38 protein-coding genes, 1 tRNA gene and 2 pseudogenes are annotated in these 43,271 nt (G+C 43.4%); 25 read left to right on the plus strand and 16 right to left on the minus strand.

The window, feature by feature from the left end; all coding sequences use genetic code 11:
• Positions 1–120 precede the first annotated feature (120 nt).
• Both HXY43_RS17420 and HXY43_RS17425 read left to right on the plus strand, forming a co-directional pair.
• A pseudogene (locus tag HXY43_RS17420) lies at positions 121–348 on the plus strand (Hsp20/alpha crystallin family protein); the annotation flags it as partial.
• Positions 349–755: 407 nt separating this feature from the next.
• Positions 756–1,127, plus strand: coding sequence for a DUF6464 family protein (locus HXY43_RS17425; protein ID WP_290885246.1), 372 nt, complete (start codon positions 756–758; stop codon positions 1,125–1,127).
• Positions 1,128–1,166: 39 nt separating this feature from the next.
• Here the strand turns inward: HXY43_RS17425 and fmt are convergent, their stop codons facing one another.
• Positions 1,167–2,174 carry a methionyl-tRNA formyltransferase gene (gene fmt, locus HXY43_RS17430; RefSeq protein ID WP_290885335.1) on the minus strand — a complete coding sequence of 336 codons (1,008 nt, stop codon included), beginning with the start codon at positions 2,172–2,174 and terminating at the stop codon, positions 1,167–1,169.
• 992 nt (positions 2,175–3,166) lie between these two features.
• Between fmt and HXY43_RS17435 the strand changes: the two genes are divergently transcribed.
• Positions 3,167–4,435, plus strand: coding sequence for a hypothetical protein (locus HXY43_RS17435; RefSeq protein WP_290885338.1), 1,269 nt, complete (start codon positions 3,167–3,169; stop codon positions 4,433–4,435).
• Positions 4,436–4,827: 392 nt separating this feature from the next.
• On the opposite strand, the gene minE is transcribed toward HXY43_RS17435, so the two are convergent.
• From minE to HXY43_RS17460, 5 genes are all read right to left on the minus strand, one after another.
• Complete coding sequence (minE, locus tag HXY43_RS17440; protein WP_290885340.1) at positions 4,828–5,136, minus strand: cell division topological specificity factor MinE; 309 nt, start codon at positions 5,134–5,136, stop codon at positions 4,828–4,830.
• 32 nt (positions 5,137–5,168) lie between these two features.
• Complete coding sequence (minD, locus tag HXY43_RS17445) at positions 5,169–5,975, minus strand: septum site-determining protein MinD (RefSeq protein ID WP_026735509.1); 807 nt, start codon at positions 5,973–5,975, stop codon at positions 5,169–5,171.
• 49 nt (positions 5,976–6,024) lie between these two features.
• Entirely contained in the window at positions 6,025–7,176 is a 1,152-nt protein-coding gene (minC, locus tag HXY43_RS17450; protein ID WP_290885251.1) for a septum site-determining protein MinC, read from the minus strand.
• Between the two features lie 368 nt (positions 7,177–7,544).
• A complete protein-coding gene (locus HXY43_RS17455) occupies positions 7,545–8,870 on the minus strand; it encodes a four-carbon acid sugar kinase family protein (protein ID WP_290885252.1) in 1,326 nt (441 codons plus the stop codon).
• A gap of 7 nt (positions 8,871–8,877) precedes the next feature.
• Positions 8,878–9,552, minus strand: coding sequence for a hypothetical protein (locus HXY43_RS17460; protein WP_290885254.1), 675 nt, complete (start codon positions 9,550–9,552; stop codon positions 8,878–8,880).
• 90 nt (positions 9,553–9,642) lie between these two features.
• Between HXY43_RS17460 and HXY43_RS17465 the strand changes: the two genes are divergently transcribed.
• Positions 9,643–9,798, plus strand: coding sequence for a hypothetical protein (locus HXY43_RS17465; protein ID WP_290885257.1), 156 nt, complete (start codon positions 9,643–9,645; stop codon positions 9,796–9,798).
• Positions 9,799–10,504: 706 nt separating this feature from the next.
• Positions 10,505–11,347 (plus strand): hypothetical protein, encoded by an 843-nt coding sequence (locus tag HXY43_RS17470; protein WP_290885260.1) that lies wholly within the window; start codon positions 10,505–10,507, stop codon positions 11,345–11,347.
• 64 nt (positions 11,348–11,411) lie between these two features.
• Here HXY43_RS17470 and cobO read toward each other — a convergent pair whose 3' ends face one another.
• Entirely contained in the window at positions 11,412–12,089 is a 678-nt protein-coding gene (gene cobO / locus HXY43_RS17475; RefSeq protein WP_290885263.1) for a cob(I)yrinic acid a,c-diamide adenosyltransferase, read from the minus strand.
• 165 nt (positions 12,090–12,254) lie between these two features.
• Between cobO and HXY43_RS17480 the strand changes: the two genes are divergently transcribed.
• From HXY43_RS17480 to HXY43_RS17500, 5 genes are all read left to right on the plus strand, one after another.
• Entirely contained in the window at positions 12,255–12,452 is a 198-nt protein-coding gene (locus HXY43_RS17480; RefSeq protein WP_290885266.1) for a helix-turn-helix domain-containing protein, read from the plus strand.
• A 480-nt stretch (positions 12,453–12,932) separates the two neighbouring features.
• Positions 12,933–14,108, plus strand: a complete 1,176-nt coding sequence (gene speY, locus HXY43_RS17485) for a deoxyhypusine synthase (RefSeq protein ID WP_290885270.1) — start codon at positions 12,933–12,935, stop codon at positions 14,106–14,108.
• A gap of 338 nt (positions 14,109–14,446) precedes the next feature.
• Positions 14,447–14,590 carry a hypothetical protein gene (locus tag HXY43_RS17490; RefSeq protein ID WP_290885273.1) on the plus strand — a complete coding sequence of 48 codons (144 nt, stop codon included), beginning with the start codon at positions 14,447–14,449 and terminating at the stop codon, positions 14,588–14,590.
• A 277-nt stretch (positions 14,591–14,867) separates the two neighbouring features.
• Positions 14,868–16,259, plus strand: a complete 1,392-nt coding sequence (locus HXY43_RS17495; RefSeq protein WP_290885277.1) for a 16S rRNA (cytosine(967)-C(5))-methyltransferase — start codon at positions 14,868–14,870, stop codon at positions 16,257–16,259.
• Positions 16,260–16,316: 57 nt separating this feature from the next.
• On the plus strand, positions 16,317–16,748 hold the full coding sequence (locus HXY43_RS17500; protein ID WP_290885280.1) for a TerB family tellurite resistance protein: 432 nt from the start codon (positions 16,317–16,319) through the stop codon (positions 16,746–16,748).
• Positions 16,749–16,829: 81 nt separating this feature from the next.
• Here HXY43_RS17500 and HXY43_RS17505 read toward each other — a convergent pair whose 3' ends face one another.
• Entirely contained in the window at positions 16,830–17,051 is a 222-nt protein-coding gene (locus tag HXY43_RS17505) for a hypothetical protein (protein WP_290885283.1), read from the minus strand.
• Between the two features lie 192 nt (positions 17,052–17,243).
• Positions 17,244–19,625: a transglycosylase domain-containing protein gene (locus tag HXY43_RS17510; RefSeq protein ID WP_290885286.1), complete on the minus strand. Its 2,382-nt coding sequence runs from the start codon at positions 19,623–19,625 to the stop codon at positions 17,244–17,246.
• Between the two features lie 222 nt (positions 19,626–19,847).
• Here HXY43_RS17510 and folK point away from each other — a divergent pair, with 222 nt between their 5' ends.
• From folK to HXY43_RS17550, 8 genes are all read left to right on the plus strand, one after another.
• The gene (gene folK, locus HXY43_RS17515; RefSeq protein WP_290885289.1) at positions 19,848–20,369 is read left to right on the plus strand and encodes a 2-amino-4-hydroxy-6-hydroxymethyldihydropteridine diphosphokinase; all 522 of its coding nucleotides are present in this window, start codon (positions 19,848–19,850) and stop codon (positions 20,367–20,369) included.
• 88 nt (positions 20,370–20,457) lie between these two features.
• Positions 20,458–21,006 (plus strand): NUDIX hydrolase, encoded by a 549-nt coding sequence (locus HXY43_RS17520; protein WP_026735528.1) that lies wholly within the window; start codon positions 20,458–20,460, stop codon positions 21,004–21,006.
• 800 nt (positions 21,007–21,806) lie between these two features.
• The gene (locus HXY43_RS17525; protein ID WP_290885293.1) at positions 21,807–22,088 is read left to right on the plus strand and encodes a 4a-hydroxytetrahydrobiopterin dehydratase; all 282 of its coding nucleotides are present in this window, start codon (positions 21,807–21,809) and stop codon (positions 22,086–22,088) included.
• Between the two features lie 427 nt (positions 22,089–22,515).
• On the plus strand, positions 22,516–24,291 hold the full coding sequence (locus tag HXY43_RS17530) for an iron uptake porin (RefSeq protein ID WP_290885297.1): 1,776 nt from the start codon (positions 22,516–22,518) through the stop codon (positions 24,289–24,291).
• 257 nt (positions 24,292–24,548) lie between these two features.
• The gene (locus HXY43_RS17535; protein ID WP_026735532.1) at positions 24,549–24,989 is read left to right on the plus strand and encodes an Rrf2 family transcriptional regulator; all 441 of its coding nucleotides are present in this window, start codon (positions 24,549–24,551) and stop codon (positions 24,987–24,989) included.
• Between the two features lie 102 nt (positions 24,990–25,091).
• A complete protein-coding gene (gene cysK / locus HXY43_RS17540) occupies positions 25,092–26,033 on the plus strand; it encodes a cysteine synthase A (protein WP_290885344.1) in 942 nt (313 codons plus the stop codon).
• A 154-nt stretch (positions 26,034–26,187) separates the two neighbouring features.
• Positions 26,188–26,889, plus strand: a complete 702-nt coding sequence (locus HXY43_RS17545; RefSeq protein WP_290885300.1) for a J domain-containing protein — start codon at positions 26,188–26,190, stop codon at positions 26,887–26,889.
• A gap of 214 nt (positions 26,890–27,103) precedes the next feature.
• Positions 27,104–27,976, plus strand: a complete 873-nt coding sequence (locus tag HXY43_RS17550) for a 6-carboxytetrahydropterin synthase (RefSeq protein WP_290885303.1) — start codon at positions 27,104–27,106, stop codon at positions 27,974–27,976.
• Between the two features lie 226 nt (positions 27,977–28,202).
• Here the strand turns inward: HXY43_RS17550 and HXY43_RS17555 are convergent, their stop codons facing one another.
• The 3 genes from HXY43_RS17555 to HXY43_RS17565 all read right to left on the minus strand — a co-directional run bounded on the left by HXY43_RS17555 (position 28,203) and on the right by HXY43_RS17565 (position 33,594).
• Positions 28,203–29,927, minus strand: coding sequence for an ABC transporter ATP-binding protein (locus HXY43_RS17555; RefSeq protein ID WP_290885306.1), 1,725 nt, complete (start codon positions 29,925–29,927; stop codon positions 28,203–28,205).
• Positions 29,928–30,024: 97 nt separating this feature from the next.
• Positions 30,025–30,468, minus strand: a complete 444-nt coding sequence (locus tag HXY43_RS17560; protein ID WP_290885347.1) for a hypothetical protein — start codon at positions 30,466–30,468, stop codon at positions 30,025–30,027.
• A gap of 87 nt (positions 30,469–30,555) precedes the next feature.
• Entirely contained in the window at positions 30,556–33,594 is a 3,039-nt protein-coding gene (locus HXY43_RS17565; protein WP_290885309.1) for a valine--tRNA ligase, read from the minus strand.
• Positions 33,595–33,715: 121 nt separating this feature from the next.
• Between HXY43_RS17565 and HXY43_RS17570 the strand changes: the two genes are divergently transcribed.
• Entirely contained in the window at positions 33,716–33,877 is a 162-nt protein-coding gene (locus HXY43_RS17570) for a hypothetical protein (RefSeq protein ID WP_290885312.1), read from the plus strand.
• Between the two features lie 101 nt (positions 33,878–33,978).
• Here HXY43_RS17570 and HXY43_RS17575 read toward each other — a convergent pair whose 3' ends face one another.
• Positions 33,979–34,116, minus strand: coding sequence for a transposase (locus HXY43_RS17575; protein WP_290885315.1), 138 nt, complete (start codon positions 34,114–34,116; stop codon positions 33,979–33,981).
• A 158-nt stretch (positions 34,117–34,274) separates the two neighbouring features.
• Here HXY43_RS17575 and HXY43_RS17580 point away from each other — a divergent pair, with 158 nt between their 5' ends.
• The 3 genes and pseudogenes from HXY43_RS17580 (at position 34,275) to HXY43_RS17590 (ending at position 35,425) form a co-directional block, all read left to right on the plus strand.
• Complete coding sequence (locus HXY43_RS17580) at positions 34,275–34,880, plus strand: DUF4230 domain-containing protein (RefSeq protein WP_290885318.1); 606 nt, start codon at positions 34,275–34,277, stop codon at positions 34,878–34,880.
• Between the two features lie 119 nt (positions 34,881–34,999).
• Positions 35,000–35,155, plus strand: a pseudogene (locus HXY43_RS17585) (ThiF family adenylyltransferase); the annotation flags it as partial.
• Between the two features lie 27 nt (positions 35,156–35,182).
• A complete protein-coding gene (locus HXY43_RS17590) occupies positions 35,183–35,425 on the plus strand; it encodes a hypothetical protein (RefSeq protein WP_290885321.1) in 243 nt (80 codons plus the stop codon).
• A gap of 58 nt (positions 35,426–35,483) precedes the next feature.
• On the opposite strand, the gene HXY43_RS17595 is transcribed toward HXY43_RS17590, so the two are convergent.
• Positions 35,484–36,296 carry an RNA methyltransferase gene (locus HXY43_RS17595; RefSeq protein ID WP_290885350.1) on the minus strand — a complete coding sequence of 271 codons (813 nt, stop codon included), beginning with the start codon at positions 36,294–36,296 and terminating at the stop codon, positions 35,484–35,486.
• An 84-nt stretch (positions 36,297–36,380) separates the two neighbouring features.
• Positions 36,381–36,462 (minus strand) — tRNA-Leu (locus HXY43_RS17600).
• A gap of 377 nt (positions 36,463–36,839) precedes the next feature.
• On the opposite strand from HXY43_RS17600, the gene murA reads away from it, so the two are divergent.
• The 3 genes from murA to HXY43_RS17615 all read left to right on the plus strand — a co-directional run bounded on the left by murA (position 36,840) and on the right by HXY43_RS17615 (position 41,457).
• On the plus strand, positions 36,840–38,234 hold the full coding sequence (gene murA / locus HXY43_RS17605; RefSeq protein ID WP_290885324.1) for a UDP-N-acetylglucosamine 1-carboxyvinyltransferase: 1,395 nt from the start codon (positions 36,840–36,842) through the stop codon (positions 38,232–38,234).
• 305 nt (positions 38,235–38,539) lie between these two features.
• Positions 38,540–39,415, plus strand: a complete 876-nt coding sequence (locus HXY43_RS17610; RefSeq protein ID WP_290885327.1) for a M48 family metallopeptidase — start codon at positions 38,540–38,542, stop codon at positions 39,413–39,415.
• A gap of 776 nt (positions 39,416–40,191) precedes the next feature.
• Positions 40,192–41,457, plus strand: a complete 1,266-nt coding sequence (locus HXY43_RS17615) for an O-antigen ligase (protein ID WP_290885330.1) — start codon at positions 40,192–40,194, stop codon at positions 41,455–41,457.
• Positions 41,458–41,582: 125 nt separating this feature from the next.
• On the opposite strand, the gene HXY43_RS17620 is transcribed toward HXY43_RS17615, so the two are convergent.
• Positions 41,583–43,271: thioesterase domain-containing protein (locus tag HXY43_RS17620; protein ID WP_290885333.1), on the minus strand; the 1,689-nt coding region annotated here is incomplete at its 5' end.

Consider the following 43,271-nt stretch of genomic DNA (forward strand, 5'->3'; position numbering starts at 1 on the left):
CATGAATTATGTGTGCATACATTTTTGTAGTTCGATGCCAAATCATTGTAGAGACGTAGCAATGCTACGTCTCTACATACCCGTGAATTGTAAATTCATATCTTGATTCAGCAACGCCCAAAGTTCCGCTATGGCAAATTCCAGCGAGTAATATCTCTGCCAGTTGCGATTCAAAATGACAAGGTGCAAACTGAGTACAAACATGGTATATTGACACTGACACTGCCTAAAATTACAGAAGCACGTCAGCAAGTAATCAAAATTAACTTAGCAAAGAATACTGCTGAACTAGTTTCAGAAGCTACACCATATACAAAAAGCTCAAGTAGCATAGTTAACATCTATTAGATTTTTTCCTCATTGGTTGGTCTGGTGTGACATGATTTAACCGCCTTCGTCGTCTAGAAAGCATTTTCCAGACCGCGAGAGCGGTTTTTTTATATGTTGATTAATCGATTTGAGTAGGTTGGTGTAAAAGGGACTGGGGACAGGTGATTAGGGACTGGGGCATGGGGCAATGGGCATGGGGCAAAGATAATCGTTAAATCCCAATACCCAATACCCAATACCCAGTCCCTACTACTAAGAAGCATAGAAAAGTGCTATTAAGTTATGTATAAAGGTGTACTTTAGAGAAAGATTGACAACTTTTTTACAAATTATTAGCAAATAGTTAACTCTAACATAAACTCCGGATGCTATGGCAAGCGGGTGCGTTACTATCCTAGATAATGTAAACGTCATTACAAAAGCTTATGGAGCCAGAGACTTTACCAACTGAGGTGATTCTGACACATCCGCGTCAGTCTCTCGGGAGCGTCCAACTTGACTGGATGCCACAACCAGGAAACTATCTAGACTTGGAAGGAAAAACTTATGCTGTTTTAGAACGTCGCCATCGTTACCAGCTCAAGGCGGGACGCTATCGTTTGCAGAAAATAGCTTTATATGTGCAGTCTGCCAAGCGGCCGGAAGAAAAAACTTGGATAGAAGGACGTTGGGTCATCGGCAATGCCAGCTGCCGCTACAATGCTAATTCAGAAATTATTCGCTGTGCAGTTAATCCAGACGGTCCATGCGAATCTTGCCGCTTCTACGAAAAGTTAAGAACTAAGAGTGAAGAGTAAGAAGTTAACGGACTTAAATTGTAACTCTTCACTTCTAATTCAAAGCTGATAACTTTCTAAAACTTCTCCCACTGTTAAACGCGTACCATTCACAAAATCCCATCCTGACTGGGGACGTTTGCCAGCTAGCTGAACTTCTCGTAACAGCAATAAACCCTCTCCAGTTTGTACGATCGCTCCTACTCCCTTGGCAATGCTTACTACTTCCCCTGGGCTGCTCGACGTTGTTGATAAATCAGGGATTTTATGGTATAAATCTTGAACTTCTAGTGGTAGTTCTGGCCAGTAAGCAGAACCAAGGGGAGCGGTTGCGGTAATTTTGAGTGGTTGGTTGCGAAAGCCCGTTGTACAGTTAGGGTAAAAGCCTCTGATTTGATTGTGTAATTGTATGGCGCTGTTTGACCAATCCAGTTGATAATCTTCCTTTTGAATTAAAGGCGCATAAGTAGCTTCAGAATTATCTTGAGGAATTGGTTCAATTTCCCCAGCTTCCAGCTTGAGTAAAGTTTCTATCAACAAATCTGCACCTATTGTTGCCAATTTCTCTGCCAAATCTTGGGCATTGTCTAGTAAGCCTATTGGTGTAGTGGCTTTCAGCAGCATTGCACCAGTATCCATCCCTGCATCCATCAACATTGTCGTGATGCCCGTTTCTTTTTCTCCGTGATACAAACACCACTGAATTGGAGCTGCACCCCGATACTTGGGTAAAATCGAGCCATGCACGTTAACACAACCCAACTTGGGCATATCCAAAATTGCTTGAGAGAGAATTTGCCCATAGGCAACAACCACAAATACGTCGGCACCAATTTCTTGGAGTTGAGTGAGAGTTTGGGTATCTTTTTTAACTCGTTGAGGTTGCCATACAGGCAAGTTATTAGCTGTAGCGATGGTTTTTACTGGTGAAGGTATAAGTTCATTTCCACGTCCCCGGCGCTTATCTGGTTGTGTAACAACCCCTAGCACTTGAAACTCTGGATGATTGAGCAATTTTTCTAGAGTCGGAACTGCAAATTGTGGAGTACCAAAGAATACAATTTTCATGATAGTCATTAGTCATTAGTCATTAGTCATCCGCTCCAGGATTGGGTATTGGGTATCGGGAACAAGTGAAAATGCTGAATCCTGAAAATTTCATAATTCATAATTCATAATTCATAAATTTTTATGCCCTAGTCCCTCTTTTTTCCCAAAAATGAGTTAGTAGAGTTATCTTAGTGGAGTTATAATGAATTGGCTAGATATTTAACGAGTGCCAACTGTATCTCTTGTAACTAAGCTTAACTCTCTGGCTTTGTCTATCGCTAAGCCTTTTCGGGTTCACTACCTCAATTTAGTTTTTATAATTTTTCTAGAAGTCCGCAGCCTTCACTAACCATTTTTAACAAAAGTGTGTTTCTGTAATAGCTGTAACTGCAAATTATATTCTTGTAGTTAAGCTTAAAACAGTTGCCTTTAGCTAGAGTTTGAGTGTTATTGTTTGAGTCTGCTTAGTTGAGCGATACCTTTGTCAAATCCTTGTAATAATGCCGCAATTTTACCGTTATCGGTATCCGCAGTGTTGCAGCAATATAAATAGACAGCACCTGCCTATCCACAGATCAGTGTCTGTACGATTCTCCATAGCTTGCCTAAGCAAGTGAATACACTAACATTGATCCTGGTTAGTGTCACTCAAAAGCTATCACTTTGGTGTAGCTGGGTCTGAGCAGCGGCAAAAATTTCTATGAGGCGATAAAAAGTTCGGTTCATCACGGTTCAGTAATTATGCTAGTATCTTTTGCTAGCTATTCTGAATATTTATATCTTGTAATTATTCATACAATTTTTTTGTAAAACAATGCAAAATTTAACAAATTTGTCACTTAAAATCTGCTAGTTCCCTGTTATACATATAATCAAAGCCTGCCCCATAACTGTACTGGCATCACTCCTCACACAGCAACCGCCCTCTAGAGAGTCAACAAATGCTTCAAAACCTTTTGCTGTCAGGATGGTTTCGCCTGCAACCATTCCTTAAGTATATTGCCGTTGTCATGTTGATTGCGCCCCTAATGGCTGCATCTAGTCACTCTACCTCAGCGCGATCGCAAACAGCTAAAAATATCTCCGTGACAATGGCGTCTGACTCTGTGTTAATTACAGCAAGTGCCAATCAAGCACCCGCTGCAAATCAAGTATCAAAAGTTGCTAATGTTGCTAATATTTATTCTTTGATAGATAAATCTGGCTCTGTAATAGTGTCTAGAGCTAATGTTGATGAATTGCAAATATTACAAATAGATAACATTGAGTCTTGGACAGCGAAAGATGATTCTCTGTCAATTAAGGAATTGCCAAACAACGACTCATTAGCAGCGGTAGAACTTGCAGCAGGGGTATTGCGATCGCACTCTCTGTCTCAAGGGCTATCTAGTAGTCAATTGGGTTTAGTGGAAAGATTAAAAATTGCTAAACTACAGTCCTTACCTACAGAAAATAGCAATTTGTCTATTGATGAGTCTGCTGCGCGATCGTCACAAGCAGCGACAATCGCGCCTGTAACTGGGGAATCACAGCCGAATTATAGGGCAGTGCCTGTTGTTGAAGAATCCGAACAGGCACAAATAGAACAGCAAGATCCGATTGGAAGTCCTCATCCTGTTCCTTGGAATTGGATCATGACTACTCATCAAGCTATTAGTTCTCAGGGTAGTTCTGGAGTGCGTCATTACCGCAGCGTACCTGTGATTTCTCCAGATGGTAGGCATGCTGTTTACAGCCGCGTGCAATTAGAAATAAAACCAGAACTTTATAACAGCCGCGTCAGCAGTGTTTTGTTTGTTGAAGACAGGCAAACTGGAAAATTGCGGGTCTTGTCTTCAACCTCTCGGAATATGGATACTTTATTAAGCGTCAAGGCTGACCGAGATGCTAATGGGGAAGGAACTATTGGAGTATTAGTGCCAGTCAGTTGGTCAGAAAGTGGCGATCGCTTTTTAGCACGCCAGTTTGAAGGGGTATTTAATACCTCTGATGCTACAGATCGGGCGTTGATTTGGGATCGGCAAAGCGATCGCACTAATACTATTTCTCCTGTCTCTGAAGAACAGGAACATGAGAAGATTGCCGTACTTTTAGGTTGGAGTAAAACCCAACCTAGTAACGTCCTGTTCCGCACTGGTGAAATAGGCCAAGAAGATTGGCCCGTGTTAGCAGTTTCTGATGATGGCAGGACTGTAATTGCAACAGATGCCGATCAACCAGTCACCTTTGGTGAAAAGGTGAAAGAAGTTTGGGGTAAACCCCAAGTTGCTTATCGATGATTTTATACAAGCTTTGATGCTAGCCTGTTCCAGCTTGGGAACGGGTTTTTTTAATTTACGTAAGACTGTGAATTGGTTCTCATACCAAGTTGTGTTCAGATATAGCAATTTGTGCCCTCTCCCCCTCTCCCAAATTGGGAGAGGGGGAGAGGGAAGACACCCTTCGGGAAGTCAAAAGTATCAAGTCAAAAATCACACGTTAGAATCTTTACTTTTGACTTTTGAATGCGTGACTTTTGAATTGTTTTGTCCTCCTTCCCTTCCAATTTGAAGATTACTGAATTGGTGTTCTAGTGGTACTGCCATCGCTGGCAGATTGTCAGATATCACCCAAACAAGTCAAAATTTAAAAGATATATTAATACAAACTCCTCAAGAAAAATTTCATACAACTAAATAGAAGTCTCGCTGCTTTCCAACTCATCCTCATCTTCCATAGCTTCTTTTACCCGACGTATGGGTACATTGGCTATTAAAGCGCTTGTTCGTTGGTTGCTTTCTAAAGAAAATTCTAAACCCTCTGTTTCTATTTCTACATAGCGGCAGACGATTTCTAAGATTTCTTGCCGCATTTTTTCTATTGTTTGAGGACTCAAATCCGCGCGATCGTGGGCAATCACTAGTTGTAGGCGACGCTTAACCTGATTGCGACTACTGTCAGAACTGCGAGTAAAAAACCGTTCTAGAAGTTCAATAATCATTGCTGCTTGGTATGCACAGACTGGAAAAAGAATTAAATAATTTTTGTCCACAACAATCTTCGGAGGCGAGAGAAAATGTTGTTGTTGGGTGAGTCGAGTTCAAGAAATTCGACCGTTTCTCCTTCCAATCTGCGAGCAATGTTCTCATAGGCTGTAGCCGCTAGAGAAGGACTTTCTGACAATACTAAAGGTTCGCCGCGATTGGTAGAGACGATAACGCGCTCATCATCCGGGATTACCCCAATTAGAGGAATTGCTAGAAGTTCCTGAACATCATGCACAGACATCATATCATTTGCCCGTACCATTGCGGGTTTGATGCGGTTAATTATTAAATGAATCCGCTTGACGCCTTGTGCTTCTAACAACCCAACGACGCGATCGGCGTCCCGGACTGAGGCAATTTCAGGTGTGGTGACAATTAATGCTTCTTTAGCAGGGGCGATCGCATTTTTAAACCCCATTTCAATGCCTGCTGGGCTATCAATAATCACATATTGATACTTCTGCGCCAGTGCATTCACTAATAACTTCATCTGATCGGGGGTAACTGCATCTTTGGTGCGGTTCTGGGCTGCGGGTAACAAAACTAAATTAGGTTGCCGCTTGTCTTTCACCAAAGCTTGTTCGAGACGGCACTCCCTCGCTAAGACTTCCACCGCTGTATAAACAATACGATTTTCCAATCCTAGTAACAAATCTAAGTTTCTCAAACCAAAATCAGCATCAACTAATGCCACTTGACGCCCCATTTTAGCTAAAGCCATACCTAAATTGGCTGTACAAGTGGTTTTACCCACGCCTCCTTTACCGGAGGTAACGACAATAATTCGAGTCATGACACAAACGCGCTCGATGATGTTTCCGTAAATATATAACAACAGAGCTTTATGGCTCTAAATTCATCCTATGAATTTGGATTTTAGAAAAATCACTAGCCCTAGCGATGCGAATTCCTTGAGGTGTGACATATGCCACTTCCGGATAAAATTGCATCGGCAATTTTTCTGGTGCCCTAGCGACAGCATCTGCGATCCGCAACTGGGTTGGTTCCATTTGCAGGGACATAATCAGACACTCGCGATTGCCGGCCGCACCGGCATGAGCAACTCCACGTAGACGACCCCAAACAAGAATATCGCCATCTGCAACTACGATACCACCTGGATTTACATCTCCTAAGATAATTACGCTACCAGGATGACGAATTTCTACTCCAGAACGTACCGTCATTTCTAGATAAAGGGCTTCTGTTTGATGTGCTTTGGTTGCTTTAGACCCAGAAGAGAAGATATTTTCTCGCTGTGTTTGTTCTACAGAGTAGCCAGCTGTAACTGCTGCTATGGCAGTTTGGCGACGACTGGTAGCAACAGATTTTAGCTGCATTTGTACCTCGCTGAAAATCTCAGCGAGTTGTTGCAGCTGCCTGACATCCAAGAGGCGATCGCCAGCGATAACATGTACGGGAGTGTTTGGTGATTGAAAGCGATCGCTAGCATTGAGTCGTAGCTTCAACTGTTGCCAAATCTCAGTCCAATTGTTTTCCGAAGCAGGTAGCTGGGATTCTGTTGGCAAAATTAATAATAATCTTCCCTCCTCTGTTTTGATTTGAATTTGGATATTTTTATTTACCACATTTTTTAGTGGCAGTAACTTAGATAACTCTAAATCCAAGAGGTTAGAATTCAATTCTGCATCTGGAGTAACATTAGACTCTACATCAGCAGCGACAGAATTAGATTCTGCATCCGGAGTAACATTAGACTCTACATCAGCAGACACAGAATTGTATTCTGCATCTACAACAGAATTGGATTCTACATTCGTATCGGCAGAATTGGACTTTAAATAGAGCAAAACAGAATTAACCTCTGCTTCTGGGAGTATAGAACTTGACTCTGCCTCATCAACGGCAGAATCTGCCTCTTTTACAGAGAAAACAGTAGTATCTACCTCTACATCAGAAAGGCTTGAGATTGATTCTGCATTATTAACAGCAGAATTTGACTCTGGATTGGGGATGGCAGAATCAGAAGTCATGCAGCACTAGCCAAAAGAGGAAAATTTAGCAATTACCAATCTTAGATGATTTGCCTTTGTTACTGTGTTCTAGAAAGTTGCAAATTATTAAACAGTCATTTGTCATTTGTTATTTGTCCTCAGTACAGTATTTCATTAATTAGTAGCGAATTATCCTAGAAAAACTCTACGTTCCTCTGCGGTGTCTCTGCGCGACGGCAGTCGCTACAACGGGGGGAACCTCCGCAACGCGCTGCCTCCCCTCTGCGTTAAAAAAACACTACAATTTTACGCAAAGCGGCCTTGAGTTTTTTGTATTTACAAATAACAATGACCAAGGACAAATGACGTTCCCCAGGTGTAAATATGCAATTGTAATGTGCCACAGTTTACTTAGCTTTTTTACTTAGTCTTTGATAAATCGTTGCCAAAGCACTAGCATCACCAACGTTACCTGGAAATAGCACCACTGGTAAATTCGGAAACTGGGGATGATCGGTGGGAGTCCGCACCATTGAACAACCAGGTAAAATTTGACCAAGTAACCGAGCTGAAGTCAAAGCCAGACCAGTACTCAGAACATCGTTGGAGGTAATACCACCTTTGCTAATTAAGAATCCTATATCAGATGGCAAACCCTGCACAACATCCATCAATAAATCGGAAACCTTTGTTCCAAACTGTAACCGTGTATTTACATCCTTAAAAGTGAGTTCTTTACGGCTGGTATAAACTACTGGCGTTTTGCCAGCCTCATGTGCTGCATGGACACCTTCAAGAACCTCACTTAGCAGCGCAGCAGATTGATTTTTCTCATCCAGCAAAAGTGCTACATCAACTTCAACCCCAAGCGTACCTTCTGCTTGCAGTAGCATTTCCAGTTGCTGAGTCGTCTTTTTCACATGAGAACCGACAATCACCGCACCTGGTTTACCATTGCGTACGTACTCCGCCATGTTTTCGGGGGCGATTGGTTGGGGAGGTAAGGCAGCTAAAGCCGTTAAGATACTGGCAGCACTGCGAAATAAAAAGCGTTTACCATGACTCGCTGCTGTTAAAACATCTTGTGCAAAGCGATCCAGATCTGCTTGAGTTTCCCCATCAACTACACAGCATTGATTATCACTCAGGTTCATTAGGCGTTCTAAGCTACCAGCACGGATGTTTGCAAGTAAAAATTTTTCTACAGAGTTCGCATTAATACGTCCTTTTGTTTTTTCTTCAACATACTCGGGTAAGTAACTGTGATGGTAGCTGAAGACAGAATCACGAGCGAACTCAGTTTCATGCACTGGCGTAGGTACACCATCAATAATTAAGTAATGTATGCTGTCGCGAGTGATACGTCCTCCCTCAAAAAAAGTCGGGACGAGAAAATGAGCATCAAAAGGGCCGAGTTCCTCAGCAATGACATCGGTTTCGATTGGGTAATGTCCCCGCAAAGTGGAGTCAGAACGGCTGACTATGAGAAAATCCTGAATTTTCTGAGTAGCTAAAGCTACTTTCAAGTTCTGACAAACTTCTCTGGTAACAGATGCAGCCAAATCTGGTGGTAATGCCCTAGTATTTGTCAGCACAAAGAAAATCGGTGCATCGTCTTGCAACCCTTTGCGTAAAGTCTCCACATCCCAACGCATTAGCAGCAAGCAGCTGTGAACTGTTTGCGATCCTGTTGGATCATCATCAAGGACGATTATTTTTGGTTTAAGGGCCATGTTTGTGTTAACGGAGCGACTGTTGTAATTTTCTTATCTGGGATTGCACATCTAAGTCAATCTGCAATGATTGATTTAAAGTTTGAGCATATTCGCTTGCTTGACTGCTAACTTGTAGAGACGTTGCATGCAACGTCTCTACATTATTGTCAAATAACTCTTGGTTGTCAGCAAGCAGCTTTTTATTATCTCGTAAAAGTCGCTCGATTTTCAAAGCACGAACTATATCTTCTCTGGTAAATTGCAGTGCAGCGATCGCAGTTTCTCTATCATTGATATTACTTGCTGAGTTGTCAGATGCTGCTAATTGATCAAGATAATCTACCGCTTGAATAACTGCATGATATCTATCGACTTCATTTAAAAGATTTATTAGTGTTTTGGAATAGGTGAAACGCCGCCACAGCCAACGCCCAATTACCACTGCCAGCAATACTCCAATTAGCAAAACGATTCCCAACCCAATCGCGGAACCAATCGTGGGCAGAATAATCAACGCATAAATCAACCCAGTAATTATCAGGCTCAACAGCAGCGTTACCCGCACTTCTTTCATCAAAAATCCCAATCGCTGCTCGCGATTTTCTATAATCGCAGGTCGGAGGACGTTACTTGGATTTATTCCGGTTAAACGTCTCAGTTCCCCTTTAGTTATTTCCAAGCCCAGTAAGTCCGGCTGCACAGATAACTACTCCTGTGGAAGCGCGAGATGCATATTTATATTGAGTAGTATATATCCAAACAAAACCCCCACCACCCGCTCTCTGCTGGCATGAGTATTAATTACAGAAAGCGATCGCTCACAGATGGCAACCGCGCTTTACAGTTGTTTACAGACCGTTATGAGTTAACCCGTCACTTTGCAGGGTATTTAAATGACGATCCAGCCTCAAAAAACATCCGCAAAGTTGCTTTGGCAAACCACTAGGATAAGTCGGCTTCAGAAATGCCTGAAGCTACATTAACCAAGCCTGCCGATCCAGGCTTTGTTTGTGTAGCGACACCCTATAGGATGACGTATTGGAGGTTAAGCAGTAACAATCTGCCTTATAAGAGCGCTTATAAGAGATTTCCAAGAAATAAATTAGACCTCTTGTGGGGTGGGCATCCTGCCCGCCTCTGGCCCCTGACACCCATCCCACAAGAAAATTTGGGATGTTTTTTTATTTGAAAGTCCCTAAGCGCGATCGCACTTCTTGACTAGCTATTCCAAACAACCACCAACTAACAACCACCAACAATTTATCAAAATCTCTGATGTGAATCCGGAATCAGGAGAATTTCTTTTGTATTTCAAGATAGATGTACAAAACAGAGGTGTTTTCTTATAAACAAGCATGAATTCCGTTGAAACTTGTAAAGTTCACTAATAATTTTAATGTTTCCTGACAATCATCTTATGAAGCTAAGCACTTAGGTGAAAGCACAATAGCTCAACCAATGGTAGTCTATAAATTACTGCTCAAAATAAAACAAAAACTTTCTTTGTTTATGGAGTTTTTTTCCGGACAATATAAATCAAACCTTTGATGGAGCCTTGATCCCTCAGTTGGTGGAGCCTCGATACCTCAGTACTTAGCTACGGTTTAAGTAACAAACAAAAAAAAAGTAAATTTTTTAACAGGAGAAATAGGGTGCTTAACCTTCTCAAAAAGTTCCTTCCCGCTCGTCAGTTGAGACTTCCCTTATTTGGTTTACTTCTCATTCTTGGTGTTGTTGGTGAAAGGGCTAAACCTGTGTTAAGTAGCCAGTTCGCAAGATTACATGCTCCTACACCCCAAGAATTTAGCAATCAAATAACCACTCGTACTTGGTTACAACGTAATTCTTCCCCAGATTTGCAAGCCACAGATAAAGCAGTTCGCTTACGAAGAGTACTTGCCAAGTCAGATACCGTACCAAGCAAAGTTGCTGTGGAATCCAAAAAGGCGTCTGCACAAATTCCAGTTAATCAACAAACAACTTACACTTGGTTGCAGCGAAATTCTCCCATATCTACAGAAACTTCTTCTGAGTCTTTATCTCCGGAATTAGCAGCAGAACCTACAACCAAGCCACGTAAAAGCGCACCTAAAGCATCTATAAAAACCACAGAAGTGGGATCAAAAGTGAATTTCCCCAAACGAAACGGCATTTACCTTTACGGACAATCACCACAACCAGGACAGTTGGGGCAAGGATATATCTTATTTGAAAAGCGCCAAAGTAAAGTGATCGGTGCTTTGTATATGCCAGATTCTGAGTATAGTTGTTTTAAAGGTACACTCAACCCTTCAGGAGAATTGGCAATGACTGTTAGGGGTTATCCTGGTGAATTTAGCCCATCGCAAGTAGCTGCACGTGATGGGTTAATGCGAATGAATGACGATCGGCCATTCACCTACGATCATTCGGTCGCACTGCAAAACTATTATCGATTAAGGTCTATCAGCAGTAACGATCGCGAAATTTTGCAGATGTGTAAGTCTAACCTGTAAGGTTCTGAACTATGAATCATGAATTAAAAAAATCAATTCATAATTCATAATTCATAATTCATCATTAAAATTCAATTCCTGGTTGAGCTTTTACAGCTTGATCGCGGAAAGGGTGTTTAACAAGAGTCATTTCTGTCACCAAATCAGCGTGTTCGATTAATGCTGTGGGTGCACCTCTACCTGTAAGAATTACGTGCTTATCGGCTGGTTTTTGCGCCAATCCGTCTAGAATCTCTTCAACGCGCAAGTAACCAAGCTTAATCGCAATATTGATTTCATCTAACAATATCAGCTTGAAGTCTGGGTTGCGGATGTATTCTAACCCTTTTTGCCATGCGGCTTGTGCTTTTTCAAGATCGCGATCGCGATCTTGAGTTTCCCAGGTAAAGCCTTCGCCCATAGCGTGAAATTCTAACTGATCTAGCCAAAGACTGAAAACCTTTTTTTCAGAAGGTTCCCAAGCTCCTTTAATGAATTGAACAATCGCTACTTTATATCCATGACCGAGCGATCGCAACACCATTCCCAACGCCGCAGTTGTTTTTCCCTTGCCATTGCCAGTGTGAACTATTATTAATCCCTTTTCTGGCACTGCTTGTGCTATACGTTTATCTTGCACTTCTTTGCGTCGCTGCATCTTTTTGCGATACTGCTCATCAGTGAGGGTTGAGGATGAGGCTTCCTCCATTAATTGTTTAGCTTCTGAGTCTAGGTTCAACTCTGTTTGATTGTTGGCGTTCATAAACTTTTCCTGGAAACAAAACATATAAGAAAATGTTATATCAACCAGGATCGATCAAAAACTTAAGCGTTGGTAACAACAGCTTTAACATTCCTAGCGATTGGATATTTTTTACTTGGAAATCCCTAAGTTTGATGTCTCCCTTAGCCAGTCAAGCACTGATAAATGACTAGGTGTCCATTGAGAGAATTAGAAAACGATGGAATAATCAGTCGAAAAATCTATCCAGAGATACCACCAAAAGTAGAATATTCACTGACAGATTTAGGTAAAATGCTCGAACCAACATTACTATCTCTTGAAAGTTGGGGGATCAAGTACATTGAAACACAGCCAAAAAACGCTTTACTTGAAGTCCCTTAAACAGAGAACTGATATGAGCGATCGCACTAGAAATCAAATTTATCATGACAATACTCCACGAGTTAATTCTCGATACTTTTCACGATTTGCAATATCATTGGCTCACTCCAAATTCAGCTAGCGCCAATAGAAACTGAACCTAGCTTCTATCTGTAACTAACTTCATAAACAGAGTTATAGGTTAGTAATGAAATCTGGTAAAAACCAACCTATTTTCGAGCCAATTAGTTTTTTGAGTACAAATCCAAGACTAACTGCAAAAAAATAATTATTCCTCTAACAGAAGTCATAGCTTGGTTATCAAAAAGAGAGACTTCTTGAAATCCTGTTACATAGCAGGAAACAATAAATTCCTTCCGGCGACAGTGGAATCTTTATGCTAAATGCGATCGCGCTATTGAAGTTTCTCCAGTTGCAGTAAGTTGCACATCATGCATAGTTAACATTAGACTCGGCGTATTTAGTGTTGAGAGTACAGCAATGTCAAAACAGCTGGGAAAGAAAATCGCACCCACACCTATGCCCAAAGAAATTGGGGTAGTTGATTTGATTGATAATTACTTTACCGCCTACAACTCGGCACGGTTGCGGGAAGCTTGTCAGCTAATGAGTCGGGATGTGCTACAAGAAGGCGTAACAGTAGGAGTTAGCCTTTCCGGTGCAATGACACCAGCAGGATTCGGAGTTTCGACACTAGCACCACTAATTCGCAATGGTTTTATTGACTGGATGATTAGCACCGGTGCAAATCTCTACCATGATATGCACTATGGTTTAGGCTTTGAATTGTTTGCTGGCAATCCGTTTGTAGATGATGTGCAATTACGCCAGCAAGGTACTATCCGTATTTATGATATTGTTTTTGGCTATGACGTGTTATTGGAAACAGATGCCTTCATCCGCAAAATTTTACAAGCAGAACCATTTCAAAAGCGGATGGGGACGGCAGAGTTTCATTATCTGCTGGGTATGTATGTCCGAGAAGTAGAAAAGCAACTGGGAGTCCAACATTCTTGCTTGCTAGCAACTGCATATGAATGTGGTGTACCTATTTACACTTCTTCTCCTGGTGATAGTTCGATTGGCATGAACGTTGCTGCTTTGGCACTGGAGGGTTCACAGTTAGTGTTAGATCCAGCAATTGATGTGAATGAAACAGCGGCGATCGCCTACAATTCGCGGGCAGATGAGGGTAAAAGTGCAGCGGTGATTATTGGTGGTGGCAGTCCCAAAAATTTCTTGCTACAAACTCAACCACAAATTCATGAAGTATTGGGGCTAGAAGAACGAGGACACGATTACTTTATCCAGTTTACCGATGCTCGTCCAGATACTGGTGGTTTGTCTGGGGCAACACCTTCAGAAGCTGTTAGCTGGGGCAAAATTGATCCGCAAGAACTACCCAGCACAATTGTTTGTTACACCGACAGCACAATCGCACTACCTTTAGTGACGGCATATGTCATCAACCAGTGTCAATCCCGTCCCCTCAAGCGGCTGTACGATCGGCGGCAAGAGATGCTAGAGAGACTGCGGGCAGATTATTTAGCAGTTCAAACTCAACCACTAGAGAATATACCAGTTGCTATGACTGAGGCTGCTTCCCAAGAAGTAGCAACCTATCCCTGTGGGAGGATGATTCCTCATACGCATTAGGAATTGTAGTAGTTAGTAGTTAGTAGTTGGTTGTTGACTACTAACCCTACTCTACCGATCCACTACTTAATATTTTTCTGGCTAAGCTTGCGATTCCAAATAATATTATCTCCGGTAAATTACTTACTCAGCGACAGTATCACTATTGAAGCAGACACGATTTATCTCTTTCGCACAGCAGACGCTGATATTAAACACTACCTTCCATTAGTTAGAGGAAAGGGAATTTTAAGCTTTCTAAAATCGGTTCATAAGATAAAAAGCACATTACAACTAGGTATTTAAGCGTTAGTCACAATTACAAGTCAAACATTGAGTCACAGACACGAGGAAGGAATGTGCAACACGATGAATTGATTGGACAAGTTCAACATCGCGCCCCTTGGAATTTGCGTGGCAATGCAGAAGTAGCGGCAACCCGTGCTACTTTGGAGACACTAGCTGAACCTTTGGCTAGATATAAGCCAATACGGTTCAGTTAAGGCGCAAAGTTGTGTAAATTAAGGGTTGTAATCAACACTGAAAGTAAACTGTAGTGCATCTCAAAGATTTCTCCCTTTTGTCTCCAATGATACAAAGAGATGATTTGCTAAAAGCAATAGAGACAACGATACCTGCAACGGCCATTGAGCAAGCTATTACAACCAGCAAAGCCAACGAAGAAAGAAATCGTTGACACCAAGAAAAATCCATTTCCAAGACTTACACCTTGACAGGGGTAGTATTAAAGTAGTTACGCTTTAATTTTTATTTGTATCATTGCAACATCAAAAATCAAAAAGCCAAAATACTTCCCCCCGACAACTAGCTTTTGTTGCCCTGCGAGATGTTCACAAGGGGGCTTATGCTGATGTGGCATTAGATAGAGTGCTGCAAAAAGCCAATTTAGCAGATAGCGATCGCCGTTTGCTAACAGAATTAGTTTATGGCTGTACAAGAAGACAGCGCACTCTTGATTTCCTTATCGACCAACTCAGTAAAAAGAAATCCCACCAGCAACCAAAAGACCTCCGCATCATTCTGTATCTCGGCTTGTACCAACTGTTGTATCAAGAACGAATCCCCGCTAGCGCTGCTGTTAATACCACCGTGCAACTAGCCAAAGAAAATGGTTTTTCTGGACTCGCTGGTTTTGTTAACGGTTTATTGCGCCAGTATCTCCGCCTTGTAGAGAAGGACACAGATACACTTCCCACGTCTTTGTTGCGATTGCCAGAAAACCCAGTAGAACGCTTGGGTATTTTACACAGTTTTCCCGACTGGATTATTCAAGTTTGGATAGATCAATTTGGTGTTGCCGAGACAGAAAAACTCTGTATCTGGATGAACCAAACTCCAACAATTGACTTGCGGGTGAACCCGTTGCGTACTGATGTAGATGCAGTAGAAGCAGCTTTACAAAATGCTGGGGTTTCCTGCCAACGCCTCCCTCACTTACCGCAGGCGTTACGATTGCTGACAAATCCCGGGCCTATCCAAAATCTCCCTGGTTTTCGCGAGGGTTGGTGGAGTGTACAAGATAGTAGTGCTCAACTAGTAAGTCATTTCCTCGATCCCCAACCAACAGAAGTGGTGATTGATGCTTGTGCAGCACCTGGAGGTAAAACCACTCATATTGCCGAATTGATGCGAGACGAAGGAAAAATTTGGGCGTGCGATCGCACTTCCTCCCGGATGCGGAAACTCCAAGCAAATATGCAAAGACTCAATCTCAAATCTATTGAAATTTGTATTGGTGACAGCCGCGATTTATCCCAGTTTACCAACTCTGCTGACCGTGTTTTGCTAGATGCTCCATGCTCTGGTTTGGGAACCCTACACCGCCATGCCGATGCTCGTTGGCGACAAACACCAGAATCTGTACAGGAACTTTCGATGCTTCAAAAGGAGTTGATATCACATACTTCTAATTTTGTCAAGAATGGAGGTGTATTAGTTTACGCTACTTGTACGTTGCATCCGGCAGAAAATGAAGGCGTGATAGAGTCATTTTTAGCCAAAAACCCAAATTGGCAAATAGAGCCTGCCAATCTGGATTCAGCTTTTTCCACGTATTCCACGCCACAAGGCTGGCTGAAAGTATTGCCCCATCAACATAATATGGATGGATTTTTTGTGGTTCGCTTAAGAAAAACAAAGCATTCAGGGTGAATACTGTCAGGGGTTGTAAGATTTCAGGGAGGGCAGAATCAACCAGAGGAGGCTGTGATGTCAGTGAACTCCAGTGATGTAAAAAACTTAGTAAAAATTCTGATTGGAGCAGCTTGGATAGACGGCAGAATTCAACCAGAAGAAAGGCAATATCTACGTCAGATAGCTCAACAAAAAGGCGTAGCTGGCGATCCAGATATAAAACCTTTGCTTTACGAATTAGTTCCCGTCCAACCAGTAGAGTGCTACGACTGGGTAAGGGAGTATTTAGGCGATCGCCCTAGCATGGAAGATTGCCAAAACCTGATTCAAGCCATCAGCGGTTTAATTTACAGCGATGATGAAGTGGCAATAGAAGAAGCTAAACTGCTCATGAAATTACAACAATTGTCTGATTCTAACCAGGAAGAGTCAACCCAAGCCGGATTAAATGCCCTTCTCAAACAAATTCAAAAGCTTTACCGTCGTTGGGTTGAGATTCAAAATTAACCAAAGTCAAAAGTCCAGAGTCCATAGTCCATAGTCAAAAGAAATAACTTTGACTCTTGACTGTTGACCCTTGACTCTTGACTATTTGGGTTCACCAACACCTGGGGTTTCGTCTTTTTCAACCTTGGGGACAATGCTGGGACGCTCTTTATCTTCCCAACCAACGGGACGCTTAGAGTTGTACCAAGCAATTGAACCAATCGTGACAGCAGCAATAAAACCAATCACATAAACCGCAGTGAAAGCAAAAGGAAAATGCGGTTCGTTTGCTGCTTGCGCTGCTGCTTGCATCAATAAAGCCATGAGTATATTCTCCTAAAGTAGGCAACACTACTTAAAAACCTATAAAAAGAGCGTATCACCAACATCCCCCACAAGTCAGAGGGGAGAGGAGGAAATTAGGAGGGGGAGATGGGGAGATGGGGAGATGGGGAGAAAGAAGAATTCTTTTTTCTCCCACTCTTCCACTCCCCCACTCCTTCACTCCTCCACTCTTCACTGCGATGAGCTGGGTTTGAGTCTCTCTCGCCAGGAAGGCTGACTACCAGAGGAGTTACCAGAAGGAGGTGTATAACGTCGTCGTCGAGGTATTATAGGCAAAGAATTTGATTCTACTCGCCTGTACCGTCGTGGCGTGTTTGACGAGGTAGATTCACTGCTGGAAGCTGATTCTGAACTACTGTAACGACGCTGATAGTAGCGCCGTCTGCGTCTTGGGGTTTGATCTTCTTGCTGCCCTTGGTAAGAGCGTCTTCTGTATCTACTTCCCCGATATGATTGCTGTTCGCCATCATCATAATCTTTACTAGAAGGAACAGCGCGATTAATAATTCGATTAGGTTTAATGGCCTGTGCCTTGATAGTGCCTTTTCGACCTTCTAGTTTTGGTCGTTCGGGAAACTTCTCAACAGGCATCCCTTCTGTTGCTTTTTCCATGAATTCACGCCAAGTGTAGGCGGCGGTACTGCTACCACCTGATGTAGGTTTGTTATCGTCGTTACCTAACCACACACCTGTTACCAATTGAGGTATGAAGCCAATAAACCACAGATCGCGGGCATCATCGGTAGTACCAGTCTTACCTGCAACGGGTCTGTCACTCAACTGAGCAGCAGTACCAGTACCTTGATTAACTACGTTGCGTAACATCCAGGTCATAATCGCGGTACTGTCTTTATCTAATGCCCGCTTTGGTTTAAAATTATCAGTCCAGATTACCTTACCTTGGCGGTTGAGAATGCGGGTAATCCCGTGTGGTTCTACGTGTAATCCCTGTGTGGCAAAGGAACCGTAAGCACTGGTTAATTCTAGTAAATTCACCTCATTTGAACCGAGAGCCAAGGAATACATAGGCTTGAGTTCTGATTTAATTCCCATGTCGTGGGCTAGTTTGATGGTTGGATCAAATCCCACTTTTATCAACACTCTTACTGCAACAATATTAACTGACTTAGTAAGAGCATCCCTCATGGTCGTCCAGCCTCGGAAACCCTCATCGAAGTTTTTTGGTTCATAGCCATCCACAACTAAGGGGGCATCCAAATAACTCTGATTAGGGTTCATACCGGCTGCTATGGCTGTTGCGTACACAAATCCCTTAAAAGTCGATCCTGGCTGACGTTGTGCCTGGGTAACGCGATTAAACTGGTTCTGACCAAAATCCTTTCCCCCAACCATTGCTTTAACTTCACCGTTGCGAGGATCGATGGCAACCATTGCTCCTTCCTTAAAGTTTTCCCAACGGCCCTGATTTCGCAGAGTTTTGTTAACTGCTTCTTCTGCTGCTTTCTGCCAAGTTGGGTTTATGGTAGTTTCCACGGTTAAACCACCAGCCTGCAAAACTTCCGGGGAAACATACTTGGGCAATTCTTTTTGAATGTAGCTAATAAAGTAGGGAGACTCTATTTGCCACCGCTTGGGCTTGCTAGGTCTGATAGCTAATTGTTCGGCGATCGCTATTTGTTTATCAAGTGCTGTAATATAGCCATCTTCAAACATCCGTTGTAATACTAGATTCCGCCGCTGCTTGGCCGCTTCTAGGTTCACCTGGGGTGAGAAGCGATTTGGCGCTGGGGGTAAGGCGGCGATTGTTGCCATTTCACCCAAAGTGAGTTCATGCACTGATTTGCTGAAGTATACCCATGCCGCATCTGCAACACCATATGCCCCAGAACCCAAATAAACTAGATTGAGATAGCGCTCCAGAATCTCGTTTTTTGAGAGATTTTCTTCTATTTTCTGTGCCAGGCGAGCTTCCTTGAGCTTACGCAAGACAGTGCGCTCTTGTTTGAGAAAGAGAATCCGCGCTAGCTGTTGCGTGATCGTGCTACCACCTTCTACCACATTCTGCGATCGCAAATTATTCCAGACCGCCCTGACTATTCCTTGAGTATCTATGCCTTGGTGCTGGTTAAATCTTCTGTCTTCTGAAGCGATAAAGGCTTTTTTGAGTTTATCTGGCATCTCCTCCAGCTTGAGATGTTCTGTGGTTGCTTCTCCTTGCTGTCGCAAAATTGTACCATCAGCAGCCTTGATGGTCAGTGTTTGTTCTCGAACAACAGCATTTAGTTCTGCTTTATCTGGTAAAGTGCGATCTATTGACCACATACCATAACTGATGGCAACGATCCCGCCACTGATACCTAAGCCAGCCCAAAACCAATAACGACGATAAAGCGGTTTACGACTGCCGGGAAGCTTTGCAACTCCCTGATTTAGTATCTGCTTTGCTTTCTCTGACTTTGTTGTTGAGCAGCTTTCTTCATTTATGGATTCCTTATTTTCATTGGAATCGCCAGGCGACGATTCCGATTTCTCTGTTTGAAGGTCACTCGACTTTGTCGCTCGTTCCTTAAACCAGGAGGTAAACTTCGCCACGTCAGTTCCTCGCTTCCAGCAGTTGCGACCTAACCACCATTAATTTTTCGGATTGGTCGCTACGTTTGTGTTAGTATAATATCCTAATAAATTATTAACTAAATGCAATACTAAGCAAAGATTTTTATCATTTACCGAAGTTTTTTTGTAGGAACTAATACAAATTTTTCTGTATTATTCGCAGTTGTAAAACGGTTGAATATATTTGCAAAACCTCAGACTTTGTCAAAGATAATAGGTAACGCAGCCAAAGAATGCTGTACATATAGTGCCGTTGCTCTTGGTAGTAATCTTGGTGATTCTTATGCAATTTTAGAGGCAGCTATAGAGGATTTAGCCAAAACACCAGGTATTATTTTAGAAGCAAGATCCAGTTGGTACAAAACCAAAGCTGTAGGACCACCGCAGCCAGATTATTTGAATGGTTGCGCGATACTGCAAGTCGAGATGATACCACATTTATTGTTAGAAAGTTTGTTAGAAATTGAAAAAAAGTTTGGGCGAGTCCGCAAAGAACGTTGGGAACCGCGAACTCTTGATTTGGATTTGTTGCTATATGATGACTTAATTTTGCATACCCCAAATCTGCAAATTCCCCACCCAAGAATGCGGGAACGAGCTTTTGTCTTGATACCGCTAGCGGAGATAGCCCCAGATTGGGTGGAACCAGTTTCTGGACGTACAATTCAAGAACTGGTAAAAGAGGTAGACTGTTCCCAAGTACATCTTTTTACTGGCATTTAATGTTACACCAAATAAACACAGAACAATGCTGATTTAACAAGCAACTTCGGTATTAACTTGTGATTTTTTAGTCTATATAACTTAAACTATGCCACTAGGTAGAGAATTACCCCAGCTGCTGAAAGAACGCCTGTTCTACAAAGGACGCAAGTTTGATTTTGAGGTCAATCGGTTGCGTTTACCAAATCAATCCGAGGGAGAATGGGAGTGCATTCGTCACCCTGGCGGTGCTTTGGCTGTGCCTGTTACCCCAGAAGGTAAACTTGTACTCGTACGCCAGTATCGTTTTGCAATTGGGGGACGTTTATTAGAGTTCCCTGCTGGAACTGTGGAAGTAAACGAAGACCCCTCGGATACCATTAAGCGTGAAATAGAGGAAGAAACTGGTTATCGCGCTCATAAATGGCAAAAACTAGGAGAATTTTTTCTAGCTCCTGGCTATTCTGATGAAATTATCTATGCGTATCTAGCACAAGATTTAGAAAAGCTCCAAACACCACCAGAACAGGAAGAAGACGAAGATATCGAAACAATCTTAATGACTCCTGAAGAATTAGAAAAAGCGATCGTGCAAGGTGAGCCTGTAGATGCCAAATCAATTTCCAGCTTTTTCCTGGCTCGCCCATTGCTAATTTAATGGTTAGTGGATAGTGGTTAGTGGGAAACAACCAACTAGTAACTACTAACTACTAACTTCCACAATCATGTGTTATATTGAATAGCAGCAATCAAAAACCCAGAGTCACAAGCTCTGCCTTTTGAGACTAAGACCGCTTAGGCAACAAGGAGGTGATGCCCATGACAGATAGTAGTAAATGCATGGGTCATCAGGTTGCAGGAAATCGGCTGTGTGCCGGAGCTGTTCTCTAAAAGTCAGCTTTAGTCTTCTTGAGAGACTAAATTACCTCAAGCAGCTAGGCTAGCTTGGAGTTCCTTCCGGCAGTTAGATTGCAACCTGAAGACCCGCTAGACCGCTCTTACCTAGATCACCCGATCTAAAGTAAGAGCGGATAGTTTTTTATATATTGCTTGAAATATATTAATTAATCGTAAAAATTAAATTATTAAATTATAATTTTCTTAAATTAGAAAGTCATATTTTGTATTATACCCTTGGGAACTAAGTGTAATGATTTGCGTCTGTGGAGATGGTTGAACCAACTCCTGCTCCAAAATTTAAAGATGACCAACTACTTAGTTCTTTTAACGGCTGGAACTGTCAGGATGAGTTTGATCGCAGATTAAGTCTAGACGTGGAAAAGTAAACAGTAAGTATATTCATCTCCGCAAATTCCCTTATTTTCCATCTTGACAAACTTATAAAAGTTTAAAAGTTAATATTTGTCAATAGATGGAAGCATAAAAGGGTTGGAAGGTTGATTATATTGATCAGCCTCCTTAAATGAAGAGAAATTGATTAAGTAGGAGTTTATTGATATGGCGCAGTTACTCACTGAGGCAGAAATTAAACAACAACTAAGCAATCTCTCTAACTGGACACTAGAAGGATCAAAGTTGCAGTTAAACCGCACATTTCAAAATTTTGTGCAGGCAATTGAGTTTGTAAATAAACTTGTTGAACCTGCGGAATCAGCAGGTCATCATCCAGATATAGAGATTTCTTATAACAAAGTCAAAATCACACTTACGACACATGATGCAGGTGGTTTAACGCAGAAAGATTTCGATTTAGCGAAGGAGATTTCCCAGATTACTTAAGTATTAACTCTGAGTAATATTACAATTGAAATACAGCTCATTTGTTTGATATTTAACTAATAGATCCTGAGTGTTTTTTTGTCTGTAGCGATCGCTGTTTCTGAGCTTGCAAACCAGACTACCTATCTATATCCAGGATTTGAACAAGCAGAACCTGATGTGTGACAGTTACATTTGCGAACCTAGACGTATCGCCATCTGTGTCAAATGTTTTATAATGACAGGCAATGAGGATATGTTTTTGCATAAGTTAATCACATAAGTTTTTTACCAGAATTTAATTAGCCGTTTAGCTTAGCAAAAACTAAAATTATATTTAGGGGCAAATATGCCTCATCCACAGGTTTCAACAAGAAGTCACATTTTCAACAATAGTTGCAGCAAATTAAAATTACCAATAGAACAAGGTGTGAGGAGAACAGGAACGATGTCTAATATCTTGTGGAAATCCTTAGTGGTAAGTCCAGCAGTTTTAGGAGCCACGCTGTTGGTTTCAACGACGGCGATCGCCGCTCCTGCTAGCACCGCCTCTGAAGCGATAAAGGCAGACTTATCAGCAGCTGAACAACAAGGCACTTCTGCACAGACAGCATTTACAGCTTCTGGTATCGAAGTTCCTCAACAGCCAGAAATTGTGGCTCAAGCGCAACCACAAACTGAAGTTAATGTCCTAGAACAAGTTAACCGCTATAGCAGCGAAGGGAAAACAGCTAATAACACTCAGTCCCAAGTGACATCGGTTTCCCAGTTCTCCGACGTACAGCCAACTGACTGGGCATTCCAAGCATTACAGTCTCTGGTTGAGCGTTATGGTTGTATTGCAGGTTATCCGAACGGTACCTATCGCGGAAACCGTCCTATGACCCGTTATGAATTTGCCGCAGGTTTGAATGCCTGTTTGGATCGGGTCAACGAATTAATTGCTACAGCAACAGCTGAATTAGTCACCAAAGAAGATTTGGCTACCTTGCAGCGGTTGCAAGAAGAATTTTCTGCGGAACTGGCAACCTTACGCGGTCGTGTAGACGCATTAGAAGCACGTACTGCTGAATTGGAAGCTAACCAGTTTTCAACCACCACTAAGCTGGTTGGTGAAGCTATTTTTGCTCTCACTGACTCCTTCGGTAGTGATGATGAGAACAATACCGTCTTCCAAAATAGAGTACGTTTAGACTTACAAACCAGCTTCACTGGTAAAGATGTTTTGCACACGCGTCTGGCAACTGGTAATGCACAAAGGTTAGACTTAGGAGTCCCGGGTAGTGCAGAGGGATTCCAAACCTTCAATATTACTGGCGATCCCGATAACGAAAACAACGTATTTTTAGATTGGTTGGCGTACTACTTCCCCTTGGGTGATAATGCCCGAGTTTACGTTTCAGCCACTGGTGGTATTTGGAGCGACATCGCATCTACCGTCAACCCTTACTTTGAGGACTTCGACGGTGGTAATGGCGCTCTATCTACCTTTGCTTCTGAAAACCCAATTTTCCGCATTGGAGGCGGTGCTGGTGCAGCAGTTAACTTCGGTTTTGGTTCTGGCGGCAGTATCCTCAAACCAAGTTCAATCACTGTAGGTTACTTGGGATCTGAAGCTAGCAATCCTGGTGGCGGTTCAGGTATCTTCGATGGTAACTATGCTGCTCTTGGACAGTTGAACTTCAATCTAGGCGATCGCCTAGCATTAGCTGCAACCTACGTCCACGGCTATCACGGTTCAGGTAGCGCTTTATTTGATGCAGGTGGAATCCAAGGCGCAAACGTTCCTGTAGTAGGTACTGCACAAGCCAACGCTTTGAGTGCTACAAATGCATCTTCAAGCAACTCCTACGGCTTGTCAGCAGCCTTTAGACCCAGCGACAAAATCTCAGTTAGTGGCTTTTTCTCTTACCACGATGTTAGCGGCTTCGGTTCCGATGATGACTTTGAAGCTTATAGCTATGGTTTAGGAGTAGCCCTTCCAGACTTCGGTAAGAAAGGCAACGTTTTGGGCATCTTTGGTGGCGCTCAACCCTACTCTCTGAACAGAGTAGCTGGTGTGAGAGATAGTGATGTACCGTACCACATTGAAGGTTTCTATAAATATCAGGTCAGCGATAATATTTCTATCACTCCTGGTGTGATTTGGTTGACCGCTCCTGGTCAAAGTAGCGATAATGACGATGCGATTATCGGTACAGTCAGAACAACTTTCACTTTCTAATATAGTTGTTGATTGTTGGTAGTTGGTAGTTGATCGGAACAAACAACAAATAACTACCAACAAACGACTGACATCGCCATAAAATCTTTTCCCCCGCCCAATGGCGGGGATTTTTATGTTCATATATGGAAAAATAACAAACCCCAGTGGAGAACCGGAGTATACTAATAAGGTAGAGGGATCAAGCAAGAAGGAAAAAATATTTTCTTTTGCCTTTACCTTTTACCTTTTACCTTTTAGCTTTCACCTTACTGCCTGTGGAACTATCGTGTAAGTCAGAATACGCAATTCTTGCTTTATTAGAACTAGCAATTCATTACCAAAGTGGAGAACCGCTGCAAATTCGTCAGATAGCGGCACAACAAAACATCCCTGACCGTTATCTGGAACAGCTGCTAGCGACCTTAAGGCGTGGGGGTCTAGTCAAGAGCTTACGCGGGTCAAAAGGTGGATATCTTTTGGCACGAGAGCCTTGGAAAATCACGCTTTATGAAGTTTTAGGATGTGTGGAAGGCTTAGATAAGGTACAGACGTGTGAGGAAGACACTAGACCCAAAACCGTAGATGGTGGTGTTGTAGAAGAAATTTGGCAAGAAGCACGTCAAGCAGCGAACTCCGTTTTCCAAAATTACACACTTGCCGATCTCTGTGAAAAACGAGATTCACGGCGGCAGTTGGATTTAATGTACTACATTTAGTTATTTGTTAGTAGTTAGTGGTTAGTAGCTAGTGGTCAACAACTAACTACTAACGACTAACTACTAACCATTGACTATTGACCATTGACTAAGGACAAAAGAATGCGAATTGCTCATAACATCACAGAACTGATCGGGCGTACTCCCTTGGTGCAACTCAACCGCATTCCCCAAGCGGAAGGTTGTGTAGCTCAGATTGTGGTGAAACTGGAAAGTATGAACCCAGCAGCATCGGTAAAAGACCGAATTGGCGTCAGCATGATTAACGCCGCTGAGGAAGAAGGGTTGATTGTTCCTGGCAAAACAGTTTTAGTGGAACCTACCTCGGGAAATACGGGAATAGCCTTAGCAATGGTAGCGGCAGCTAAAGGATATCGGTTAATTTTAACGATGCCAGAGACGATGAGTGCAGAGCGACGGGCAATGTTGCGGGCTTATGGTGCAGAACTGGAACTCACACCAGGAATTGAAGGCATGAGTGGTGCAATTAGGCGGGCACAAGAGATAGTTGACAAAACGCCATATACGTATATATTGCAACAGTTTCGTAACCCTGCTAATCCGGAAATTCACCGAAAGATGACAGCAGAGGAAATCTGGGAAGATACTGATGGCAAGGTAGATGCGATTGTGGCGGGAGTGGGTACTGGTGGCACTATTACTGGTGTTGCAGAAGTAATTAAAGCACGCAAACCTAGCTTTAAGGCGATCGCAGTAGAACCAGCCAATAGCCCAGTTTTATCAGGAGGAAGACCCGGGCCACACAAAATCCAGGGAATTGGCGCTGGGTTTGTTCCGCAAGTGCTGAAGGTAGGATTGATTGATGAAGTGATTACTGTTACCGATGAAGAAGCGATCGCTTACGGTCGGCGTTTGGCACGAGAAGAAGGTTTACTCTCTGGAATTTCCAGTGGTGCTGCTTTGTGTGCTGCAATTCGTGTTGCCCAACGTCCAGAAAACGAGGGGCATTTGATTGTGATGATTCAGCCCAGTTTTGGAGAAAGGTACTTAAGTACGCCCTTGTTCCAAGACTTGGAGACATGACATGAGTTGAACAAAGCTAATGCTTGGAGGCAAAAGACACCAGCAATATTTGAGCAATCCTAAAATCAAAATTATGCTTGTTGAGCATGGTGAGTGATCGATAATGCATTTTGGAAGGGTAGCAGTTAGCATCAGCTAACGGTACATTGAAATAATGGTAGATACTAACCACTACGAAACTCTCAAAGTAAGTCCAACTGCCAGCCAAGCGGAAATTAAGCAAGCATATCGCCGCTTGGCAAAGCAATATCATCCTGACAGCAATCAAGAAACGGCTGATGCTGAGCAGATTATCCGTATTAATGCTGCCTATGAAGTCTTAGGCGATGCTGAAAGACGCCAAAGTTACGATCGACGACTCCACAACCACCGCACCCAAAAATCTAACGGTAGTAGGCAGCAGCGTAGCACCGCTGCTGGGCAACAATACCAAGCACAACGACAGACAGGAAGAGATGTAGACGAACAAATTGAACAATGGCTGCGTCTGGTTTATCAACCAGTAAATCGCTGGGTGTATGCCATTCTCAACTCTTTGAAAACACAAATTGAGAAATTAGCGGCCGATCCTTTTGATGATGTGCTGTTAGAGGAATTTCAGGATTACTTAGACACTTGTCGAGATGACCTCAAACAGGCACAAATTACTTTTCGTTCTCTGCCCAATCCCCCCAGCTTAGCAAGAGTAGCGGCTCACCTTTACTACTGTCTAAATCAAATTGGTGATGGACTAGACGAGTTAGAATATTTCCCCCTGAACTACGACGAAAGTTATTTGCACGCAGGTCAAGAAATGTTCCGTAATGCCAAAGGATTGTACCGAGAAGCGCAAGATTCGGTGATGGCGTACAAGTAAGTCAATAGTTAGTGGTTAGTGGTTGGTAGTTAGTGGTTAGTGGTTAGTGGTTGGTAGTTAGTGGTTAGTAGTTAGTGGTTAGTGGTTAGTGGTTAGTAGTTAGTGGTTAGTGGTTAGTGGTTAGTGGTTTACTACTCTCCCACTCTCCCCATCTCAATTGATACTAGAAGCGTTAGAATATTAAGAAATATTAAATAAAGCTACCAGTGTACTCATGCAATGCATTGTGAATCGCCGCGCTCAATTTTCGGCAAGTCATCGATATTGGTTGCCAAAACTGAGTGAAGCTGAGAATCTTGAGAAATTTGGTGCTTGCTCTCGCTTTCCTGGGCATGGACATAACTATGTCTTATTTGTCTCCCTTATGGGGGAATTGGATAAATATGGCATGGTGCTGAACTTGTCTGATGTGAAACACGTAATTAAACGAGAAGTAACCAGCCAGCTAGACTTTTCCTATCTCAATGATGTGTGGACAGAATTTCAACAAACTCTGCCCACAACAGAAAATATTGCACGGGTGATCTGGCAGCGGCTAGCACCCTATTTACCTCTTGTCCGCGTGCAGCTATTTGAAAATCCTGAACTTTGGGCAGATTATATGGGAAACGGAATGGAAGCTTATCTCACCGTCAGCACTCACTTTAGCGCCGCTCACAGGCTAGCGCATCCTGACCTTAGCGAACAAGAAAACTCTGATATTTATGGTAAGTGCGCTCGTCCCAACGGTCACGGACACAATTATCATCTAGAAGTGACAGTAAAAGGGGAAATCGACCCCCGCACTGGCATGATTGTAGATTTAGGTGCTTTAAACCAGGCGATAGAAGATTATGTAGTTGAACCGTTCGACCATACTTTTTTAAACAAAGACATTCCTTACTTTTGGCAAGTTGTTCCTACTGCCGAAAATATTGCACTTCACATTAGTAACTTATTGCGATCGCCTATTCAGGAATTGGGAGCTAAGCTTTACAAAGTCAAATTAATTGAAAGTCCGAATAATTCTTGCGAAATTTACTGCACTGAGCCAATTTCCAACTCTGTCAGTGTTGCAGAAAATCAACCGATTTTAGCGCGCCTATAACTCAATACGCTTGGTGATAAGATAATTTACCCACCGATAAAATTTGTAGAGACATTGCATTGCAACGTCTCTACACGCACAGAACTACCACAGACAACCCTTAACTGAACGTAGAGACGCGAAATTTCGCGTCTCTACAAAAATTTCGGGTAACGCATTATTAATTTCTACCAGATGTCTAATGACGACCCTCACGAGTTAACTTTATTCGTGCCAACTTACTTGGCTAACTAAATTGTTGGGCGTAAAATCGAGCATAACGGCGGGAAAGGGCTAATAATTCTTCATGAGTACCCGATTCCACAATCTGTCCTTTTTCCAGTACTAAAATCCGATCGCACCTTCTCACGGTACTGAGACGGTGAGCAATAATAAACACGGTTCGCCCTGACATTAACCTTTCCAACGCCTCCTGCACCAAGGCTTCCGACTCCGAATCAAGGGCTGATGTCGCTTCATCTAGTATTAATATTCTCGGGTTAAGGAGAACAGCACGGGCGATCGCTATTCTTTGCCGTTGTCCACCCGATAAATTTACCCCTCGTTCGCCTACCCAAGTATCGTAACTATCGGGCAGTTGGCTGATAAAGTGATGGGCATTAGCAATTATTGCGGCTTTCTCAACATCTGCCATGTCAAACTGATGTTGTCCAAAGGCGATGTTTTGAGCGATTGTTCCGGAAAACATGATGGTTTCTTGGGGAACAATACCAATTTGTCGGCGCAGACTGTTAAGTGTGACATCGCGAACATCAACGCCATCAATTAAGATTTGGCCATTTTGAGGATCGTAGAAACGGGGTAGAAGATTCACAAACGTAGTTTTACCAGCACCCGAAGCACCTACTAGGGCGATCGCTTCTCCTGGCATTGCCAACAAACTGATATTCTTTAGGACAGGTTCCCCAGGTTTATAGGCAAAAGACACATGGCGATATTCTACTTTGCCAGTGACTGGGGGGAGGGCGATCGCATCAGTTTTTTCTGTCACAGCAGGTTGAATAGCCAATAATTCAAAAACACGGTCAACAGACGCCTCACCCTGCTTAAACTCGTTGTAGTTGTTAGTGGTATGACTGACAGGGTCAATTAACGAAGCTGCTGCGGCAAGGTAACTGAAAAACTCTCCTACTGTCAACTGTTTTTGGGCAATTAGCCAAGCACTGATTAACAGCAACAATAAAAAACTCACCGCCTGCAAAAATCCTATAATTGGAATTTGAATCGCTTTGAGTCTTTCGGCAGAGTATTTCGCCCTCAAAGTACGTTCGGCTTCGCGGCTGAACCTGGCAATTTCGTAATCCTCTGCTGCAAAAGCTTGGACGATGCGGATACCGCTGAATACTTCTGTTAGTATTGCTGACAAGTCCGACACGCGATTTTGACTTTTGCGGGAGAATTTCTGTAAGCGTTCGCCAAACCAAGCAATTAACACACCCATCAGTGGCGCAACTATGACTGTGGCAAGTGTTAGCCGCCAATTTAGATAAATCATGTAGATGGGAATGGCTACCAACTGCAAAGCACAGGGGATAAAGTCGTGAAAGAGTTTGTGCACCACTTCCCCAACGCGATCGATATCTTCAGTGAGGCGGTAAGATAAATCACCTGCTTTTGCGGTTTCAAAATAGCTGAGATTCAGCTTTTGTAGATGGGAGTACACCTGCTTGCGGAGATTAAAAGCTACTCTCAGAGCAGCTTTGGCCATATAGATATCTTGCACTGATTGAAAAAAGCCTCTAGCAAGAAATACTCCTGCTAAAATGCCAATCTCTGTGGCGATCGCGGTTACATTACCCATGCCAAAAGCAGTTGTCAATTGCTTGACGAGCGTAAGTAGGGCTAATGTCGCCAGTATATATCCCAAGATGCCAATAAACCCTTTGGCAATGTTGTGCCACTGGGGCCGGATATACGGTAGAAGTTGCCAGTAATTAGACCGAGTTTTCAAGCTATAACGTCCACAACGAGGTTTTTCTTTGTTAGACGGTATCAGCTTTTTTGTAGTTTCTCTCTAGTTGTTGTCATTACGAATGAGAGACTGTAATCTAAGAGCCAACAGTATCATCTTTGTGGCTACCATTTTTCTCTCGTTTCATACTTTCTTCTAGTGCCTGAATTTGTTCTCGACGGGCTTCTAATTCCAAAGTACGACGTGCCAAATCTTGATTTTGCAAAGTTAAGTTTTGTCGCCACTGTTCAGCCCTTTCTGCTTCTTGGCGCAAAAAGTCTGGAGTAATGCCCGTAGCGAGATAGGTTTGGATCAGATTCAGTATCCAGTTGGTAGCTTCTTCTAGTTTTTCAATATCACCCGTGGGAGAAAGTTCGACTAAAACAAGCAACTTCTCGTTTAGAGTCTTGTTTTTTCCCAGAAGAAGAAAAGCCTCTTCTGGGATTGTCACCCATATATTTTCGGCTTCTTGACGTGCCAATAACCGCAATTGGAGCTGGTCTAAAAATTCGTTTTTATGTACTTGGGCTAGATATAGCATGACTTTGAATAAAATTATGAATGATGAATTATGAATGATGAAAATTTTCATAATTTATAATTCATCATTCATAATTATTTTTTACAGCTATGCTAACTGACGCAAGCGATCGCGCAAGATTTCGGCTTGCTTTTGGGCTTCTGCTAAAGTATCCCGCACCTCCTGTACGACATTTGCTGGGGCTTGTTCGACAAATTTAGGGTTGCTTAACCTAGCAGTGAGGGATGTTATATCCGCTTCGATTTTGCTGAGGCGTTTTTGCAGTTTGGCAGTATAAGCCTCTATATCTACCACGCCAGCGAGGGGAAGTAGAACTTGTACCGTACCTATAACACCTGCGAGCGCTCTTTCTGGTTCTGGTGGCTGTTGTGATGCTTCTGCTTGGGGCAAACTCTTGTTAGCGGTTGGTTGGAAAAACTGTTGCCAGAATTTTTGTCTAGCCTGAGAAGACAGTAAATTGCGGGCAACAAACCAAGTCGCAAACCCAAAACCAACTATCTCAAAGAAAGTTCCGAATAAGGGAATGTCGTCAATCGCATCTGCGATCGCCAATCCAACTCGTAACAAGTAAATTGCTCCGATAATTGCGACTACTTTCGTCCAACCAATTCGGGGTTTTTCATCACTGATACTTTGTTGCTTTTGCTTGCCAGCAGCGATGGTTAAATTCTCTACCTTAGCCAAATCTTGAATGTAAGACTGTCCAGAGGTGAGAATTTGCCTTTCTTTTTCGCTGTCGGTTTGCAAATTCACACTTACTTTCACCCCAGGCTTAACATCCGCTTCTGCACGTAGATTGCGGATTGTGCGGATTGTACCAATTAACAGTTCAAATTGTTCTTCCAAAGCAGAGTCTATTAGGCTTGTTTGGGCTTCTGGATAAAGTTGTAAGGATAAACTTTGCTTGGAATCTGTCGGTTGTTGGGTGAGAGTGTGCCAAATTTCCTCAGTAATGTGAGGCATGAAAGGATTAAGTAATTTCAAAATCCCTTCCAGCACGTATGCCAAAGTTTGTTGTGCTACTCGCCGAGATGCCGGATCTGCATTCTTTTGCAGGCGAGATTTGACCAACTCGATATACCAGTCGCAAAAATCACCCCAAATAAAATCGTACAGACCTTTAGCCGCTTCTCCCAGTCCGTAGTTGTCCATGTAACTTCTGGTTTGTTGGACAACGCGATAGTAACGAGAGAGAATCCAGCGATCGCTCAACTCTAACTCCCCCTCTCTGCTTAACGGAGAGGGGTGAGGTTCTCCCAACTGCTGTGGTGTTTGCCCGTCCAAATTCATCATCACAAACCGCGCCGCATTCCACAACTTATTAGAAAAGTTGCGGGATGCCTCCACCGACGGCGATTCATCGGTTTTGCGGTTGTAGTCCATGCGGATATCTTGACCTGCACCAGCTACTTCTTTAATCAGGGTATACCGCAGGGCATCTGTGCCATATTTATCCATCAAAATTAACGGGTCAATGCCATTGTTCGCCGTCTTGGACATCTTCTTGCCATTTTCATCCAATACCAAGCCGTGAATGTAAACATCCTTGAACGGCATTTTTCCCGTAAAATGCCCCGCCATCATCGTCATTCGGGCAACCCAGAAAAAGATGATGTCAAAGCCCGTTACCAAAACACTGGTAGGGTAATAAGTCTTTAAATCCTCGGTTTGTTCGGGCCAGCCCAAAGTTGAAAATGGCCAGAGTCCAGAAGAAAACCATGTATCCAGCACATCTGGATCGCGTTCTATCTTGACATTTTCACCAAATTTTGATGTGAGTTTCTCCCGTGCTTCTGCGTCATTCCGCGCCACAACAAACGGCGTGTTATCGGTAATCTCGCCACCAGTTTCACTGACAGCGTACCAAGCGGGAATTTGGTGTCCCCACCACAGTTGACGAGAGATACACCAATCTTTTAGCTTCACCAACCAATCACGATAGACCTTAGTCCAGCGTTGAGGAACAAACCGTGGTGAATTTTTTTGGTCGAGGAATTCTAGGCAACGGTCTGCCATCGGGCGAATTTTGACAAACCACTGAGTGGAAAGTAAGGGTTCAACGGGGACTTTACCGCGATCGCTATACGGAACCGAGTGCTTGTAATCTTCCACCTTCAACAGAAAACCATCAGCCTCTAGGCGCGCAACCACATTCTTTCTGGCAACAAAACGGTCTTGTCCTTGGAACTCTCCAGCATTCTCGTTGAGGGTGCCGTCCTTATTCATAATATTAATAAACGGCAGACTGTGACGCTTGCCCATTTCAAAGTCATTGGGGTCATGGGCGGGAGTCACCTTTACGCAACCGGTGCCGAAACTGGGGTCAACCAATTCATCGCCAATAATCGGAATTTCCCGATTCATAATTGGTAGCGTCACAGTTCTTCCAATCAGATGCTGATAGCGTTCATCATTGGGATTGATAGCCACTGCTGTATCACCCAGCATTGTTTCTGGTCGAGTTGTCGCCACTTCTACATAACCAGAACCATCTGTGAGGGGATAGCGGAAGTGCCAAAGATTACCATCAACCTCTTTTGCCTCCACTTCCAAATCGGAAACGGCAGATTGTGATTCTGGACACCAGTTGACTAGATACTTTCCGCGATAAATCAGCCCTTCTTCGTAGAGACTGTTAAAGGCTTCTAAAACAGCTTTGGATAAACCCTCATCAAGGGTGAAACGTTCCCGCGACCAATCTACCGACACACCCAAGCGTCGCAGTTGATTGACAATTGTCCCCTTAGATTGTTCCTTCCACTGCCAAGCGCGTTCCAAAAACTTTTCGCGCCCCAATTCGTAGCGAGTTTTGCCTTCTGCCTTGAGTTGCTTTTCCAGAAGTGTATGGACAGCAATGCTGGCGTGGTCAGTTCCAGGCAGATAAAGAGCATTCTCTCCCTTCATGCGGTGGTAACGCACAAGGGTATCTATCAAACTATTGTCAAAAGCGTGACCCATATGCAAACTGCCAGTGACATTGGGCGGTGGAATCACGATGCAGTAGGATTCGCCACCTGCTTTGGGATCGGCTTTGTAGACTTGATTTTCTTCCCAAAATTTTTGCCACTTAGCTTCAGTGGTAAAGGGATCGTACTGACTAGGGAGGTTAGTAATTGTTGCGGTCATGCTGGGAAAACTAAGTGCGGAAGGACTTTAATAAATTTTGCCACAGTGTTTGGAGAGTGTTTTATAGAAATGAACTGTACCAGGTGCAGAGGACGCAGAGAGAAGAGAGTTAAAAGAGGAGATGAGCCAGTTGGCAGGAACTGTAATTGGTGCGGCAATTGTGGTGCATCGGGTGTTAAATATATTGGCGATCGCAATCAGCACAGATGTAGTTCTGTTTACCACGACTAAGCCCGTTATTACGGTTAGCTTAGATGTACGATATAGACAGTTCATCCCTTAATTATGCAACGCCTTTTTTCACACGAGCGATCGCTCACCCGTTCATGCAAATTCTTAGAAAAGCCTTAAATCATAAACTCTTTGAGCGATTAAGCCACAAATCTAATGCTCAATACAATTCACATCTCGGTAATCTTTGAGACATTCAGCAAACCGTGATGTAATTTTCCATTTTCGATCCAATTCCGCAATCAGACAAATCGCTGCATCCGATGTTGCCGTTCCACCACTAAAATTCACTACGACTGGACGTGAATTTTCAAAGTGAGAATTTGAACTGTTTTGGGATACAATCTGTCCGACGAGGGGTCATGTGTTTGAAATGCTTAAACCCTTATTATAATACATTTTGGCAGTTTTTGACCCATTTTTTTGAGAATTTGTGAGAAATCAGGGCTATGCTAAAGAAAATCTCCCTTGGAGCGCTATTGTTATTCGCTGGTTGGGCTAGCATGAGGTTCGTATTCCCCCACATCGACAACTTGATTGGTCGCAATCACCTTCCTTCAAATATGGTGATTAAGCGAATTCAGGAACTGTCAGAGCTAGCTACCGTGCGAATGCTATCTGAGGTCGTGATTCCAGTAAGGGTTGAGAACAAAGTATTTGGACAAACCGTTGGCGTGACCAGCTACCTGTATATTGTTCGAGGGCAGGTTTTAGCGGGAGTAGATTTATCCCAAATAGGAACCAGCAACGTTGCTGTTTTTGGAGACAAAATTGAGATTCAATTACCAGTGCCTCGAATCTTGGATGCCAAAGTCGATGTGTCTAGGTCAGAAGTTGTTGAATATCACAAAGATTGGCTGGCTCCAGACATTTCTCCAGCCTCAGCGCAGCAAGTCCAACAGCGAGGGCTGGCAGCAGTCGTGAAGCAAGCTTGCGAAAATGAGGTTTTAGCGCTCGCAAACCGTCAAGCAACATTTACTCTTTCACAGTTACTTGGGCTTACAAATCAAAAAGTCGCTGTCAAAACAACAAAACCTGAGACTTGCAAATATTAACCGACATCATGAAATAGCGATCGCAATGCAATGAGCCTATGGTCAAAAGGCTCATTGCGAAATGTACTTAAAAACTTGAGTAAAAAAGCGAGAGTGTCATGTAACAATTTATACATACAAATGATGATGTCTGCGACTATCCCTTAGCACGCAATTTGGTTATGCTGACAGTTGCGGTAGCTTGCGAAGTTATAATCACTTTTGTTGCTACAGGAGAGCAACAAAGTTTTACTGTCACTTTGGCTGATTTTGCCGTTAAGCCTTTTAGTATGTAATGTTAATACAGATCGGGAATTGAAAACATGGAGCAAAGTCAGCACGAACAGCGTCACGCCGCTGATCAAGAGTTTCAAAAATCCTTAGATGAACTGCAACAAATTTTGCAAGATGGTTCTGCTCAAGAACAAGATACGTCACAATTGCATGATGATAATAATAGCGATCGCCAAGTAGTAGAAAATTCCTCTGCCATTGATTTAGCTGCGTGGGAAGACGCAGTTGCTGATATCGAGCAATATTTGCAAGAAAAGGGAAAAGCTGAATAGTCATTAGTCATTAGTCATTAGTCATTTGTTAGTAGTTTTAGTGGTTAGTGGTTAGTGGTTAATGGTTGGTGGTTAGTCGTCTCCCCCTCCCCCACTCTCTTTTCTGGCGCTGCGCTTCATATAACATTAAGGCGGCTGCGATCGCCACATTTAAGGACTCTACCCCAGAACTGAGAGGAATTTTCGCGCTTTTATCTGCCATCGCTGCTAATTCTGCTGATAAACCAGCGCCTTCATTCCCCAACAAAATCAAACTTGGTTGGCACCAGTCTACTTCCCAGTAAGTTAAAGTTGCACTCGGCAAGGTTGCGATAATTTGCATTCCTGCCTGTTTGGCTTCCTGTACTGTTGCTTTTAAATCTAAACTCACTGCCATTGGTAAGCGAAACCACTGTCCAGCGGTGGCACGTAATACCTTGGGATTGTCTAAATCTACACTATCTTCACTTAGCCACAACCCATTTGCCCCAGCGGCGGCGGCGGTACGAATTATCGTACCTAAATTACCTGGATCTTGTATCGTTTCCAAAGCCAGCACTAAACCAGTAAATGGTGGCTGTGTTTGAGAAACATTTTTTTTCGCTGTTGCTACTACTCCATCTGGTTGGACTGTGGTTGCGATCGCTGCCATCACTTCCTCACTGACAACTTCGGCGCGATCGCTCTTTTGACAAACTTCCTGCCATAGCCTAGAGTGGGTTGTTTGCCATTGTTGAGTGCAACACACTGTCACCAATGGGTAATTTACAGCACAAGCTTCCTCCAACAAGTGCGTCCCTTCCAGTAAAAATAACTGCTGCTTGTGCCGTTCTTTTGTGGAGTGAAGTTTTCTAATTTGTTTAATTAGAGGATTCTGTAGACTGGTCAACATCATAAAAGTAAAAAGTAAAAAGTAAAAAGTAAAAAGTAAAAGATTCTTTCTTTTGCCTTTTACCTTTTGCCTTTTACCTTTTTATGCGGAACCCGGGACTTGAACCCGGAAGCCTTGCGGCACTAGAACCTGAATCTAGCGCGTCTGCCAATTCCGCCAGTTCCGCTTGCGTTTTGGCTTAATGACCGTTTCCTATTATTACTTAATTTTTCATAAGCGTCAACTAAATCATTTGTTGTTGGTGGTTAGTGGTTAGTGGTGAGCCAGCGCGTACTTATAGGGGGTTCTCCCCCAATCCCCACTCCCTGTCGGTCGTGGGGGCCGGTGAGTCCCCCATGTAGACGCCCGCAGGGCGGCTTCTCGTAGAGTACCCGGAGGGTTAGTGGTTTGTCGTCTCCCCCTCTCCCACTCTCCCCCTCTCCCACTCTCCCCATCTCCCCACCTCCCCACTTCCACTTAACAAATGTGATCCAAATAATATAGACAAATTAAATCTTTCCTGTAGAATCAAAACCAACTTAAAATTTGTAAAATTTACAGTTTTTGGAGGGTAGGCTTATTAATCCTTCTAGCGGCTTACCAGATGCCAAATTATCACCGGTTGCAGACTCCTCAGTCTTGCAAATCTGGGGTGGGCATCCTTTGCATGGCCATGTGAAAATTAGTGGGGCAAAAAATTCAGCACTAGTAATTATGGCTGGAACTTTGCTCTGTTCGGGCGACTGTCACATCCGTAACGTACCGTTGCTGGTAGACGTAGATCGGATGGGTCAGGTATTGTCGGCGTTGGGTGTTAGCGTCAAACGCAATGGTGATATTTTAGACATTAATGCTAGTAAGATTACTTCATCTAAAGCTCCTTACGAACTGGTTACTCAGTTACGGGCAAGCTTTTTTGCGATCGGGCCGATTTTGGCACGGCTAGGAGTGGCACAAATGCCATTACCCGGTGGTTGTGCGATTGGGGCAAGACCTGTAGATCTCCACGTCCGGGGATTGCAAGCAATGGGAGCCGAGGTGCAGATTGAGCATGGCATTTGTAATGCCTACGTTCCTCGCAAAAACCGCCGACTCAAGGGTGCAAAAATTTACCTAGATATTCCCAGTGTGGGAGCCACAGAAACATTGATGATGGCAGCTACACTGGCAGAAGGCGAAACAATTATTGAGAACGCTGCCCGCGAACCAGAAGTAGTCGATTTGGCGAATTTCTGTATCGCAATGGGAGCGAAAATTCAAGGTGCGGGTACGAGTACGATTATAATCGATGGCGTCCCCAAGTTACACTCTATCGACTATACCATTATTCCCGACCGCATCGAGGCAGGGACTTTTCTAGTAGCTGGAGCAATTACCCGCTCAGATATACTCCTCTCGCCAGTAGTTCCAGAACATCTCGTGCCAGTCATTGCCAAACTGCGGGAAATTGGCGTTCCCATTGTTGAAGAAGCGCCTGACAGCTTGCGCCTCCTCCCAGCCGAAAGACTGGTAGCGGCAGACATTGAAACCATGCCCCATCCCGGCTTTCCCACCGACATGCAAGCGCCATTCATGGCTTTGCTGGCGATCGCAGAAGGTGATAGCTTGATCAACGAAACTGTGTTTGAAAACCGTTTGCGCCATGCCTCAGAATTGAATCGTCTGGGAGCAGACATTCGCGTCAAAGGCAACACTGCTTTTGTACGGGGAGTACCTTTGTTATCTGGCGCACCTGTAATCGGCACTGACTTGCGTGCAGCAGCAGCTTTGGTGGTAGCAGGTTTGGCAGCAAATGGCAAAACAACAATTCAGGGACTGCGCTACCTAGATCGCGGCTACGATCGCCTCGATCTGAAATTACTGGAGTTAGGAGCGAAAATTCAACGCTTGCCTGCTGCTGGGGCAGATCCAGAAGTTGCCCCCACAACCATAAATCCGGAAGCATCGATTTCCTCTTAAGAATAGTTAGTGGTTAGTGGCTAGTAGTTAGTGGGGAGATGGGGAGAGTGGGAGAGTGGGGGAGGGGGAGAGTGGGGGAAAGGGAGACGACCAACCACTAACTACTAACCACTAACTACTAACCACTAACTACTAACCACTAACTACTAACCACTAACTACTAACCACTAACTACTAACCACTAACTACTAACCACTAACTACTAACCACCAACAACCAACAACCAACACTAGCTATACTAGCTGTGTAGGCTAATTTAATGATTAGTCCGATCAAAAACACCGTTGTTTCCAACTTGCTTTGCCATGTTTCCCTCCAAGACTCAGCTGATTGGTCTGAAAGCAGACTCGTTTCGTCACCCGCTAGACCTAGAGGCGACTAGAGCGCTCAAGCAGATTCCGGGTATAGATATGATGGTGCGGAATCTTTTAGGGCCAGTAGCGGAGCAAGTTTTTTACGTGGAAAACATTGCATCTAGCATTTTGGTGGGTGAAAAGCAATTGCCCCATTTACACAAGCTATTACTAGAAGCTTGTCAAGTCCTGGATATGGAGCCGCCCCAATTGTATGTGAGACAGCATCCGGCTCCAAATGCCTACACTTTTGCCATGCGGGGAAAACAACCTTTTATTGTGGTGCATACTTCCTTGATTGATATGCTCACACCCGAGGAAACTCAGGCAGTCATTGCCCATGAACTCGGACACCTCAAGTGTGACCACAGTGTTTACTTGACCCCGGTAAATATTTTGATATTAGCAGCGGCAACTTTGCCCAACATCGGCGCATTTCTTGCCCAAGCAATCCAGGCACAGCTTCTGGAATGGGTACGCTGTGCAGAATTTACGTGCGATCGCGCTGCATTGTTGGCAACCCAAAACCCGAAAGCTGTCATGTCTGTGTTGATGAAACTGACTGGTGGTTCACCCACCTTAGCACCACAACTCAACCTCGATGCTTTTATTGCCCAGGCTCGCGCCTACGATGATATCAGCAAAACCGAACTCGGCGAGATGGTCAAAGCTGCCCGAACTGCACAATTAACCCATCCAGTACCAGTATTGCGGGCACGAGAAATATACCTTTGGGCAAGTAGCAAAGAATATGAAAGCTTGTTGCAAAATCAAAAAATAGAGTATGGTAGTGAACTTGCGACAAAAAGCAGATGGCGAAATTGGTAGAAATACGAAAGTGTAAAATTTTATCACAATATGTCGATTTTAGAATATCCTATTTTTCTACTTTATAATTCATCATTATCTGTTTAGGACTACCTCATTTCGCAACAAGCAGATTCAATTACAGCTAAACCGGCACGGCTTCAATTATGCTCTGCCAGGAAGCTGTGGGAACAATCTTTGTCAAGTGAAAGCCTACACTTTGTAAATTTATGGGGATACATAGCTGCCCTCTGCCGATCGCTCCTGCTGCCTTGTTAAACTCCCTCTAGCTCTACGTTATGGACGTTGTCAACAACATAATGTAAGCATTCACTCTAGCAAAAGGTTAAAGCTAGTTAAACAACAGGTTTTCAGCAGGTTGGGAAATACATCATCGCTTTTAATCGCTACCGATTACAATCACAGATGATCTAGGTAGGATGCTAGTAGGTAGAAATAATAGAAGACTCACACGCTTCTACGATCTCCCCATTTTTGGGGGATATTTCATTTTATTGGTCAATAAATTCAAGTTATTGCAACTGAATATTTTTTTTTGCAACACAACCTAATAAATATCAATCGCAAGGGACAAATTAAGGGACTTGAGAAAGGAGAAATCACTGCTCAAGTAAAATTTGCCGCTCAAATTTTTGGAGTTGCTGCATAAAACTTAACCCACTAACAGGGTTTTTATAACCTCACGCATGTTTTTACAACACAACCGCTACAAAAGACATCTACAACAAGCTAGTGGGTAATTCGGAATAGTCGATGTCGATTATGCAAACGGTGAGATGGAAAACAGAAACATAGTAAAGCAGTTCATGCTTGAGGATGCGTTAGACGGATTAGGCTTGGCTTGCCTTAGCCTCCTGATTCTTCAAGTCTCAATCAATTTCCTGCCGTACTTCGTAGTCCTGAAATATATGACGACGACACGGCTAATCCTCTTGCTCGGGTTTATATGTTTAATATTACTGCACGTAGTCAAAAAGCAACAACCCAACTGGAACAGCGCAATCAGAGGGTCAAAAATCCTCCTGGTCTTGATAACTCTTCTTTTAGTTTGGTATGGCGTCTCTTTATTCAATGGCTCAGCAATCAGCTTCTCCAACTTCCGGTTGCAAGTGGAGGAAGTTCTTGCATTCTTGTTCGTGATCTTACGAGTTGATGGTGAGGAGAAATTCAATGCCGTCGTGTTCGTTTTTCTCGTGGCGGTTTCAGTTATCGCTTTACACTCAATCAAGCAGTTCATTGAGTACGATAATACCCACTATTTTCTGATTTGGCGGGGTGCATGGACAGTAACCGAGTCTTTGGAAATTCCCAAGGGTGCCATCGTACGGGTTGTGGGGTACTTCAATAACCCGAATGTACTTGCCGCTTACCTGATCCTACTTATTCCCCTTGTCGCTTCCTTGATTAAACACCCGCATGCGCCCACTTGGATGATCGGTTTGTTAGTGGCTCTTGCCTCAGTTGCGCTGTTACTGACATTTAGCCGCAGCAGCATCATTGCGCTTCTACTAGCACTAGGTGTGACGCTAACACGAAAAAAGCCTTTTGTTTTTATCTTCTTCGCGCTCCTAGTGGTTGCCACCCTGCTCAACCCTTTGTCGATTGGTCGCCTGGCGACTGGGTATGCACGGTTTTCTGCATGGTCTATAGCGATCGAGATGATTTTACAAAAGCCATTGTTTGGCGTGGGATTGGGTAACTTTCGCACTTATGCTGTTAACTTCTGGCATGCCCACAACCTGTTTCTGCACATAGCTGCGGAGGCTGGGCTCATTGCTGGTATCCTGCTGTTGACCATCGTGCTCGTTGCGATTAAACAGGCTCTCGAACTCTCACGCTGTGGTGGTCGCACGCGATTGATCGGACAAGCGTTTACCGCAGCTTTCATTGCCTTTGGTATTGCTTCTTTGATGGACAATGCCTATAATACTACAGCCGTTAGTTACACATTCTGGCTTCTTCTCGGGCTACTAGTGGCAGCACGCAGAATATTTGAGAATAGGCGACACCAGACCGTCAGATATGGGTTTGAGACAAATTAGCAAGCCCTAATTTGGTTAGCATCTAATGTTAGGGTTGCTGTCACCAGGTGCCAAGTAGTCGCCATCAGCGATCGCAGAGCCTTTAACGATTTTGCGTCATTTCAGCCTTTAGCACTAAAAGAAGTCTATTTATAGTCCACCGAAAGGATTTTAGGTTCAATTATTTCAGCCAAAGCGTGGTCTAAACAAGTCTGTAATTTCTCTGCCAGCACTCGTACATGAGGTTCTTCTAACATAGTAGTATGCGAGCCAGGAACAAAATCAACATCTAGTTGACCTGCGACTAAATTACCCCAACCAAATTGCAGGTCATATTTTACACCGACAGCTTTTTGACGGTTCTTGTCTTCAGTCCGCAAGAGAATCATATTACCTGGGTAAACTTGCAAGACATATTCTGTAACTGCCTGGATGTTAGCATCCATGATTTTTACATGTTGGAATGCAGAAAATATAGGATTTTCACCATACAATTCGTAGTAGACTTTGTGTTTGATATCATACTTGATTTGCTGAGTCCACATCTGAAGACTTTGCCAAAGAAAAGCAGGGCCTCCTCGCAAAATATTGCTCACATGCAAGGGAATCCGTTTCAAGAATGGTAAGCGCATACTTGCACCCGGAAGACAAGTATCAAATATCGCTAACATTCCTACTCTCTCGCCTAGCTTATAGAGTTGCTGTGCCATCTCGAAAGCAACTATTCCCCCAAACGAGTAGCCGCCTAGGAAATAAGGGCCATTGGGTTGAATCGTTCGGATTTCTTGAATATAGTGCGATGCCATGTCTTCAATCCGTGTCAAGGGCGATCGCTTGCCATCAAGTCCTTGTGGTTGTAGCGCATATACTGGCTGGTCAGACTCCAGATGCATCGCTAAATCGCGGTAGCACAGGGTTTCTCCACCCAAAGGGTGGATACAGAAAAATGGTGGTTTTGAGCCATTGGGCTTGATCGCAACTAGGGATGACCAATCTTCTGAAGTGTGAGTTGCTGATTGCTCTTGTGATTGAAGGATATCGGCAAGAGCTTCGACACTACCAGATTGAAATAGAATCGCTAAGGGAAGTTTTTTACCAAATTGCGCTTCGATTCTTGCAAATAAGTTTAAAGCCAGGAAGGAATGTCCGCCTAAATCAAAGAAGTTATCTTTAATACCAATCGGTTGGATGCCCAATACTTCTTCCCAAATCTGCGTTAACTGGTATTCTATTTGATTGCGGGCAGCAACAAAGGTTTTTGTAGCCTCTTGTCTGACTTGCTCTGGTGCGGGGAATGCTCGACGGTCTACTTTCCCGTTAGGATTTAGAGGTAGGGTATCCAGCATTACAAAGGCTGAGGGAATCATGTAATTGGGCAGCTTTTCGCGCAGGAAAAGCCGCAGTTGCTCCGTTGTAGCGACTTGGCTGGGCTTGAGGACGACATAGGCAACTAAATCTTTGTCACCGGGAACATCCTCACGTGTGTTCGCGTTGCTCCTCACAACGAGATTCACCACAGTTTCTTGAACAGCAGGATGTTGGCACAGTACGGCTTCAATTTCTCCCAACTCAATGCGGAAACCACGTATTTTGACTTGCTCGTCAACGCGACCAAGTAACTCAATATTGCTATCTGGTAAATACCGTCCTACATCTCCGGTTTTATACAACCGTGCACCTGGTTCAGAGGAAAACGGATGGGGGATAAATCGCTCCTTAGTCAAATCCGGACGGTTGAAATAGCCTCGCGCCAGACCCACGCCACCGATGTATAACTCTCCACAGTCACCATCTGCAACTGGCTGTAAATTTTCATCCAAAATATAAATCTCAGC

It is taken from the genome of Fischerella sp., from assembly GCF_013388695.1.
GTDB lineage: Bacteria > Cyanobacteriota > Cyanobacteriia > Cyanobacteriales > Nostocaceae > PCC9605.

Excerpts from the sequence above, each read along its gene's own strand:
- HXY43_RS17425 (WP_290885246.1), top strand. The coding sequence starts at position 756 with ATGGAGCCAGAGACTTTACCAACTGAGGTGATTCTGACACATCCGCGT.
- fmt (WP_290885335.1), bottom strand. The coding sequence starts at position 2,174 with ATGAAAATTGTATTCTTTGGTACTCCACAATTTGCAGTTCCGACTCTA.
- HXY43_RS17435 (WP_290885338.1), top strand. The coding sequence starts at position 3,167 with ATGTTGATTGCGCCCCTAATGGCTGCATCTAGTCACTCTACCTCAGCG.
- minE (WP_290885340.1), bottom strand. The coding sequence starts at position 5,136 with ATGATTATTGAACTTCTAGAACGGTTTTTTACTCGCAGTTCTGACAGT.
- minD (WP_026735509.1), bottom strand. The coding sequence starts at position 5,975 with ATGACTCGAATTATTGTCGTTACCTCCGGTAAAGGAGGCGTGGGTAAA.
- minC (WP_290885251.1), bottom strand. The coding sequence starts at position 7,176 with ATGACTTCTGATTCTGCCATCCCCAATCCAGAGTCAAATTCTGCTGTT.
- HXY43_RS17455 (WP_290885252.1), bottom strand. The coding sequence starts at position 8,870 with ATGGCCCTTAAACCAAAAATAATCGTCCTTGATGATGATCCAACAGGA.
- HXY43_RS17465 (WP_290885257.1), top strand. The coding sequence starts at position 9,643 with ATGAGTATTAATTACAGAAAGCGATCGCTCACAGATGGCAACCGCGCT.
- cobO (WP_290885263.1), bottom strand. The coding sequence starts at position 12,089 with ATGAACGCCAACAATCAAACAGAGTTGAACCTAGACTCAGAAGCTAAA.
- HXY43_RS17480 (WP_290885266.1), top strand. The coding sequence starts at position 12,255 with ATGACTAGGTGTCCATTGAGAGAATTAGAAAACGATGGAATAATCAGT.
- speY (WP_290885270.1), top strand. The coding sequence starts at position 12,933 with ATGTCAAAACAGCTGGGAAAGAAAATCGCACCCACACCTATGCCCAAA.
- HXY43_RS17500 (WP_290885280.1), top strand. The coding sequence starts at position 16,317 with ATGTCAGTGAACTCCAGTGATGTAAAAAACTTAGTAAAAATTCTGATT.
- HXY43_RS17505 (WP_290885283.1), bottom strand. The coding sequence starts at position 17,051 with ATGGCTTTATTGATGCAAGCAGCAGCGCAAGCAGCAAACGAACCGCAT.
- HXY43_RS17520 (WP_026735528.1), top strand. The coding sequence starts at position 20,458 with ATGCCACTAGGTAGAGAATTACCCCAGCTGCTGAAAGAACGCCTGTTC.
- HXY43_RS17525 (WP_290885293.1), top strand. The coding sequence starts at position 21,807 with ATGGCGCAGTTACTCACTGAGGCAGAAATTAAACAACAACTAAGCAAT.
- HXY43_RS17530 (WP_290885297.1), top strand. The coding sequence starts at position 22,516 with ATGTCTAATATCTTGTGGAAATCCTTAGTGGTAAGTCCAGCAGTTTTA.
- cysK (WP_290885344.1), top strand. The coding sequence starts at position 25,092 with ATGCGAATTGCTCATAACATCACAGAACTGATCGGGCGTACTCCCTTG.
- HXY43_RS17545 (WP_290885300.1), top strand. The coding sequence starts at position 26,188 with ATGGTAGATACTAACCACTACGAAACTCTCAAAGTAAGTCCAACTGCC.
- HXY43_RS17550 (WP_290885303.1), top strand. The coding sequence starts at position 27,104 with ATGCAATGCATTGTGAATCGCCGCGCTCAATTTTCGGCAAGTCATCGA.
- HXY43_RS17560 (WP_290885347.1), bottom strand. The coding sequence starts at position 30,468 with ATGCTATATCTAGCCCAAGTACATAAAAACGAATTTTTAGACCAGCTC.
- HXY43_RS17565 (WP_290885309.1), bottom strand. The coding sequence starts at position 33,594 with ATGACCGCAACAATTACTAACCTCCCTAGTCAGTACGATCCCTTTACC.
- HXY43_RS17570 (WP_290885312.1), top strand. The coding sequence starts at position 33,716 with ATGAGCCAGTTGGCAGGAACTGTAATTGGTGCGGCAATTGTGGTGCAT.
- HXY43_RS17580 (WP_290885318.1), top strand. The coding sequence starts at position 34,275 with ATGCTAAAGAAAATCTCCCTTGGAGCGCTATTGTTATTCGCTGGTTGG.
- HXY43_RS17590 (WP_290885321.1), top strand. The coding sequence starts at position 35,183 with ATGGAGCAAAGTCAGCACGAACAGCGTCACGCCGCTGATCAAGAGTTT.
- HXY43_RS17595 (WP_290885350.1), bottom strand. The coding sequence starts at position 36,296 with ATGTTGACCAGTCTACAGAATCCTCTAATTAAACAAATTAGAAAACTT.
- HXY43_RS17610 (WP_290885327.1), top strand. The coding sequence starts at position 38,540 with ATGTTTCCCTCCAAGACTCAGCTGATTGGTCTGAAAGCAGACTCGTTT.
- HXY43_RS17615 (WP_290885330.1), top strand. The coding sequence starts at position 40,192 with ATGGAAAACAGAAACATAGTAAAGCAGTTCATGCTTGAGGATGCGTTA.